The 47,307-nt window shown below is 62.4% G+C and carries 37 protein-coding genes and 2 pseudogenes (1 of these 39 only partly in view); 20 read left to right on the forward strand and 19 right to left on the reverse strand.

Annotated elements, in window-relative coordinates:
• Positions 1-2,018, reverse strand: the 5' portion of a protein-coding gene (locus GSQ93_RS20460) for a CHAT domain-containing protein (protein WP_254073958.1). The gene continues 250 nt to the left of window position 1, outside the view; the window shows 2,018 of its 2,268 coding nt (coding positions 1-2,018); its start codon is at positions 2,016-2,018; its stop codon lies off the left edge, out of view.
• A 270-nt stretch (positions 2,019-2,288) separates the two neighbouring features.
• Here GSQ93_RS20460 and tssJ point away from each other — a divergent pair, with 270 nt between their 5' ends.
• From tssJ to GSQ93_RS20500, 8 genes are all read left to right on the forward strand, one after another.
• A complete protein-coding gene (gene tssJ / locus GSQ93_RS20465; protein WP_158937455.1) occupies positions 2,289-2,738 on the forward strand; it encodes a type VI secretion system lipoprotein TssJ in 450 nt (149 codons plus the stop codon).
• A gap of 189 nt (positions 2,739-2,927) precedes the next feature.
• Positions 2,928-4,319 carry a type VI secretion system baseplate subunit TssK gene (gene tssK / locus GSQ93_RS20470; protein WP_158937456.1) on the forward strand — a complete coding sequence of 464 codons (1,392 nt, stop codon included), beginning with the start codon at positions 2,928-2,930 and terminating at the stop codon, positions 4,317-4,319.
• A 43-nt stretch (positions 4,320-4,362) separates the two neighbouring features.
• Positions 4,363-5,814 (forward strand): type IVB secretion system protein IcmH/DotU, encoded by a 1,452-nt coding sequence (icmH, locus tag GSQ93_RS20475; protein ID WP_158937457.1) that lies wholly within the window; start codon positions 4,363-4,365, stop codon positions 5,812-5,814.
• Positions 5,815-5,864: 50 nt separating this feature from the next.
• On the forward strand, positions 5,865-9,575 hold the full coding sequence (tssM, locus tag GSQ93_RS20480) for a type VI secretion system membrane subunit TssM (RefSeq protein ID WP_254073959.1): 3,711 nt from the start codon (positions 5,865-5,867) through the stop codon (positions 9,573-9,575).
• Positions 9,557-10,279: a type VI secretion system-associated protein TagF gene (gene tagF / locus GSQ93_RS20485; protein ID WP_254073960.1), complete on the forward strand. Its 723-nt coding sequence runs from the start codon at positions 9,557-9,559 to the stop codon at positions 10,277-10,279. Before tssM ends, tagF begins: the two co-directional genes overlap by 19 nt.
• Positions 10,276-12,126 carry a serine/threonine-protein kinase gene (locus GSQ93_RS20490; RefSeq protein ID WP_158937458.1) on the forward strand — a complete coding sequence of 617 codons (1,851 nt, stop codon included), beginning with the start codon at positions 10,276-10,278 and terminating at the stop codon, positions 12,124-12,126. Before tagF ends, GSQ93_RS20490 begins: the two co-directional genes overlap by 4 nt.
• A 35-nt stretch (positions 12,127-12,161) precedes the next feature.
• The gene (locus GSQ93_RS20495) at positions 12,162-14,225 is read left to right on the forward strand and encodes an MltA domain-containing protein (protein WP_158937459.1); all 2,064 of its coding nucleotides are present in this window, start codon (positions 12,162-12,164) and stop codon (positions 14,223-14,225) included.
• A 326-nt stretch (positions 14,226-14,551) separates the two neighbouring features.
• On the forward strand, positions 14,552-15,322 hold the full coding sequence (locus tag GSQ93_RS20500) for a hypothetical protein (protein ID WP_158937460.1): 771 nt from the start codon (positions 14,552-14,554) through the stop codon (positions 15,320-15,322).
• 47 nt (positions 15,323-15,369) lie between these two features.
• On the opposite strand, the gene GSQ93_RS20505 is transcribed toward GSQ93_RS20500, so the two are convergent.
• Positions 15,370-16,428, reverse strand: coding sequence for a LuxR C-terminal-related transcriptional regulator (locus GSQ93_RS20505; protein ID WP_254073961.1), 1,059 nt, complete (start codon positions 16,426-16,428; stop codon positions 15,370-15,372).
• A gap of 458 nt (positions 16,429-16,886) precedes the next feature.
• On the opposite strand from GSQ93_RS20505, the gene GSQ93_RS20510 reads away from it, so the two are divergent.
• The gene (locus GSQ93_RS20510; protein WP_158937461.1) at positions 16,887-17,141 is read left to right on the forward strand and encodes a hypothetical protein; all 255 of its coding nucleotides are present in this window, start codon (positions 16,887-16,889) and stop codon (positions 17,139-17,141) included.
• A gap of 317 nt (positions 17,142-17,458) precedes the next feature.
• On the forward strand, positions 17,459-17,719 hold the full coding sequence (locus GSQ93_RS20515) for a hypothetical protein (RefSeq protein WP_158937462.1): 261 nt from the start codon (positions 17,459-17,461) through the stop codon (positions 17,717-17,719).
• Positions 17,720-17,866: 147 nt separating this feature from the next.
• On the opposite strand, the gene GSQ93_RS20520 is transcribed toward GSQ93_RS20515, so the two are convergent.
• The 3 genes and pseudogenes from GSQ93_RS20520 to GSQ93_RS20530 all read right to left on the reverse strand — a co-directional run bounded on the left by GSQ93_RS20520 (position 17,867) and on the right by GSQ93_RS20530 (position 20,240).
• Positions 17,867-18,316: a thioesterase family protein gene (locus tag GSQ93_RS20520; RefSeq protein WP_158937463.1), complete on the reverse strand. Its 450-nt coding sequence runs from the start codon at positions 18,314-18,316 to the stop codon at positions 17,867-17,869.
• A 536-nt stretch (positions 18,317-18,852) separates the two neighbouring features.
• Positions 18,853-19,032: pseudogene (locus GSQ93_RS38735) on the reverse strand (group II intron reverse transcriptase/maturase); the annotation flags it as partial.
• 206 nt (positions 19,033-19,238) lie between these two features.
• The gene (locus tag GSQ93_RS20530; RefSeq protein ID WP_158937464.1) at positions 19,239-20,240 is read right to left on the reverse strand and encodes a DNA-binding protein; all 1,002 of its coding nucleotides are present in this window, start codon (positions 20,238-20,240) and stop codon (positions 19,239-19,241) included.
• Between the two features lie 144 nt (positions 20,241-20,384).
• Between GSQ93_RS20530 and GSQ93_RS20535 the strand changes: the two genes are divergently transcribed.
• The 3 genes from GSQ93_RS20535 (at position 20,385) to GSQ93_RS20545 (ending at position 24,341) form a co-directional block, all read left to right on the forward strand.
• The gene (locus tag GSQ93_RS20535) at positions 20,385-21,578 is read left to right on the forward strand and encodes a tyrosine-type recombinase/integrase (RefSeq protein WP_158937465.1); all 1,194 of its coding nucleotides are present in this window, start codon (positions 20,385-20,387) and stop codon (positions 21,576-21,578) included.
• Between the two features lie 260 nt (positions 21,579-21,838).
• Positions 21,839-22,789, forward strand: a complete 951-nt coding sequence (gene speB / locus GSQ93_RS20540; protein ID WP_158937466.1) for an agmatinase — start codon at positions 21,839-21,841, stop codon at positions 22,787-22,789.
• Between the two features lie 85 nt (positions 22,790-22,874).
• On the forward strand, positions 22,875-24,341 hold the full coding sequence (locus tag GSQ93_RS20545) for an aldehyde dehydrogenase family protein (protein ID WP_158937467.1): 1,467 nt from the start codon (positions 22,875-22,877) through the stop codon (positions 24,339-24,341).
• Between the two features lie 153 nt (positions 24,342-24,494).
• Here the strand turns inward: GSQ93_RS20545 and GSQ93_RS38740 are convergent, their stop codons facing one another.
• Both GSQ93_RS38740 and GSQ93_RS20555 read right to left on the reverse strand, forming a co-directional pair.
• Positions 24,495-25,514 carry a YCF48-related protein gene (locus tag GSQ93_RS38740; RefSeq protein WP_158937468.1) on the reverse strand — a complete coding sequence of 340 codons (1,020 nt, stop codon included), beginning with the start codon at positions 25,512-25,514 and terminating at the stop codon, positions 24,495-24,497.
• Positions 25,515-25,530: 16 nt separating this feature from the next.
• Positions 25,531-26,925: pseudogene (locus GSQ93_RS20555) on the reverse strand (RND family transporter); the annotation flags it as partial.
• 350 nt (positions 26,926-27,275) lie between these two features.
• On the opposite strand from GSQ93_RS20555, the gene GSQ93_RS20560 reads away from it, so the two are divergent.
• Positions 27,276-28,334, forward strand: coding sequence for an SDR family oxidoreductase (locus GSQ93_RS20560; RefSeq protein WP_158937470.1), 1,059 nt, complete (start codon positions 27,276-27,278; stop codon positions 28,332-28,334).
• Between the two features lie 16 nt (positions 28,335-28,350).
• On the opposite strand, the gene GSQ93_RS20565 is transcribed toward GSQ93_RS20560, so the two are convergent.
• The gene (locus GSQ93_RS20565) at positions 28,351-29,214 is read right to left on the reverse strand and encodes an SDR family NAD(P)-dependent oxidoreductase (protein ID WP_158937471.1); all 864 of its coding nucleotides are present in this window, start codon (positions 29,212-29,214) and stop codon (positions 28,351-28,353) included.
• 75 nt (positions 29,215-29,289) lie between these two features.
• Positions 29,290-30,399: an MFS transporter gene (locus GSQ93_RS20570; protein WP_158937472.1), complete on the reverse strand. Its 1,110-nt coding sequence runs from the start codon at positions 30,397-30,399 to the stop codon at positions 29,290-29,292.
• 774 nt (positions 30,400-31,173) lie between these two features.
• Here GSQ93_RS20570 and GSQ93_RS20575 point away from each other — a divergent pair.
• From GSQ93_RS20575 to GSQ93_RS20585, 3 genes are all read left to right on the forward strand, one after another.
• Positions 31,174-32,052 (forward strand): manganese catalase family protein, encoded by an 879-nt coding sequence (locus tag GSQ93_RS20575; protein WP_158937473.1) that lies wholly within the window; start codon positions 31,174-31,176, stop codon positions 32,050-32,052.
• A gap of 237 nt (positions 32,053-32,289) precedes the next feature.
• A complete protein-coding gene (locus GSQ93_RS20580; protein ID WP_254073962.1) occupies positions 32,290-32,838 on the forward strand; it encodes a hemerythrin domain-containing protein in 549 nt (182 codons plus the stop codon).
• On the forward strand, positions 32,835-33,506 hold the full coding sequence (locus tag GSQ93_RS20585) for an HAD family hydrolase (protein WP_158937475.1): 672 nt from the start codon (positions 32,835-32,837) through the stop codon (positions 33,504-33,506). Before GSQ93_RS20580 ends, GSQ93_RS20585 begins: the two co-directional genes overlap by 4 nt.
• Positions 33,507-33,667: 161 nt before the next feature.
• Here GSQ93_RS20585 and GSQ93_RS20590 read toward each other — a convergent pair whose 3' ends face one another.
• The 4 genes from GSQ93_RS20590 to GSQ93_RS20605 form a co-directional block, all read right to left on the reverse strand.
• Positions 33,668-34,837 carry a zinc-dependent alcohol dehydrogenase gene (locus GSQ93_RS20590; protein ID WP_158937476.1) on the reverse strand — a complete coding sequence of 390 codons (1,170 nt, stop codon included), beginning with the start codon at positions 34,835-34,837 and terminating at the stop codon, positions 33,668-33,670.
• Positions 34,838-35,173: 336 nt separating this feature from the next.
• Positions 35,174-35,560 (reverse strand): hypothetical protein, encoded by a 387-nt coding sequence (locus GSQ93_RS20595; RefSeq protein ID WP_158937477.1) that lies wholly within the window; start codon positions 35,558-35,560, stop codon positions 35,174-35,176.
• Between the two features lie 89 nt (positions 35,561-35,649).
• A complete protein-coding gene (locus GSQ93_RS20600; protein WP_158937478.1) occupies positions 35,650-36,057 on the reverse strand; it encodes an Hsp20/alpha crystallin family protein in 408 nt (135 codons plus the stop codon).
• A gap of 31 nt (positions 36,058-36,088) precedes the next feature.
• Positions 36,089-36,523, reverse strand: a complete 435-nt coding sequence (locus GSQ93_RS20605) for an Hsp20/alpha crystallin family protein (RefSeq protein ID WP_158937479.1) — start codon at positions 36,521-36,523, stop codon at positions 36,089-36,091.
• 302 nt (positions 36,524-36,825) lie between these two features.
• Here GSQ93_RS20605 and GSQ93_RS20610 point away from each other — a divergent pair, with 302 nt between their 5' ends.
• Entirely contained in the window at positions 36,826-37,320 is a 495-nt protein-coding gene (locus GSQ93_RS20610; protein ID WP_158937480.1) for a ferritin-like domain-containing protein, read from the forward strand.
• A 119-nt stretch (positions 37,321-37,439) separates the two neighbouring features.
• On the forward strand, positions 37,440-37,964 hold the full coding sequence (locus tag GSQ93_RS20615) for a UTRA domain-containing protein (RefSeq protein WP_301952074.1): 525 nt from the start codon (positions 37,440-37,442) through the stop codon (positions 37,962-37,964).
• 86 nt (positions 37,965-38,050) lie between these two features.
• Here the strand turns inward: GSQ93_RS20615 and GSQ93_RS20620 are convergent, their stop codons facing one another.
• Genes GSQ93_RS20620 through GSQ93_RS20645 form a run of 6 tightly spaced genes read right to left on the reverse strand, consistent with a single transcriptional unit; the run spans position 38,051 to position 45,069 of the window.
• The gene (locus tag GSQ93_RS20620) at positions 38,051-39,394 is read right to left on the reverse strand and encodes an acetyl/propionyl/methylcrotonyl-CoA carboxylase subunit alpha (RefSeq protein ID WP_158937481.1); all 1,344 of its coding nucleotides are present in this window, start codon (positions 39,392-39,394) and stop codon (positions 38,051-38,053) included.
• 49 nt (positions 39,395-39,443) lie between these two features.
• Positions 39,444-41,012 carry an acyl-CoA carboxylase subunit beta gene (locus tag GSQ93_RS20625; protein ID WP_158937482.1) on the reverse strand — a complete coding sequence of 523 codons (1,569 nt, stop codon included), beginning with the start codon at positions 41,010-41,012 and terminating at the stop codon, positions 39,444-39,446.
• A 49-nt stretch (positions 41,013-41,061) separates the two neighbouring features.
• The gene (locus GSQ93_RS20630; protein WP_158937483.1) at positions 41,062-41,286 is read right to left on the reverse strand and encodes a biotin/lipoyl-binding carrier protein; all 225 of its coding nucleotides are present in this window, start codon (positions 41,284-41,286) and stop codon (positions 41,062-41,064) included.
• Between the two features lie 36 nt (positions 41,287-41,322).
• Complete coding sequence (locus GSQ93_RS20635) at positions 41,323-42,915, reverse strand: acyl-CoA carboxylase subunit beta (protein ID WP_254073964.1); 1,593 nt, start codon at positions 42,913-42,915, stop codon at positions 41,323-41,325.
• Positions 42,916-42,940: 25 nt separating this feature from the next.
• On the reverse strand, positions 42,941-44,203 hold the full coding sequence (locus GSQ93_RS20640; RefSeq protein ID WP_158937484.1) for a CaiB/BaiF CoA-transferase family protein: 1,263 nt from the start codon (positions 44,201-44,203) through the stop codon (positions 42,941-42,943).
• A gap of 53 nt (positions 44,204-44,256) precedes the next feature.
• Entirely contained in the window at positions 44,257-45,069 is an 813-nt protein-coding gene (locus GSQ93_RS20645) for a GntR family transcriptional regulator (RefSeq protein ID WP_158937485.1), read from the reverse strand.
• Positions 45,070-45,323: 254 nt separating this feature from the next.
• Here GSQ93_RS20645 and GSQ93_RS20650 point away from each other — a divergent pair, with 254 nt between their 5' ends.
• Complete coding sequence (locus tag GSQ93_RS20650) at positions 45,324-46,580, forward strand: MFS transporter (protein ID WP_158937486.1); 1,257 nt, start codon at positions 45,324-45,326, stop codon at positions 46,578-46,580.
• The last annotated feature ends 727 nt before the right edge of the window (positions 46,581-47,307 follow it).

Here is a 47,307-nt window from a genome sequence, read left to right on the forward strand (position 1 = left end):
ATCTCGTTGCCAAGGCCAAGACGCCCGAGCGCCGTATCGCAGGCGGACAGCGTGACGAGACCGACGTCGTCGAGCCGCAGCTTGTAGATGTCGCGCGCACTGAGCTTGTCCGGTCCGATGGGCGGATGCTCCGGCGGCGCAAGCTTGATGTTCGAGTAAAGCGGATCGACAGAATCCGCCTCCGCGTGGGCGGCGACATGCAGCACACGGCCGTTGGGCGCGCTGTCGTAGAAGTGGGCGCGCGTGGCGTCGTCGCGCAGCCACGCGGTGCTCTGGCTGAAATAGGGCGTGATGACCCGCACTTCCCGCTCGGCGGCCGGCAGATCCCATCTGTCGGAAAAATGCGGATTGCCGAACGCGACGAGGTGGCTGCCAAGCGTGCGCTCCCGTGTGACGAGCTGCACCGCGACGCTCGCGGAAGGCGCGAGCGCAAGCGCGTGACGCTGGATCAGATAGCCTTGGTCATTGCGCAGCGCCTGGAACGGCATGTAGTACAGCACACCGTGCGGCACGAGGATGAGCCGGTCGTGCTCGCGCAGCCCGAGCGGCTCGATCAGCAGCTTGTCGAGCCGCGCGCCATACGCCCGTGCGATCGCCTGCTGGTCGAGGATCGCAGCCCGGAACGCGTCCACCGCGCTGCCCAGGTCGCGCCGCTCGATCGGCAGCACATGCGTGGTGAGCCCGTCGCGGCGCACGACGAACGCGATCATGCGGTGCGGCAACGCGTGGTATTCAACCATCGTTTCGTCGTCGCGCAGCGTGTTGCGCACCTGGGCGAGCGTGAGCGCGTCGCCGTTGAGCTGGCGCGGGTTCACTCCGGCGTCCACGCGGCTGCGCACCGTGTCGAGCAACGCGCGCGCCCGGCTCTGCTCCGAGAGCGCCCACGCATGTTCGTCATCCTGATCATCCATGGCAAGGCCGATCGCCAGATCGAACACACCCTGCACGTCTGCGAACAGGCCGGTCTTGAACTCGTCGCTGCGAAAGCGCGCGCGCATGGCTTCCGAATCCGCGATCGCAGCGGCGAGCGCGGCGCGGGCCTGCCTGGCGTCGCCGAGCGCGAGCCACGCGCGGGCCATGCCTTCGTGCGCCCAGAGATCGTCGTAGTCCGCGTCCTCGGCATGCTCCGCGCCTGGCTTCACCAGGCTGGCGGAGAACACATCGAGCGCCTTTTGCGGCTCGTGTTCGGCGAGCAGCAGATTGCCTTCGATACGACGAAAGAACGGTTCGAGCGATGGCGCCGGCGCCCCGCCCGATGCGGCAAGATTGGCGCGCGCGCCGGTGGTGTCGCCCGCTGCAATCTGGGCGCTTGCAAGCGAGGCCAGCACGAGCGGCCGGTAGCGCGGCGAGGCCGTCTCGAGCGCCGCGCGATACGCATCGATCGCCGCGTTTGCGTCGCCCTCGCGCAGCACGACGTCGCCGAGCACCTTATGCGCCGGCGCATAGACCTGCGCCGGATCTTTCGGCTTGCCATCGAGCGCCTTTTGCGCGTAGACCCGCGCATCGCGCAGATCGCCGGCGTAGCTGTAGGCAATCGACAGATCGCGAAAGGCAAGCGCCTGCAGGTTCCCGTTATCGGATTGTTGCGCGAGCACCAGAATGCGCGACGCCGCCTCGATGCTCAGCCTGAAATCGCCACGCTCGGCCGCCGCCACCGCCATGCTGCAGTAAGCGTAGCCGTCGAGCTTCACACGATCGCGGGTGAGCAGCAGCCGGCCGTCGGCGGTCAGCGCGCGCACGCTTTCCGTATCGCTCTGGCGGGCTTGCTCGATGCGATCGGATGCCGCCGGTGCAGCGGGCGCGGCGGGCGCGGCGGGCACAGGGGGCGTTTGGGCGGCGGCGCAGTTCCACGATGCGGCAGCGCCCAGCAGGCTCAGTGCGCTGAATGCGCTCATCAGCCCGCTTTTTAGCCCACTCATTAGCCGACTCTCCAGCGCTTTCGCGCGCCGGCGCCGCAAGTCGGGAATGACAGCGCGGCCGCTGCCACCGGGATGTTCGAAGCACGCTTTGGTCTTCACCGTGTTCTCCGCTCACTCGTCCAGGGGAAACGCCGGTGATTGCATCCGGCGTCGAGACTACTGCGGCAAGACGAATCGTTCGGGGCGCTTTTAAAACGAAGTGCGCGCACTTCGTTTAACCGAAGCGCGCGGCAAGCGTTCGCGCGTCTTGCGTCGACTCAGCGGGGGACCGAGATGGCGATATCTTTTTTAAAAGACGCGCGCGGCGCGGCGCTTTCAAGGCCGCGAGGCGAGTCTCGTCTCGCGTCACGGGTTGCGACGCGGATGCTCATGCCCCTGTTCGCGCTCATGCTCGTGCTCACGGTTTTACCCGGCTGCAAGTCCGCCGACTCGCGGCCGACCGTGCTCAAGCTGACGCTTTCCGCATCGGCAACCATGAATCGCGACGCAAGCGGACGGCCCTCGCCCGTCGCGGTGCGCATCTACGAGCTGAAATCGTCCGGCACCATCGATACCGTCGACTTCTTCACGCTGCAGGCGAAAGATCAGGCCACGCTCGGCACCGACCTCAACACCCGACGCGACTACATGCTGCGTCCCGGCGATGTGCTCAAGCTTGAACAGACCTTGCAACCCGACACGCGTTACGTGGCGCTTGTCGCCGCTTATCGGGACATCGAGCGCTCGCGCTGGCGCGCGGTGCATCCGGTGGCGCTGCACAAGACGACCGCGTTCGGACTGCGCATCGACGATCTCGACGTGACCATCGGGCCGCCATGACGCGAACTGGCGGTGCGTTTCGATCCAGATCGAGCCGGACGGACGATGTTGTTGCAAACCCGCGCCGCTCTTTCGTTTACCGCATGAATTTAGCGATTGAATTTAGCGATTTAGCCGCGCGTCGCGCGGCAGCACCCGCGGTGCACAAAGCAACGAGCCGCAATCCAGACAAGGCAAGGAGGCGTACTCATGACCTGGCACCAACGCGTCATCTGGTCCGAAGGGCTGTTTCTCCAGCCGCATCACCTTCAGCAGCAGGATCGCTTTATCGAGCATCAGTTGCGCTCGCATGCCCGCGCGTCCGAGGCGTGGATGTGGGGCACCCTGTCGCTCGCGCTCGATCCGCTCGCGCTGGAGCTCGGCAAGATCGCGCTGGTCGCCGCCGAAGGACACCTGCCCGACGGCACGCATTTCTCTTTTCCCGACGATGCACCCGCCCCCACGCCGCTCGATATTCCGCCGGATACGCGTGGCGAAACCGTGCTGCTGGGCGTGCCGATGGCGCGTCCGGGCGCGAAGGAATTCGACATCGGCCAGCGCCTGGCCGATGCGCCGGAAATCACATTCGGCGCGATCGACGGGAATGGCTACGCGAACGGCCAGCCGCACGGCCTGCGCTATTGCATGAGCGAAGCGGAAGTGACCGACAACGTCGCGGGTTCGAACCAGGTCGCCCAGATGCAGACCGCGGCGCCGAACCTGCGTCTCATGCTCGAACGCGATGCCACCGCCGCCTACGCCACGATCGGCGTGGCGCGCGTGCTCGAGCGCGGCGCCGACGGACGCGTGACGCTTGATCCGGGCTTCATTCCGCCGTCGCTCGATGTCGGCCGGCAAGCCGCGCTCGCGGGATGGCTGCGCGAACTGTGCGCGCTGTTGCGGGCGCAAGGCAATCTGCTCGCGCTGCGCTTTACGGAGGCGCGCGGCGGCGGTGTCGCGGAGATCGTCGACGTCATGTTGCTGATGCTCGTGAATCGGCACGAAGCACGTGCCGAGCATCTGCAGGAGATGCCGGTCCTGCATCCCGAGCAGCTTTTCGAAGCGATGCGCGAGCTGGCCGGGGAACTCGCCACCTTTGAATCCCAGCGCCGCCCGGCGAAGCGTGTGGCGTATCGTCACGACGCGCTTGCGGACTGCTTCGGCATGCTGATGAATATGATCCGCGGTGCATCCGCCTGGCGCATCCAGCGCGCGGCGCAGCCCATCGAGATTGTCGAGACCGCGCCGGGCCAGCGTCAGGCGACCCTGCACGACCCCGAGCTGCTCAAGCGCGCGCGCATTGTGTTCGCCGCGCGGGCGCAAATGTCCTCCGAAGCCCTGCGCGTGCGTTTTGCGGCACAGGCGAAGGTCGCGCCCTCGCAGCGGATCCAGGAGATCGTCACGCTTGCGTTGCCGGGCATCACGCTGCGGGCGTTGTCAACGGTGCCGCCGCAGATTCCTGTGCACGCCGGTTTCGACTATTTCGAACTGGAACCGGGTGGCGATCTGTGGCGGCAGCTCCAGGAAAGCGGTCAGCTCGCCATGCGGGTGCTCGGCGACTTTCCCGCTCTGGAAGTCGAATGCTGGGCGGTGCGGCTCTGAGCGCCGCTTTCTGTCAGTCAGGATTCCCCTATAAAGGCTTTCCATGATGCACGATGAAAATTTCATCGCTCCGGCCCATCCTGAGCACACCATCGTCAAGCCGAATCCGTCGAGCCGGCTCCACGCGGGCACGCGGCCTTCACCGGAAACACTCGCGGCGAACGGCGGCGCGGGCGGGAGCAAGCCACCGTGCGCCTCCGGTGTCGCCGATTTCTCGCACGACCCGCACGACCACTTCAATGATTTCGACGGTATCGGCCGACGCGAACCGGCCTTCACCGCAGGTCTCGACTTCGATGAGCTGTTCCGCTCGGGCGGCGCGCTCAATCCGCTCGTGCAGGCCTGCGCGCCGCTCATGCAGGCCGCCGCGCAACTGCGCCTGTGCACGCGCTGCCCCGATCCCGCCGCGCTCAGGGACACGCTCGCGCGCGCGGTGCGCCGTTTCGAGAGCGAAGCGCGTGCGCGCGGCATCACGCACGAAGCGGTGCTGGCGGCACGCTACATCGTCTGCACGCTGATCGATGAATCGGCATGCAGCACGCCGTGGGGCGCGACCGCGTGGCCGCAATACAGTCTGCTCGTGATGTTCCACAACGAGGCGCGCGGCGGCAGCAAGGTGTTCCAGTTGCTCACCTGTTTTGCGGAAGATCCGGCGCGCCATATCGACCTGCTCGAACTCGTCGCGCTCACGCTTGCGCTCGGTTTCGAGGGCCAGTACCGGGTACACGCGAACGGCCAGCACGCCCTGGATGCGCTGCGCCGCCGTCTCTCCGACCTGATCCGCAAGCAGCGCGGCGTGCCGCATGCCGAGCTTGCGCCGCATTGGCGGCCGGCAAGCGCGCCGCCGCGCCGCGTCAGCGACGTGGTGCCGTCGTGGCTCGTCGCGGCGGCCATGGCGCTCGCGCTCGCGGCGGTGTTCGTCGGCTTCGATGTATCGATCAACCGCGCGTCGGATCCGGTGTTCGCCCATATCGCCGCCATTCGTTCGCTGAACGCGCCCGGCGAACCCAGTGAACCCGCGACCGGCGCCGCGCCGTTCGCGCACGCGGCGCCCGCCGCCGGCGCCGCGCGCCTGGCCGGCCTGCTCGCGCCGGACATTGCCGCGGGGCACATCAGCATCGCGTCGCGGCCGGGCCGCTCTGTCATCACGCTCGCCGGCGACGCGGACTTCGCGCCCGGCAGCGCCACGCTCGACCCGTCCGCCGAGGCGCTGGTGGGCCGCATCGGCGAGGCGCTCAAGGTGTTGCCCGGCAAGATCCTGGTCGGCGGGCATACCGACAGCATCGCCATCCATTCGGCCCGCTACGCGTCGAACTGGCAGCTCTCGCGCGAGCGCGCGGAACGCGTGCGCGCGGTCATCGTCACGACGCTCGATGCGGCCCGCGTCGAGGCGCAAGGTTTTGGCGCGACCGAACCCGTCACCGGCAACGACACGCCCGCCGGACGCGCCCGCAACCGTCGCGTCGAGATCACGCTGTTCGCGCAGCCGGGCTGAGCGCACCGGCCGGCGCCCGCACCGTTCGCACCGATATCAGGAGAATCACCGTGCTCAAGAAGATCGCATCGATCCTGTTTCATCCGCTGTTGCTGATCGCGCTCGCGCTCGGCATGACCGGCGCGCTGATCTGGTGGATCGGCCCGCTCATCGCGATCGGCGCGCCCGATCCGTACCGTCCGCTGGACAGCGAACGGGCACGAGGCATCACGATCGGCGTGCTTGTGCTGGTGGTGGTGTTGCGCGGGCTCTGGCTGGTCGCGCGCGCGATCTGGCGCAATCATGTGCTGGCGGCCGGACTCGTCGGACGAGCCGCGCACGAAGCGCCGCAGGCGCACGCCGAGCCTGAGCCGGGCGCGGAAGAGATTGTGGAACTGGGGCGGCGTTTCGACCGCGCGGTCGCGGCGCTGCGCGAAGCCCGCGTGAACGCGGCGGGCGGCCGGCCCGGGTGGCGCGACTGGCTTTCGATGTCCGGGCGGCAGTATCTTTACCGGTTGCCGTGGTATGTGCTGATCGGCGCGCCGGGCTCGGGCAAGACCACCGTGCTCGAATACTCGGGCCTGCAGTTTCCGCTTGCTGACACGCTCACTGACAAGCTCGCAGACACGCGCCGTCCGGCGCCGGCCGCGCCGGGGGGCGGCTGGCATGCGAGCCGTATCGACGGAATCGGCGGAACGCGCCATTGCGACTGGTGGTTCACCGACCGCGCCGTGCTGATCGACACCGCCGGCCGCTATACGACGCAGGAAAGCGACCGGCGCGCCGACGCCGCCGCATGGCACGGGTTCCTGTCGCTGCTCAGGCGCACGCGTCCGCGCGAGCCGATCAACGGCGTGCTGCTCGCCGTGAGCGTGGCCGAATTGCTGGAGGCGGACGACGCGCAGCGCGCGCTCACCGCCGCCGCGCTGCGCGCACGCATCCACGAACTGTGCGCGCATTTGCGCACGCGTTTTCCGGTGTACGTGCTCGTCACCAAGGCGGACCTGCTGCCGGGTTTCACCGAGTTCTTCGCCGACCTCGACAGCGACGCCCGCGCGCAGGTGTTCGGCTTCACGCTTCCGCTTGAACACGCCACACCCGCCGCCGCACCTGCGCCGCAGCAAAACCTTGCGGCGCAGGTGCGTCAGGAGCTGGAAGCACTCGACGCTCGCCTGGTCGCGCGCGTGCTGGCGCGTACGGATCAGGAGCCGAATGTTGCGGCGCGCGCCGCGATCATCGGTTTTCCTCAGCAGTTCGCGGCGTTCCGGCCGCTGCTCGAAACCTTCCTCGCCGATGTCTTCATCCAATCCCCGGCGCGCGACGCGGCGTTCATGCGCGGCGTCTATATCACGAGCGGCACGCAGCGAGGCGCACCGATCGACCGCGTGCTCGCCACGCTCAAGGACGCGCTGCGGCTGGAACGCGCCGCGCCACGGCCGCTCAGGACCGCCGCGCGCAGCTTCTTCGTGCGTCGCATGCTGACCGAGGTCGTGTTCGCGGAGCAAGGTCTCGCGGGCAGCAATCTTCAATGGATGCGCCGGCGCCATCTCCTGCGCCTGGCCGGCCTCGCCGCGATGGGACTCGCCGCCGCGCTCGCGGTGAGCCTGTGGAGCGTGAGCTATCTGCGCAACCGCACCTATGTTGCCGCCGTCGACCAGGCCGCGCATACGCTCGGCGCGCAGGCCGCGGCGCTCGGCAACAGCAACGGCAACGTCAGCGACGCCGCGCATCTGACGCGTGCCCTGACGCTGCTTTCGGTCGCGCGCGCGCTCGCCTCGGCGCCGCCCATCGACGCCGCGCATGCGCCGTTGACGATGCAATGGGGCGTATGGCAGGGAGCCAAGCTCGATGACGCGGCTCAAGCGACCTATGCGAGCCTGCTCGACGGCTGGCTGCTGCCGTACCTGTCAGCACGTGCGGAAGTAAACTTGCGCGAGGCCGCGCGCGGCACGTCCGCGCAAGCCTACGACGCGCTGAAGACCTATGTATCGCTCTTCGAGACGCAGCATCAGGACAGCGCGGCGCTGCGCACCTGGCTGCTCGCCGACGCGAACCGCTTGCCCGGCGCGCAGCCGGGCGGTACGGATCGCCAGGCGCTCGGCAAGCACGTCGATGCCCTGTTCGAACACGGCGCTGTCCACTCGAGCCGGCCGTTCGACGCACCCCTCGTCGCGGCGACACGCGCGCGGCTGCTGCGCGTGGCGCTCGACCAGCAGGTGTACGAGCGCATCAGAACCGCCGGCGTGGACAACGGCTGCACGCCGTTCACGATCGCGCGCGCGGGTGGCCCGAATGCGCCGCTGGTCTTCGAGCGCGTGAATGGCGCACCGCTCACCGAGGGCGTGCCGGGCCTATATACCCGGGAGTGTTTTTACGGCCCCTTCCTCGGCGCGATCGACAAATATGCGAAAGACGTGCACGACGAGGCGTCATGGGTGCTCGGACCGGGCGCGTCGGGTCCGGACAGCGCACCCGAGGCACTGAAGACAGGTGTGCGGCGCCTCTATGCGCAGGACTACATCCGCGAGTGGGAGAACTATCTCGGCAGCATTCGCCTCGTACCGGTGCAGGACCTCGCGCAAAGCGCGCAGCGGGCGCGCTTGCTGGCGGCGCCGGACTCGCCGCTGCTCGCTTTCGTGCGTGAGGCGGCGCGCGAAACCGCGCTGTCGGACGCGCCCAAGGGTGCGCCCTCGCTCACCGAGCGGGCCGGCCAGACCTTTCACGCCATCGGCAACACCGTGCAGCAGCACTTGGGGGGAGCGGCGGCATCGGAGGCGTCGGTGGCATCCGCGCCCGGTCCGGAACAAGACGTCGACACTCGTTTCTACCGTCTGCATGCCCTCGTCGATGCGTCCGCGCCCGGCCAACCTGCGCCGATCGTCGCCGCGATGGCGCTGCTCAACGAGGTCTACGTCTATTTGAGCGCGCTCGACGGCGCCATGCAGCAGAAAGTCGCGCCACCCAGCTCGGACGTGCTCGCGCGGCTGGGCGCGCTCGCCGGGCAATTGCCCGAGCCGCTCCGCACGCTACTCATCCAGCTCGGGCAGAGCGGCGCGCAGCGCGCGCAGGAGACGAAGCGCGGCATTGCATCGAACGATCTCAGGTCGCTCACGGCATGGTGCAAGCGGGTCGTCGACGGGCGCTATCCGTTCGATCCGTCCGCGCGCGCCGAGGTGCCGCCGCAGGATTTCGACACGCTCTTCGCGCCCAACGGCAGGCTTGACACGTTCTTCCAGAAGAGCCTTGCCGCCGATGTCGATACCTCGGCGCATCCATGGGCCTACAAGAAGGTCGACGGCAGCGCGAGCGCGGCGAACGCCGCGGGGCTCGCCGATTTCGAGCGCGCCGCGACCATCCGCGCGGTGTTTTTCGCGGCGGGCAGCCCGACATCCGTGCTGTCCCTGAGCTTCAAGCCCGTCGAGATGGACCCGTCGATTCTGCAGTTCACGCTCGACATCGACGGGCAGCTCGTCAGCTACGCGCACGGCCCGCAACTCGCGACTCCCGTGCAGTGGCCCGCCGCGCACGGCGCCTCGCGTGTCAGCGTGCAGCTCACGCCGGCGCCCGGCAGCGATGCCGGCCCGCTCTCCTATGACGGACCCTGGGCGCTCTTTCGCATGCTCGATCGCATGAAGATCGAACCCACCGCGCAGCCGGAGCGTTTTTTCGCGACCTTCGACGTCGAAGGGCGGCAGGTGCGCCTGGAAGTGTCAGCGGCCAGCGTGCAGAGCCCGTTCGGTCTCGCGGAGTTGCGCGCGTTCCGATGCCCGGAGGGACTATGAGTTCGCTCGATCCGGCCGGCGCACCCGAAGCGGGCGAGCCGCGCGCGCCCGGCTGGTACGGCAAGCTGCCCGCGCTCGGCGACTTTGCGTCGCGCCGGCTGCCGGCGCGATTTGTCGCGTCGTGGGACCGCTGGCTCGCGCAGGGTCTGGCGTCGAGCCGGGAGCGCCTCGGCGACGCCTGGCTCGACGCTTATCTGACGAGTCCGGTATGGCGCTTCTTCCTGATGCCGGGCGCGCTCGCATCCGCAGATAAAGACAGCGAGGCGTGCTGGAGCGGTGTGGTCATGCCGTCGGTGGACAGCGTGGGACGCTATTTCCCGCTCACCATCGCCGCGCCGTTCCAGGCCGCGCCCGTGCGCAGCGACGCGCTCGCCGACCTGTGGCGCTGGCTCGGCGAGATCGAACGGATCGCGCTCGCGGTGCTGCGCTTCGATCAGCCGGTGGCATGGCTCGAAGCACAACTGGCGCTGCGTCCGCCACCTGATGGCCGGCCGGCGCACGGCTCGCTGTATCGTGGCGCGCTGCTTGACGAGCTCAGCATCTGGGCAGCGCTCGCACCCGGCGCGGACTCGCGTCCTGACTTGCTCCCTGACTCGGCTCCTGACCTGCTCCCCGGCCCCGCCGCCGCGCATGCGCTGTGGGTGGCGCCCGGCCTGCCGGACGCCGAGCTTTTCGTCGCCATGCTCACGGACGGACGGCCATGAATTCCGATGCTTACGACAAGACGATCATCGTCTCCTCGCCGGGTCGGGGTAACGGCGCACTGCCGCCAGCGAGACCGCCCACGGCGCGCGCGGCCTCGCACCCCGGCAGCTCGGGCAACGCGTTGACGCCCGGCACGCGGCTCGCCGAATTCGAGATCGTTTCGCTGATCGGCGAAGGCGGCTTCGGCATCGTCTATCTCGCGCGTGATATCTCGCTGCATCGCAATGTCGCGATCAAGGAGTACATGCCCGCGATGCTCGCCTCGCGCATCGGCATGACGAACGTCGAAGTGAAATCCGAGCGGCACGCGGACGCGTTCGACATGGGGCTGAAAAGCTTCATCAACGAGGCGCGTCTGCTGGCGCACTTCGACCATCCGTCGCTCGTGAAGGTCTTCCGTTTCTGGGAAGGTCACGGCACGGCCTACATGGCGATGCCCTACTACGAAGGCGCGACCCTGCTCGATACCCTGCGCGCCATGCGCGAGCCGCCCGGCGAAGCGTGGCTGCGCGCCGTGCTCGAACCGCTCGTCGATGCGATCGGCGCGCTTCATCGGGAACATTGCTGGCATCGCGACATCGCCCCGGACAACGTCATGCTGCTTGCTGGCAGCGGCCGGCCCGTGCTGCTCGATTTCGGCTCCGCGCGGCGCGTGATCGGCGACATGACGCAAGCGCTCACCGCTTTCCTGAAGCCGGGTTATGCGCCTATCGAACAGTACGCCGAAGTACCTTCGCTGCGACAAGGGCCGTGGAGCGACGTCTACGCGCTCGGCGCGCTCGGTTATTTCGCCATCCTCGGCAAGACGCCGCCGCCGGCCGTGGCCCGGATCGTCGAGGACGGCTTCGTGCCGCTCGCGCGAGCCGCGCCATCCGGCTATTCGGCCGCGCTCCTCAGAACCTTCGACGAAGCGCTGGTGCTGTGGCCGGCCGAGCGCACGCGCAGTATCGAGGCGTTCGCGGCCAACCTGGACGCGGGAGACGGCGCGGCGCGTGGGGAGCGTGGGGAGCGAAAGCGGCGAGCGGACAAAGCGATGGGAAAAGTAGCGGACACATCGCACGGCATCTCAACGATGCGTCTCCTCGCGCGTCCGCGTACCGCGATTGCGCTGGCGGCCGTGGCGCTCACGGGGGCGTTGCTGGTCGGGCCAAACCCGGTGGAGCGCGGGGGCGCACCGCCCGATACGATCGTCGAGCCGGCCCGATCGAATGCGGCGCCGCTGAGTCCATCGGCACCGGCCGTGCAGCATGAAGCGCATGAAGCGCACGAAGCGCATGAACCGCATGAATCGCACGAACCAGCCGTGCATCAAACGCCGCCGGTTCGCTGGACGCCGCTCGCCGAACTCGAGCGCATAGCGCTGCACGCCGATGCATCGATACGCGTTCGCGCCGACCCGCCGTCCACGCGTGCCATCGCCGATCGGGACCGGCTTCAGCTTACGCTCACGAGTTCGCAGGACGGCTACGTCTATCTCTTTCTCGTCGATGCAAACGGCAAGTACCAGATGCTCTTTCCGAACGAGATCGACCAGGACAACGCAATCGCGGCGGGTCGCCCGCTCGTGTTGCCCAAGCCGCGATGGGCGACCGTCATTGGCGAGCCGTTCGGTGACCTGCACGTCTTCGTGCTGGTGTCGCGCTCGCGGCGCGCGTTCGACACCTCGCTGCTCACACAGGATTCGGTGTTCGGCGTATTCGACCCGGCACGCGCGCCGGCCACGCTGTCGGCCGATTCGGCATCGCCCTATGCGGGGCGGCCGGAGTGTGGCAAGCAAGAGCCGTCCTGTCCCGATGAATACGGTGTCGCGCACTTCAAAATCGACGTCGTCCGCTCGTCCAGATGATCGTGAGCCGCCTTTTTTTCCGCAACGAGGACACGATGAAGACGATGAACTCCCAATCAGGTTCGCAGCCGGTCTTCCGCCTGCCGCTCGCGTGCGCGAGCCTGAGTTTAGGTTTGGCGATGTGCACGGCGCTCGCCGGTTGCGCGATACAGCAGGACGCCACGCGTGTCTCATCCGCAAGCCCCAGTGCATCGCCGTTGCCCGTCGCGGCATCGACCGCATCGACCGCGCCCGCTGCGGCGGGGCCTGCAACACGCGCCATGACCGATGCCGCATCGTCCGCATCGTCAATATCACCCGCTCCGACGCGCTCCGCGGCTGCAGCGCCGCCCGCGCGCGCACGAACCGCCACCCCGGTTGCCACGCAACACGCCGTCTACACGCCGGTCGGTTTCGCCGAGCTGCCGGGCTGGAGCAGCGATCGCCTCGATCAATCGTGGCAGGCGTTCCTGCGCAGTTGCCACGTGCTGGGAAGCCGCCCGGCGTGGGCATCGACTTGCGCGGACGCCGCGAATGTCGATGCCGCCGACGATGCCGCAATCCGCGCATTCTATGAACGGCACTTCGTCGTGTATCGGGTGGAGAGCACGAGAGGCGAACAGGGCGGCCTGCTCACCGGCTACTTCGAGCCGGTCGTGCACGGCAGCCGCAGCTATGGCGGGCGCTTCGTGTACCCGGTGTATGGCGTGCCGCGCGACATGCTTTATCTCGACGCGCACCGCGTACCGCCGAACGCGCTCGGCACGCTGACGGTCGCGCGCATCGTGGGCCGCCAGGTGGTTCCGTTGGCCCAGGTGTCAACCGGCTCGATGTCCGGCGTGTTCGCACTCGATCTCACTGGCGCAGTGCCTGACCTGCGCGACAAGAAAATCCGCATGCGCCTTTCAGGGCGACGAATCGTGCCGTACTACACGCGTGCCGAGATCGAGCAGCGCGGCTTGCAGGCCGATGTCATCGCCTACGTGGAAAATCCGGCGCAGCTCTATACGATCCAGATGCAGGGCTCGGGCAAGATCGTCCTGCAGGACGAGTCGGTCGTGCGCGTCGCTTATGCTGACCAGAACGGACATCCGTTCAGCCCGTCGGTCGTTGCGGCGGGCGCGCGCAGCGTACAACACCTCGTCCTGCGCGGCATGGAAGTCGATGTGGCGGAAGACGACGCGGACGCAAGCGCAACCGCGCCAACCGCTGGCGTTGGAACGCCGGCGAATATGCCGGCGAATATGCAAGCAAGCGCGCCATCGATGGCGACGCGAGAGCCGCTTGCCAGCAGCATGGCGGACGCGCGCGACGCCGCGGCGCCGGGCAGCGCCCCCGTCCTGCTGGCGGGCGCGGTGGAAGAAGACCAGCGCTCCGGCGCCGGCGTGCCCGCCGCGAGTGCGCGCACCGGCGGCCAGTCACGCAGCGTTTACCTGCTCGCAGACCTTCAGCCGGCGGGCGGCGCGGGTTCCACGCGGGCACGCCAGCCGGCATCCGGCGGCCGCACGAACCTGGGCGCGGTGGCGCTGCCCGGCGCTGCGGATTCCGACGGCGATGGCGGCGTCGTGAAGGCCCACCGTGTGAGCGTGCATCGTCCGGCGTCCGGCGCAAGCGCCGCTGCCGAGTTGTCCCCGGCAGCGCCTTTCGCCGCCCCGGCCCGCCTTTTCGCGACCTCCGACCCGAGCTACGTGTTTTTCAAGCCGATTCGCGACAACACCGACGGCCCGCTCGGCGCGCTCGGCGTGCCGCTTTCCGCTGGCCGCTCGATCGCCGTCGATCCGCGCACCACCCCGCTCGGCGCGCCCGTGTACCTGTCCGCGCGCACCGGGGCGACGGGTGGGCTCAAAGGCTTGTTCATCGCGCAGGACACGGGCGGCGCGATCAGCGGCGCGCAGCGCGCAGACCTCTATTCCGGGTCGGGCATGGACGCCGAAAGGGCCGCCAGCACGCTCAAGGCGCCGGCGCGGCTATGGGTGCTGCTGCCGGCGGGCCTGAACCTGGCCTCGCACGGCAGCGGCCTGCGCACCACGCGCGGCGGCGAGTCCGGTGGTAACTCTGGTGGTAACTCCGACTGCCTCGTGGACGACGGTTTCTGCGTCGACTACGACAGTACTCCATGACCCGCGGCGATTCGCGCGCGCCCTCACGAGTGCGCGCGACATCGCCTTCTACGACTTTCGATGTAGACCCTCTGGCCGATTTTGCGGCGCTCCCCGCATCCGTACCTTTGAAACGCCGGCTCACCACAACGGCATGCAATGCCGAAGCCCCGAGCCGTTTCCGTTCGCCAGCGATACGCCGGCAGCGTTTCAGACTCGTCAGGAGAGGCCATGACCGCGCAAACTTCCACCCGGGCGCCATCCGCGTCGCCCGTAGCCGTTGATGCACCCTACGTTGATGCACCCTACGTTCAGCGTGCAGGCGCACGGTTCTCCGGAGCGGCATCATGGACGCGCTGATCCACCGCGAGTCCGCCGCTTTCGTGCTGGATGCGGCCACGCTGATCGACCTCTGGCATCGCCGCACGGCACTGAGCGAGTTGGAGACCTGCCAGATCTACAAGATGGTCTGCCATGCGCTCAGGGCCTACTACCCGTCCGAATTGCGCGGACTGGCGGAAGACAAGGAAGAACTGATTGCCCAGTTCTTTTATTCGCGGGTGCTGCGCATTGACCTGGAACACCGCGCGTCGCATGCCTCCGCGGACAGTGCGCCCTCCACCGCCTACGCGCTGTGCGCGTACTTCCGCCGGTTCCTGATCGATTGCCTGCGCAGCGCGAGCGTGCAGCGCAACGTGTCGATAGAAATGGACGGCGTGCAGGCCGAAGTGGATTCGCGCTGCCATGCGCCGGGCGATCCGGTTGCCGCCACGCTCTCCGAGCATGGCCTGAGCGAAGCGCGCGTGCGCGAGCTCGCCCATGCGTTTGTCGCCGCGCTCGATGCGCCGGACCGCATCATCTTCGCCGGCAGCCTGGGAGCGGCGCAAAATCATCCGGGCGGACTTAAAGCGGTCGCCGACGCCAACGATGTGCCGTCCTATCACTATCGCGCGCGCAAGCTGGGCGTCACCACGAGGAAATCCACCACGCCCGATGAATTCGCGGCCACGCGAATCGGCCGCTGGATCACGGACACGCTCGGCATCGAGATCGCGGCCGAGAATCGCGACGCGATTCTGGTCGTGCTGAACCTGCTCGCGCTGGAAGCGCACGCGTGAACCGGCGGCGGGTGTGCGGGTGTGCGGGCGCCGCCCGCCATCAGCCATCAGCCGTGACGCAAGCTATCGGCCTGCAGGCGCCGTACGATGAGCTGCAGCAGGTGCAGCGCAAATTCGGGTTCCTGATAGTAGAGACGGACAGCATCGGCGGCGGACACGACGCGCATCTCGCACACGGAGCGGCAAACCGCCGTGCAAGTGCGCCGGTGCTCTGGCGAGAACAGCCCAATCTCGCCAAGCACCGTGCCCGCTCCCAGCTCGATGCCGAACTCGCGCAGTTCCACGGTGCCTTTTTCGACGTAAAACAGCGCGCCGCTTGGATCGCCCTTGCGGAACAGGACCTCATTCGCGCGGAAATGCCGCGCGTCCATGTTCGCGAGCAGCCGGCCAATGGGCACATGACCGTTGAGCGCTACGCTCGCCTGGGTGTCGCGCACTTTCGCGATGCGGGCCGCGGCTGCGCTCGCCTCGCCCCGGCTCGATACATTGAGCGCTTTGAAGATGGTCGTGAGGTGGGTCTTGACGGTGGCCTCGGCCACATCCAGTTCACGCGCGATTACCTTGTTCGAGCGGCCGCGGGCAAGCAACGCGAGCACTTCGATCTGTCGCGCAGTGAGATGCAGGTTTCCATTGGATTGCTCGGCTTTGCGCGCCGCGCGCGTATCGTCCGCGTCCGAATCCATCGCGAGCAGCGGTCGAGGCAGATACACGCCGCCCGCAAGCGCGATACGCACCGCCCCGAACAGCACGTCGGCGGATGCGGATTTCTCGACGCAACCCGCCATGCCCGCCACGATCAGTTCTTCGACTTGCTGGCGCCGCGCACGGTCGACCAGCACGATGACCGGTGTGAGCCGCGCATGCTCGCGCGCGGTATCGAGTTCACTGCCCGGCTCGCGCAGGCTGTCGCCGTCGAGCACGATGCAATCGGGCTTGTCCGCCTCGGGCCCGGATCGCTCCAGACTGTTGCGGACCGTCACGTGCGCGTCGGGCACGACGTCGCGCAGCAGGGCCGCGACGCCTTCGAGAAAGAGCCCCGCTGGTCCGGTGAGCAAGATGTTCATGGAATTGCAGGCCTCGGCCGGGTTGATGAGAGGCGCCGGCACATGATCCTTCCAGGGGCCGTCGATTCTCGGACAGGCGCGCGCCACGCCCTCGCGTTCAAAACCGGGTGCTTTGGGCAGCCGGGCGCAAGCTCATATCTGTCGATGCTACTGCACGTTGGAAAGACCTGCTTTGCAGGGTCGATTTCGTTCGGCTGCTGCGCGCGCCAAGCCGCTTCATTTTTCATTTGCGCCGCGGCTCGCTCGTCTTCCTTGTGCGCAGTCTCTCTGCGCAACAGCGCCATTGCGTCATTCGCGATTCCACAGCATGAGTCGCTCAGACGCCGACGCATATCGGGCGGCCTCCCGACTTGCACCATTCATCCTGCATGGAATCCGATCGGACTACTCACGTGCAGCCGGTCACGATTCCACGCATCATCAAACGGTCGAGCGCTTGCTGTTCCAGACGGCTGCCGGCAAACGGCAGTCACCCACGTTATCTCGTAAGGAGAATTGCCATGAGCAACAAACTGCTTCTGCTCGCGTCGGTCCTGAGCGTGCTCTCGATGAGCGTCGCGCAGGCCCAGGAAGCGCCCGACGGCGCCAACATGACCGCTTCGCAAAACGGCGCGGCCACGACGCCGCCGCCTGACTCGAACAGCTACGGCGGGGCCACGAATCAGAGCGCTGCGGGGTCGACGGCGAAGGACGCCTATGGGAAGCAGGCCGACTGCGCGCCCCGAACCTTCTGCGATATCTACAAGGGCCAGTGAACGCCGCCTGACTGGATTGCGCGACGGCCTCTCCGCGGCGGCCTCTCCCGGCATCCGCGCGGGATGCGAGAGGCCGCGCGAACAGGCAAAGGTCACGGTCCGGATTGCGTCTACGACTTTCGATGTAGGGCCTTCGAACGATAGGCCCCGCGCCGCCAAAGATCTATCTTCCACTCGTCAGGCCGGGTCATTCGTTCGAGCTTCCACGATGTGCCGGACCGACCTTCTGGAGCGATGTTCGCCAGGAGCCGAAACATCACGAAGCGTTTTCCGGGAATCGTCGATTCCACTTCCCGGCGGCGCAGGGAGAGCGACTCATGAAAGCCGAACGCGAGTTCTCACTCCGTGCCCAGGTAGAGAAATGGCTGATGCCGCGTCTCGATACCTCGGTCCACGTCACACTGATCCGGTACACAGGGTCATCACGGGTTCGTTCCGCGCGCGTGGAATCGTGCGATGGTGCGGATTCGCATGTGTTGTTCTTCTTCCAGAACGCCGAGGGGCACTGGAGTATCTTCCCGCCCCGATCCGATCGTCCGATGATGGGAATGAATGCTTTTGCACCTTTGAATCATTGAATCGATGGCCTGCGAAGCTGCTTATTCAAATTGCAGCGCGATCGTATAACCCGCAGAGGTCTCAAAAGCGAAGGTGTCTCACCCCTCGATTACGTTGCCAGGCGCCATTTTTTCGGGTGTTTCATGGATCTGATCGAGGGTGCCCGCTCAAGCTTTCTCGCTGCAAAAGCGCAGCATGCTTTCCCGCAAGTCGTCCGGCACCGGAATGGATTGACCGGTGTCGAAGGAGAAAAGCACCAGGGTCTGCTCAATCCGAGCACGCACCTTTTCTCCTGCCGAAGCAGCCAGGTTCAAGTCTATGGAATGCCCGCCGATCTTTCTTACCAGCAATGAAAACTCGAGCGTCTCACCGAGCCGGCTCGGCGCAAGAAACTGAGCTCGAATATCTACCGTAGGCGCGCCAAACCTTTTTTCCACGATGAGGTCGGCGAATTTCAGCTGAAGTCCGTTGTAAAACCAGTCTTCAATCACTTCGTGAAAAAGCACGAAGTATTGTGGGTAGAAGACGATTCCCGCCGGATCGCAATGCTGGAATCGAATTAACTTGCTTACATGGAATATGTCGCTCATTCCCAAGCCCTCGGCTTCAAAGTTCAATTGAGCTCAGCGCTTCATCACCCTTGATGATAGTCGGAACAGCGCTTACGTGGCTTTGCCCGGCGAAGACGAAGGACGCTTGTGCAGCGCAATGGTGACAATCAAACCAGCGGCGCTTGCATTTTGTCGAGACCTGTCGTGCGATAGCCACTCATCGCTTTTGCCTAAGGCACGACGTTGGCCCCGTATGGTCCCGTTGCAGGGATTGGATTTGACGACCAAACGAACGCGTAAGCGGGAGTTCCTCGACGAGATGAACCGAGTGGTTTCGTGGGTCGAACTGGTGGCGCTGATATTGACGCATGCACCGGAAGGCAAGCGAGGGCGACTTCATTGCGATTCGTGTTGATCGTCACCATTGCCTCTTGAACGAAAAGGTTGTGGCGCACTGTAACGCAAAAGGGGCCAGTGTCGGAATCGCAGTGCTTACAACCAGTAAGCACTGCCTTCACGCGCCGGCTTACAACGAGCACGACCGGGCCCAACTGAAGGCATTTCACCACCGAGAGTCCGAGAGCACGCGCAGTCCGATGACATTCCGGATGCAACATGACCAAGTTTCGGTTCGTGTCCTTACCGCCATCGATCGTTCGTTCCACGTGGTAGAGACGCCAACCACTGGTTTTCGTGATCATCTGCCGACAGACCGGACACGACCGTCGCCGGTCAAGCCATAACCGGATCAACCGCACCCAACCTTTGAGCGAGTCCAGCATCGCGAATCCCAACCGCCATGCTTCGACGATCAAACGCGACAAGACAAAAACGAACTTTACCGCCAACTACATGCCGCTTAACGCGCGGCTGACGGCGACACGTGTCGCACCATAGTTTGGAATATGGACCGTTAAACTTCGGCTTTTGGCCCGGTTTATAGCGCTTTCCAATGTTCACCAAGGGCCTCTGAAAATAGCGCGGTGACTCAGGATCTTGGCGTCCGCGGCACCTTGCGCTTGGCCACGGGTTTCGTCGGTGGCGTCTGTCGCCGTGTGTCGGCGCTCGCCCGCGACAGCGACAGTTGCTTGTGTGTGCGTGCCAGTTCGTCGGCGTCCCGCGCGTGCGCTACTTGAACCGACGCGAGATTGCCCTCCAGGACACCCACCTGCTGGCGTAGATCGCCAAGTTGCACGTGGAGCGCCTGGAGCTCGGCGCGATACCGGGCGTCGCCCTGCTCTCGTTTGCGCACGGCAGCGTCCAGTTCCTTCTGTAAGCGTGCGGCCGCCTGCCGCTCGCGGTCGATTTCCAGCAGGGCCCGGGTTTCGGCGGCTTTGAGCCGCTCCTGCGCCAACTTGCCGTCGGCACGCAGCTTGTCCAGTTCCGAGGCGAAGTCCCGCTGCGCGGTCACGAGCGCGCGCTGCAACTGCCGCTCGCCTTCTTGCGCGGCTCGTAGCTGATCCTGCAGCGTTGACGTCGCGGCCATGGAGATGGCCAGCGCCTGGTCCAGTTCGGTGATGCGGGTCTGCGCTGCGTCCAGCGCGGTCGCACTGCCTGTCAGCTCCTGACGCAACCGGTCGCGCTCGGCCTCGGCCCGAATCTGTCTCGCCTGCGCCTCCGCGACCGATCGTTGCGCCTCGAGCTGCGCGGCGGCTAGCTGGTCCTGGGCCATGTCGACCGCCCGCGTCCAGAGCGCGACCGCCAGTTCCCCGGTCGCGGACTGTAGTTCCGCGGGGAGGTCGGGGTGCTCGATGCGCACCCGGCTCTTTTCCCGCAGGGTGATCCAGAAGCGCGCCAGCGCCTCGGCCGGCGCGCTCATGCTGCCCTTCTTCACCAGTTGATAGAGCCGGTTCGCGGTGGGCGTGATGCCGTGCCTAAAAAACAGCAGCACGCAGACCTCGCGATACAGCTCCTGCGTGCGCGGAAACTGCGCGCGCAACTGGTCGATTTCCGCGTGCAGTTGGGGCTCCAGAGCGGGCGAAGCTTCCATGGCGAGCAATCTCGGGGAGTTAATTGATGGATAATATAACGTATAACGTTGATTATCATGAAATCGGATATTGAATTTAGACATTATGACTATAATGTCGAGTAAAATGACGCATTGTGTGAATTGCGCGCTCCTAGCCCAAACATGCCGCTTCCTGAGCCCCTCTTAGTGTCCGACGGCGTCCTTGTGCCGCTCGAGCAGTTATCTCTATCGTCCGAACTAGACGGTGGCCATGGAGCGAACCGCGCACTCGGTACCCGTCCTCAAATCGCGGCGCAAAATGACGTCGACGCGATCAGGGCGTGGCTCGCGCGCTTCATCGATACGAAGGCGACGTTCGACACCTACCGCAAGGAGTCCGAACGCCTGCTGCTGTGGTCAACCACCGAACTGCGCAAGCCGCTCTCCTCACTCACGCACGAAGACCTGCTCCTCTACCGGCGGTTTCTGGCGGACCCGCAGCCAGCGCAACGCTGGGTCATGACCGGTCGCAAAGTGGCTCGCGTGGACCCATTCTGGCGGCCGTTCGCGGGACCGCTCTCCCCCAGCAGCGAGCGACAAGCGTTTGTCATTCTGAATACCCTTTTCGCGTGGCTGGTCAACGCGGGTTACCTGGCCGGCAATCCGCTGTCCCTATCGCGTCAGCGAGCACGCAAGGCTAAGCCGCGCGTGACACGCTTCCTCGAAGACGATCTCTGGCAGGCCGTCAAAACCTCAATCGAGGCGATGCCCCGTGATACCGCACGGGAGCAGGAGCACTACGCACGCGTGCGCTGGCTGATCTCGATCCTGTATCTGATGGGTCTGCGCATCTCGGAAGTCGTGAACAATCCGATGGGGGGCTTTTTTAGACGGCGCGATCGCGAAGGCCTAGACCGATGGTGGCTGACGATCACCGGCAAGGGCGACAAGGAACGCTTGCTGCCGGCAACGACCGAACTGATGGCGGAACTCGCACGCTATCGACAACACTACGGGCTGGCTTCCCTGCCCTATGGCGGCGAAACCACACCGTTGCTGCTACCGATCGGAGGCATACAACGGACGATGACACGCGGCGCAGTGCACCTGATCATCAAACAGGTGTTCGACAATGCGATCGGACACCTGCAATCGACGGGAGAAACGCATGAGCGCGCAGCAGAACGTCTGCGCCGGGCATCTGCCCATTGGCTGCGGCACACCACAGGCTCTCGCATGATGGATGGCCAAGTCGATCTGCGATACGTCCGGGATAATTTGGGACACGAATCGATCTCGACCACTAGCCAGTACTTGCACGCGGACGACGACGATCGGCACCGTGCAACAGAGGCCGGACTCAGACTTAACTGGTAGTAAGGTGACTACGTGTCGCATCCCGTCAATCGCGCGTACGACAACCTCAGCCTAAGTAGGCCAAATAAAATGGTCGGCCCGCGCGTTTTAGAAACAGCCAAAAGCAATTGCCGCTTGCTGAGCGACCCGCTCATCACGAGCTGAGCACGGAACATTGATGGCGTCTAATGTGAACGTCGTCGATTCGGTATTTGGCTAGCCGCGTTCGCCACTAACATCGCGACATTGATGTTTCCCAATCGGAGTACGGTTTGAACACTATGACACGCGAATTCAACCAGCCCATGGGCGGCAACGCGATGCCGCGTTTCGCCGGCATCGCAACCATGATGCGACTCCCTCATGCACCGACGGCAAACGGATTGGACGTCTGCTTTGTCGGTGTACCCCTGGATATTGGAACGTCAAACCGCGCCGGCGCTCGCTTCGGTCCCCGTCAGATCCGCAGCGAGTCCGTGTTGCTTCGACCCTACAACATGGCAACCCGGGCAGCTCCGTTTGACTCGCTGCAAGTCGCAGATATCGGCGACGTGGCGACGAACCCATACGATTTGAAGGACTCAGTCCGTCTTATCGAGGAAGCTTACGACGGCATCATCGCCAACGGATGTAGGCCGATCACACTTGGCGGCGACCACACGATTGCTTGGCCGATCCTGAGAGCGCTACATAAACGATATGGAAAGGTTGCGGTAGTTCACGTGGACGCACATGCCGACGTCAACGACACGATGTCCGGAGAAAAGATTGCTCACGGAACACCATTCCGTCGTGCAGTAGAGGATGACCTTCTTCAATGCGACAAGGTGACCCAAATCGGTTTGCGTGGCACCGGCTATCACGCAGACGACTTCGACTGGTGTCGAGAACAGGGATTCACGGTCGTTACGGCAGAGGAGTGCTGGAATCGCTCACTCAGCCCGCTTATGGAGCAGGTCCGCCAACGTGTCGGAGACACGCCTGTGTATCTGAGCTTCGACATCGATGGTCTCGACCCCTCCTTCGCGCCCGGCACAGGCACGCCTGAAGTGGGCGGACTATCTGTGCAGCAAGGGTTGGAAATCATTCGCGGAATGAAAGGCCTCAACGTCGTGGGTGCTGACCTCGTTGAGGTCTCGCCGCCCTATGACCAAAGTGGAACGACCGCTCTGGTTGGCGCTAACCTCGCTTACGAGATGCTCTGCGTGATGCCCGGCGTGACGTATCGGTAATCCGCCATTTCGTCAGGACGCGACAACAGGTCCGCTCATCGACGAGTATGACGCGGGATTCGATACCACTATAAGGACTTCTTCAATGTGGTACTCATCTTCAGATATCAAGTCCATTGCAGCCGCGCGTATCGACGGCCGCGCTGCCGTCTCAGGCGAGGCGCCTCCGACCACGCCGGTGTTAAGCGCCTCAACAGGCGAGGTCCTCGCATGGCAACACACAGCCAGCCAAGCGCTGATCAACGACGCAGTCGTGTCAGCCACCGTCGCGTTTCGCGCGTGGCGCAAGACGTCCCCCGCAGAGCGCGGTGCAATCCTGCGCAGCATTGCCGACCTCGTGAACGGCCGCCGCGAAGAGCTTGCAAGGTTGCAGATGTTGGTTAGCGGTAAGCCGCGCTTGGAAGCTGTGGCGGACGTCAATGATGTCATCGCTACCTTTGCCTATTACGCTGACCTGTGTTTCGCCGGCTCACTCTTTACCGAAGTGTCCGTCGCAATCCCCGAAGACGCCATCCACGCGGCGAGCTCATATGACGCCATCGGCGTGGCGGCGCTCATCATACCGTGGAATTTTCCAATGGTGACAACCGCTTGGAAAGTTGCACCAGCGCTGGCTGCGGGCTGCACGGTCGTCCTTAAACCGTCCGAACTGACGTCTCTCGCGGAGGACGCCCTGATCGACGTTTTTGATGAGGCAGGCGTTCCGCCCGGGGTAGTAAACGTCGTAAATGGCGGGGCCAACGTCGGCGCAGCGCTCGTGGCCCACCCCGATGTCGCAAAGATCTCATTTACCGGAAGCAGCATTGTCGGCAAAAAAGTGCTCCTTGCTTCGGCGGAACGCATGACGCGCTTGACCCTTGAACTGGGTGGCAAATCATCACTTATTGTTTGTGAAGATGCTGATCTTGAAGATGCTGTGGCGCTTGCGGTTGCGGGGGCTTTCACCAATGCAGGCCAGATGTGCTCGGCTACCTCGCGTATCCTGGTTCATTCGTCGCTTTATGACGACTTCATGGCTCGATTTGAAGCGGTTGTTAAATCGATGGTCGTTGGGCCTCCAAGCAATCCCAAAAGCCAAATGGGGCCATTGGTCTCAGCCGCGCAGCTATCGCGCGTTGCAAACGCAGTTGCCGACGGACTTCAGGATGGCGCTCGATTGGCGTTTTCAGGAACGATAGATGATCAGGTGCGTGAAGGATTTTTTCTCGCCCCCCAGGTGATCGCGGACCCCGACATAGACAACGTGCTTTGGCGCGACGAAATCTTTGGTCCCGTTGCTTGTGTGAAACCTTTCCAATCGGACGAAGAAGCCATCGGTCTTGCCAATGACACGCAATATGGGCTTGTGGCAACCGTGGTCACACGTGACGCCGCCCGTGCCGAACACATGCGAGCCGAACTCCGGGTCGGGCTAGTATGGATTAACACTCCTCAGCTTATCTTCCCACAGACAAGCTGGGGTGGGATGGGACAGAGCGGTATCGGGCGCGAACTTGGAATAGCTGGCTTGCGAAGCTATCAGGAGCTCCGGCACGTGGTCCGTCCTCGGTAGCACTGCGCCCGCACAGAGTCGCGTTGTTTCTGTCCGGCAACATAGGGCGTATTGGGGGACCAGCAGCCAAAGACGTAGACGCGACGATACTGAGAAAAATAACAAAGGGTGCGTTCGCTAACTGCGAAACCACCCTTTGTTTTGACAATAGTTTCACTCTGCCTTTAACGGACCTCCGGTGGAGAAAAGGAGCGGCCCCCCTTCACCGAGCGGAGCCACCGCAGTTATCGTGGCGCGGTCCGCACGCTGGGATCCGCTAAAGCTGACGCCATTGTCCCGGCTGACAAGTTGCACACCGTCTAAAGCAACCGCAGTGACTGATGCATCAGGATTTTGGGCGATTCCGGTAATGGAGTCCTTAAATTGCGTCTGAACTGCCGTCCATGTCTCGCCTCCGTCCGAGCTGCGAAATATTCCTCCGCGCAATCCCCCGACAAGCACCACGTTATCTTTCAGTACGATCGCAGACCAAAGCGAGCCTTTGAAGCCAGTATCGGAATAGGACCAACTGACGCCGCCATCCTTCGACTCGACCACGAGCCCGCGTTCTGCCGCGATATATAGCGATCCCTGTGCCCTGCCCGTCATTGCATAGAGACTACCGTCGGCCTTGGTAGCCCCCGCGGGCACCGGAAGTTTAACTTCAGTCCACGTCCGTCCCGCATCCGTCGTGTGCAGCATCAGAGACCAGAGCCCTACGGCCCAGCCCTCCGTCTGTGATCTAAAGTACACGGAGAATAGCGGCCGGTCCACGCTCACGTCGCTTCGTTGGACCGTCCAATGCTCACCCGAATCCTCAGTATGGAGGACGACCCCCCAGTGTCCCGCGGCCCATCCCACCCTGTCATTTGCGAAATACACGGAAGTCAACGTCGCACGTGTTGGAACGAAGGCTGCCTGGCGAAAGGTCTTGCCGTCGTCATCGGACAGCAAGACAGCCCCGCGTTCTCCCACTGAGACTATCCGGCCTCCGGCACGCACCGCACCCAGAATGGCGGATGTTTGCGCTGACTCAAGTCGCTCGGCAGGCAGACGCGGATCGAGCCTCGGTACGTGTACATCGGATGCTGGCCCAGGGGCGGCCACCACACGGGTCTCACTGAGTGAAACAGCCAACATTGCAAAGACGCTGATTCGCGCAATCCGGCGGAATTGAGACGGAAAGTAGTTCATCGTTATCAACCTTGATTTAGTGGGTGAAAGCGCTGGACGCCCTCATCGCCTTCTTGCGCGGCCAAACTCGTTCCAGAACGACGACCAGCGCTGGCAACACCGTCATAGCCATGACGAGATTCACGATAAACATGAAAGCAAGCAGTTTGCCCATGTCAGCCTGAAACTTGAGCGACGAAAATGACCACGTCGCGACGCCTATTGCGAGCGTGATCGCGGTGAAAATGGTGGCCACGCCAACTTCGAGTATCGAATGCGTAACCGCACTCTCTGTGGATTCTCCATCTGCCAGGTGATGTGACAGCCGGTTATAGATGTAAAAAGCGTAGTCCACCCCAATACCCGTCGCGAGAACCATGACCGGCAGCGTCGCAACCGTCAGTCCAATTTCAAATTCCTTCATGAACCAGTAGCCAATATATGTCCCCAGGGTCAAAGGCAGGCAGCACGCGAGCACGGCCCGGAGATCCCGATACACAACGAACACCAGAATTACAATCGCCCCATAGACGTTGAGCAGCATTGGTAATTCGCTATGCTCGACTTCATCGTTCACCGCCGCAAGGATGCCGGCGTTGCCGGCCGCAAGCCGGATTCTGAGGCCAGGGGTAACGTGGCTACTTTCGAAGTCCTTGACCGCCGCAATCACACCATTGATGGTCGTGGCTTTGTGATCGGCCAAGAAGACGTGAACAGCGCTCATACTGCAATCGTTGTTGACGTATCCGCGTACCCGAGCTATCTCGGCGGTCAACGCACCATAGTTGACAGGATCAATGGGGATCACGCTCATTTTTGGATTGCCCTCGTTGTAGCCCGAGTTGTACGCGCGTAGCATCGACGAATACGAGGTGATTGAGACCACACCGGGCACTCCCCGGAGGCGGTTGACAAGTGTGTCGTCAAACACGCCTACTGCGGGGTTGCTGCACGAATCCGGAGGCGCCTCGATCACAACGGATAGCCAGTCCAAACCGATGTCAAAACCACTCGCAATCGAGACCGCGTCCAGATTGAAGCGCGAATCAGCCCTGAGTTCTGGCGCTCCCGCTTGCAAGGTCCCAATAACGCGCCCCTGACTTCCATGCACCGCAGCGACGAACACGGCAGCAGCGACAAGAACCACGACGATCGCGCTCCAGGGACGAGCGAGCTTGGCGAGCGGCCGAAGCAGATTGGCCCGCTTGTTGCGGTTGCGGAGAACCTTTTGCGCGTAGCTCGGCGGGAATCTGCACCATGACGCAGCCAGGGGAAGCATGATGAGGTTAGTGACGATTTTGTAGCCGACACCAATCGACGCCGTGATTGCCAGTTCTCTGATCATCGGAATCGGAATGAGCGTCAACGTAATGAACGAAACGAGTGCTGTCAGGAGCGCAAGAATTCCCGGAGTCAAAAGGCCCGTGAAGCTCATCCACGTCTTGGAGACGTGCGGAAGAGGTCACTACATCATATGCCGTGATCCAGCATTACCCTTTTTTTGAACGGTTGCTTCTTCGTGCTGGTTGAATCAGCAGCTCCCACCTATTTGACCTTCGCAGCCGCGGCAAAGAGGCTTCGCAGGCTGCCATGTGGTCTGCGACATGCGTCGCGCGGGTCTAACGGGTTATGCTGCTGCTTCGATGCTTCTTGGCTGGTGCACGACCTTGCCGCGACACGAGAAATCGAAGGCAACGCGCGCTCGCGACCCGCGAACGACCCGGCTACCTCTTATCGATTCTCAGTCGTACGCAGTCAACCTCAACCGGCGGGAACAGTTGAATGTCACAAGAACCCGAAGCCTCGATCGATCCTGCCAACGCGGCCACTTCAGCGAGGGAACGCCGAGGAACCGTCGTGGTAATCACAGGCGGCTCATCCGGGATCGGGCGCTGCACCGCGGGTCTCTTCGCTCGGCACGGATGGCGCGTCGGTTTGATCGCCCGCGGGAAGGCGGGACTGCAGGCCGCATGCAAAGATGTGGAGCGTCACGGCGCCCTTGTCGCGATGGCGCAGGCAGACGTCACGGATCCGGTCGCACTGGAAGCGGCTGCGACCGCTATCGAAGAAGCCCTGGGTGCAATCGACGTCTGGGTGAATTGCGCCGGCAACGGCACCTATGGACGGTTTCTCGATACCCCCGCCGAGGAGTTCCGGCGCGTAACCGACGTCACCTATCTCGGTACGGCGAACGGGACGAGGGTCGCGTTGCAACGCATGTTGCCGCGCGATCACGGCAGGATCGTCAACGTCTGCTCGGCAGTCGCCTTTCATGGCATGCCGCTGCTGTCTTCGTACTCGGGTGCCAAGCACGCGATTCGCGGCTTCGACCAGTCCATACAGGCCGAACTGTCGCAGGAAGGAAGCAGGGTGTTCCTCACCACCGTCTTCCCGCCTGCCGTCAACACGCCGTTCTTCGATCACGCCGTGTCTCACATGGGACGCATGGGACGGCCGATGTGCCCCGTCTATCAACCCGAGATCATTGCGGAGGCGATCCACCTGGCTGCGATCACCCGGCGTCGCGAGATGTCGGTGACGTTCACCACGGTGCTGTTTTCCATCTGCTCACGACTTATGCCGGGCCTAGTCAGCCGCGCAATCCGCAGGCTGGGTTATTCGGCCCAGTTGGCCGGCCACGCGGAGTCGTGGGCGCGGCACCGCCCGACACTGTTCGCTGCCTCCGACCAAGCCTCTCCGGTCAGGGGCGCGTTCGACTCGCAGGCACGCTCGACGAGCACACACGTAAGCGTCTTGCGCATGCTTGCCCGGCTGACCGGCAAGGCGGGGCGCAAGCCGAAGGGCGTCTCCGTGCGGGCGGCGGAAGACAGCTCGATCTAACAGCACACGGCCCGCATTACCTTAGGCCGCCTTCGAGTCCCTGTAAGGCAAGCTTGCGCGTCGCTGCGTCCACCTTGGCGACGAGAACCGGATCGAGCGCACGCCGGTTCGGGCGCACCGCCGCGCGATCCTTCACATAGGCACCCGTGATGTTGGCCCACTCAGGCGCGAGAGCAGCGTCCAGGGGCGCGTCAGCGCCCTGCTCTTCGGTGCGCATGAATGGCGCCATGAGTCGCCATGCGATGCCAATCAGCCCGCTTTCCCGGATCAGGCCCGTGGCGACCGCGCCGGGATGTACGACATGAGCGACCACCCCAGAGCCTCGCAGGCGTTGCGCCAGCGCGAAGGTTGACATCATGATCGCGAGCTTCGACTGGCTATAGGCACGCACCATGCCCCAGCCCTGCACGAGTTCGAGGTTATCGGGATCGATGCTTGCGCGGTCCGAGGTCGAGGAGCCCACGTTGATCACACGTGATGGCGCTCCTGAGCACAACGCGGCTTCGAGTTCATGGGTAAGGACATAGGGAGCAAGATGATTCACTGCCAGCATGCGCTCGTGGCCTTCGGCCGTGACCTGCCGACGCGCGGTGAACATGCCCGCATTGTTGACGAGCAGCGCGACGCGTGGATGTCTTGCCGCTATCTCCTGCCCGACGCGCTGCGTCGCAGCCAGCGAACTCAGATCGGCCAGCTTCACTTCGATGCTGGAACCCGGCACGCGCTGCCCAATCCACGCGGCGGCGGCGTCCCCTCGCGCGGCGTCGCGGGCGATCATGACCACGTGATGCCCGGCACGGGCGAGCCCCAGCGCGATCCAGCGACCGATGCCGCCGGTGGCGCCGGTCACGACGGCGACTTGTTGCTCGCTTTCATTCATGTGGACTTGACCTTTTTGGAACTGAGTAAATGGCGTTGGCACGGTCCTTTCTCTTTGTCGTCGTTGCAGTGGGGATCATAGCTCGACACGATCGGCGAGTAGGGTTACCAACGATTTCCGTGCGGTAATTGACGGTCCGCTCTTGGGCGAACAGAGTCCGATGACAACCGGCACAGGGCGGCCCAGAGCATAGAGCGCACTAGCGAATCCCCCGGCGAAAAAGACAGCCAGGACGGGCACGAAAGGATGCTCCGACCGCCCGACGAGTGACGCGACAACGAGCGCGAGGAAAAGGCCGGCGGCGCCGGTCGCCAGCCAAAACATGGGCCGCTCGCGCGGAGTCCGGGCAGCGATCACCAGACCGGCGACGAGCGATCCTGCGGGTTCGGCGGACGCCAGCACCCCCACCATCGCTGACGACACCTTAAAAACCTGCAAACCAATAGGCGTGACGAGCGCACCATAGCTGTAACCGAAGAGGTTGGTGATGACCGTGATCCCGAGGAGCGCCGCAAGGGTTTTACTGGCGCGGGCAAAAGCAACGGCATCCCGAAGATCTGTCAGGGCGCGCCGGATCGGAAGCTGCCGGTTCTTGTTCTGAAAATAGGGAACCCGCGAGACGACAGCAGCAGCGCCTAAGCTACAGAGAGCGGACATCAGAAATGCGCGTGGCAGCCCCAAGCTTTGGTAGGCAACCCCGCCCAGTATCGGCCCAGCGCATCGCGTCGCATAGTTCGTCATGCTGTCCACCGCAACCGCGCGCGGCCTCGCCTCATCACCTGCGCATTCTGCAATCATTCTCCGTCGCGCCGGCATTTCCGTCGCGTAGACAAGTCCACTAATGAGAGCGGCGACGCCCACATACCAGGGGCGGAGTACGCCGCACAGGCCAAGCGCACCTACCGAAGCGGAACTGGCTGATGTTAGGAACAAGCCACCGACTACGATCCGCTTGCGATTGACTGCCTCCGACAAAACTCCAATGAATGCGCCCGTCAACAGCAGCGGAAAACTTCGCGCAGCAGAGACGATCGCAACGGCGAGCCCGGAGCCGGTCGCCTGAAAAGTGAAAAGGCCAGCGGCCAGCACCTCAAGCCAAAGCATCGCGTTTGCGATACCGCCGGCGATCCAGAGCTCCTTAAAGCCAGACGCCGAGAAGAGCGATTCAGTCACTGTTCGGTTCATATTATTTTCTCAATGCCCGTTTGCGCCGCAGACCGCTGCTTATGGCCTCGTTGCCCACGCAAACCGCTGAGTTCTTCGCCGCTGAATTGAAAATTCGGCTATCCAGCATGTCATTTTTCCCAATCGAAATTCGAATGGCCTACTACTGCCGTGGCTGCGGAAGGCCGAATCTTTCCGGCTTCCGCTTGTCTCTCTTAACTTTATCGACGGCATCCGGGATACCTTGGCCCAAGGAGAGCAACGCAACAATTGAAACGTTCCTCATCGGTCAGGATTCCTCGATAGATATTTTTTCGGGCTACGCCAATTCGAGTCGACCTTTGCCATTTTTGTTTCGCAGTTCCTGTCGGTGTTCAATCCTCTTCTGTCTTCGGTCAAAGTCTACTTACCCCTTCATTTTCGCGTTCCGAATTTCGGCTTATTTGACCGACAGCTAGATCCTCCGCCCTCAGATTTTTCCGCAATGCCTTGACGTTGACTCTATATGGCTTTCACCTGCAATGGGGCCCCCTACACATTCGAATGCGCAATTTTGAGTAAAAAGCCCCTTCGAGGCCACGGTGGTACGTCGATTGCATAGAACACTCCGCATCCCCTTTCTTAATCACTGCAACCTTCGCCAGGGCAGCAAGCCTTGAGAATCGAGCGCCCAGCACTGGGTGCGCTGCGCGGTCTAACGCGGCGCCGCTCGACCCAATGATTCGCACCTCTGTTTTGCGCGTTTTTGGCATGCGTATGGCGAAATGTTTCATTCAACCTAGACTGGAGATATAAATGTTCGTACACAATAAGCGCCTGCAATACACCGTCCGCGTAGCGGCCCCTAACCCGGGCTTGGCGAACCTCCTCCTCGAGCAATTCGGTGGCCCCCAAGGCGAGCTAGCGGCCGCATGCCGGTACTTCACTCAAGCGGTTAGCGAAGATGATCCGGGTCGCAAAGACATGTTGTTTGATATCGCTACCGAAGAGTTGAGCCATCTGGAAATCATCGGCTGCATCGTTGCAATGCTGAACAAGGGCGCGAAGGGTCAGCTTGCCGAAGCCGTTGAGTCCGAGGCCGAGTTGTATCGGTCGCTCACTGGAGGAGGCAACGACTCGCACACGACGGCCCTGCTTTATGGCGGTGGACCTGCCTTGACTAATTCAGCCGGCGTGCCCTGGACCGCGGCTTATATCGACACGATTGGAGAACCCACGGCCGATCTGCGCTCCAACATTGCGGCGGAAGCTCGTGCAAAAATTGTCTACGAGCGCCTGATCAACGTCACTGACGATCCGGGCATTCAGGATGCGTTGGGCTTTTTGATGACGCGCGAAATCGCCCATCAGAAGTCGTTCGAGAAAGCGCTGCATTCGATCCAGCCGAACTTCCCCCAGGGCAAGCTTCCGGGCATGCCCGAGTTCACGAGCGTCTACTTCAATATGTCGAAGGGCGATGACATCCGTGGCCCGTGGAACGAAGGCGGCGACTGGAAGTTCGTTGACGACCCGCAACCGGCTGTCGACGGCGGTGACGGGCTTGCAACGGTTGGCGTAACGGAGGCTGACGTCGACGTCCTTCAGGCAATGGCAACCCGTACGGCTTCAGACGCCAACGCTGATCCAACAACCGGCGCGGATCTCGGCGCAGGTCAAGCGACTACAGCGAAATAAGGTCGATTGGATAGCAGCGTCATGATATCTCGCTTAAAAGGATGGCCCGCTTCGCGGGCCGTCCTACCGAGGTACGAAGCCTTCCAACGAGGTTGGACTTCCGCGCGTGACCATTGCTTACCAAAGACACTAGAGGCCGACTGTCGGTCTCGCATACGTGCACGCAACGCTTTTTAACTGAGCAGTCGACACACCATGGATTTCGAATCGTTCGGAGCGTCCCCTCGCATTACCACGATGATCAAGCTCGATCACACCCACGTATTGGCAGCTTTTCATCGATATCGGACAGACGCGCCTCACTGGCGCAAGGCAGCAATCGTCAACACTATCTGTGCCGCCCTCGAGATCCATGCACAGCTGGAGGAGGAGGTCTTCTACCCCGCACTTCGCGCTGCCAACCCGACCGCGATCGCGCTCGATAAAAGCGTCCCAGAACATAATGCAATGCGTGAGAGCATTGCGAAGCTTCGTGAGATGAATCCAGACGCAACTGCATACGACGACACGCTCATGGAGTTGATGCGTGAAGTTCTTCATCACGTAGCTGATGAGGAAACGATCTTGCTGCCAATGGCCGAGGTAAGCCTGGCGCGCGACCTTCGGCGCTTGGGCGCCAGGATGAACACTCGCCGCGCCCACCTTGTTGCCAGCCGTCCGGCCGAACTCGCGATTAATAGCGCTGGAGCGTTTCCCGTTCTTACAGCGTCGCTGGTAGGCGCTGCGGCACTGGCGGTGTTGTCGGCTCTGCGCCCCCGAACGCGCGCACCGCGTGATCTCCAATGAAGTCGGCTTTCATATTTGATCTCGACGGCACGCTCATCGATAGCGTCTACCAACACGTGATCGCGTGGAGCGAAGCGCTGGATAGCGAAGGGCTGAGCCTGCCCGTCTCCAGAATCCACCGCAAGATCGGCATGAGCAGTGAGCTTTTCACGAAGCAGCTTCTGCGAGAGGTCGGTGGTCATATCGATACGGATCGCGTCAAGCGAATCAAGAACAGGCAGGGAGAGGCGTTCGACCGGGTGAATGGCCAGATTCAGCCCCTTCCTGGGGCGCGTGAACTTCTTGCGGCATTGACCGAAGCCGACATACCGTGGGCCATCGCCACCAGCGGCAGTCCCGAGGCGACAGCCACCAACCTGGAAAAGCTGAACCTAGACGCGTCGAAAACATTGGTGCTCACGGGTGACGAGGTCGAGCACGGCAAGCCCGAGCCGGATCTGTTTCTGAAAGCCGCCGAGCGTTTGGGCCTTCCGATCGAGCGCGCGTACATCGTTGGCGACAGCATATGGGACCTGCTCGGCGCTCGTCGATGCCATGCATTGGGAATAGGACTGACATCGGGTGGTGTCGGGGAAGCGGAACTCCGGGAAGCGGGTGCGATCCGCGTGTACAGAGATCCCGCCGACCTGCTGGACCATCTGGATGAGTTGGCGACGCATCCGGATTAACGGGGCAGCTAAAGCAGTTCGCAGAGAGCAAGGGTTTGGGCAACAGCGTACATATGGGGGGTGATTTGGGGCGTTTTTTTAGCGCCCCGCTTTTTTTGTTAAGAATCAGATCGGCCAGTGGACCGCGGCAGTGAATCACTGGCCTGTGTCTTGTGTCTCCGCTAGGGTTTGAGGACGACCTTGATGCAGCCGTCTACTTTGTCGCGGAATGTCTTGTACATACCCGGGCCGTCTTCCAGGGGGACCGTGTGCGTAATCACAAACGATGGATCGATCTGGCCCTCCTGGATTCGATGCAGTAAGTCGTCTGTCCATCGGTTCACATGCGTCTGGCCCATTTTCCATGTGAGCCCTTTGTTCATTGAGGCGCCAAACGGAATCTTGTCAATCAAGCCGCCATAGACACCCGGCACCGACAGGATGCCCGCAGGACGGCACACGTAAATCATTTCTCTCAGTACGTGCGGGCGGTCGCTTTCCAGCATGACGGCCTGTTTGACGCGGTCATACATGGCATCAACCGATCGAGTGGCATGTGATTCCATGCCCACCGCATCAATACATTTCTCCGGCCCCTTACCATTGGTCAATTCCTTCAACCGGTCAAGCACGCTTTCCTCATCAAAGTTAATCGTGATGGCGCCCCCCTCCTTTGCCATCGCCAGCCGCTCTGGCACCCGGTCGATTACCACAACCTGCTTCGCCCCAAGGAGCACGGCGCTGCGAATCGCCATCTGGCCAACAGGCCCCGCGCCCCATATCGCAACAGTGTCGTCAGGCTGAATATCGCAGTTGACCGCCGCCTGCCAGCCAGTCGGAAAAATGTCCCCTAAAAACAGGACCTGCTCGTCAGTCAGACCATCCGGGATTTTCACGTGGGTCGTGTCGGCCATTGGTACGCGAACGTATTCGGCTTGTCCGCCGGCATATCCGCCGGTCAAATGGGAATACCCAAAAAGCCCGGCAGTCGCGTGGCCGAAGACTTTGTCAGCCTTCTCCTTATTGCGGTTGCTTCGCTCGCAGACGGAGAAGTTTCCGCGCTTGCACTGGTCGCAATCACCGCAAAATATCGTGAAGGGTATGACGACCCGGTCGCCTACATGAAGCACTTTGTTATCCTTACCTACCTCGACTACTTCTCCCATGAATTCATGGCCCATGATGTCGCCACTTTCCATAGTCGGCATAAAGCCATCGAACAGATGCAGGTCGGAGCCACAAATCGCGCAGGTCGAAACCTTGATGATTGCGTCGCGCCCTTCCTCTATGGTGGGATCCGGAACCGTGTCGCACCGGATATCGTGCTTGCCATGCCAGCGAAGCGCTCTCATTTGTAGCTCCTGAATAACGATGTGCCGAGGCTCGTGAGGAAAGGGCCCGAAGAATCGCTCGACATGATCTATTCAGCAACCACTATTCCAACTACGTCGTAACCGAGTGTTTATCGACATATTCATCGCCATGATCGAACGCCGCTGTGATTTCCGACAATCGCGTTCCTGTCGATCGAAACACCGTATCGTTGAACCGGTCGAACCGATGTTTCAAGGCGTGTACGGCACGAATCAATCGGCAGGACTCAGGTCACTGAGTACGCACCGCTCCGAGGGTCGTCTACGCGTTCACGCCTCGTGACGTCACAGTCAAGACATGGCTTCCAGCCAAGGTCACTGGATCGGCGGAACTGAACCCATCTTTTGAGAAAGCAGCCGTTCGTAGACGCCAAAGTGCAGGTCGACTTCCCTCTGCTCGACGGCATCAACCGTAATCGTGACCTGTTCGGGCAGCAAGCCCAGTACGGTAGCCATGGCTACTTCCAACTGAGCCACGCAACGCCGGTCATCGGGCATTGTGGTTCCCACGAAAACGTCATAGGCCTTGTCCTGGTCGCGATAGACCACTTCAACAAGTCTTGCTCGAGCACTCATGTTGTTCTCGATGGCCAGACGTGCGACGTCGGCCACCGTATGGAGGGTCTCGGTGGGAAAGCCGCGAGTCGCACGCAAGCGGACCCGGTGTTTGCCCAAGGTTTTCCAGTCGGTTTCAAATTCCATAGCAGGCTCCGGTTATCTGGTCTGTCGATGCGGCACCCGCAATCAGTGTCCACGATCGGTGTCCACCATTCGCGGGCGCCTCCAGGCACTTAGTCAACGCTCACTTCAATCCGGCGCGGCCGTGCTTCTTCGCGGCGCGGAATGCTGAGCTTAAGCACGCCGTCGCTGAGATTCGCATCGATCTTCGATATATCGAAGTCAGCGCTTAACGAGAACGCCCGGGCAAAGCGCGGCTCACGAATCTCCGCGTGATGCAGGCGCAACCCGTCCGGCGTGTCGATCGACGCCTGGGCTTCAATGAACAGATTGCCATCCTGTACGTGGACGTTCAACCGGTCCCGCGATACGCCCGGCAGGTCGGCCCACAACGTGATGCCATGCGCGTCCTCGTGAATATCGACGGCTGGAACAATCGCGGGACCCTTTTGCGCCTGGGTGTCTCCATTGCGCGCAACAGTGCCGGTATTGCGTTCGGCGAGCTGGGTCTGAGTGTGCATGATGCTCTCCTCGAATGATGTGAAATGTGGGTCATTGGATTGCGATAGTGCGCGGGCGCGACGTCTCGCGCTTGCCGATACTGATCGTGAGGCAACCGTTGGCGTAGCGCGCCTTGACGTTGTCCGGGTCGGCATCGCGCGGTAACTCGATTGCGCGACGGAAGGCGCCGACAAAGCGTTCTTGCGCATAAGAACGTCCCTCCGATTCGGATTGCACACGCGTACGTTCGCCACTGATGGTCAGCAACCCCTTGTCGACGGTCAGCTCCAGTTTGGCCGGATCGATCCCTGGTGCAAACGCGACAATCTCCACGGACTCGTCCGTGCTCCCGAGGTTAATTTGCGGAAAGCTGCTTAGCCGCGACGCGCGGATGCTTGATGGCAGGCCGGTGAACAACGACGACATCTGGCGCTGAAAACGGTCGAACTCATCGAACAGGCTGTTATTGAAAAGAAGGTCACTCATGGCTGCTATCTCCCATATTGCGGCAGGAGACGAACCGGCATACGCGCTCCAGTCCGCCTGCCCAAGCCTCGGACAAACCAATCGAAACACGCAGCGCGAACACCGCGACTGCTTACGGAATCGAAAATAGGAGATCGTGGAAAAATTTCAAGAGATTCGACCAAAAATTTTTAATCTTCGTATCCAGACAGCATCCACCATTCAGTTGGATCAACCGGTTCTCTGTCTGGTACGCAGTTTGCATTTCGACCCTAGCGCGAGGCGCAGACCTGTTCAACCTTCAATTTACCAAGGAGTTACCCATGGCCGCTAAGACAATGCAAGACCTGTTTATCCACGCTCTTTCCGATGTGTATAGCGCAGAGAAGCAACTGACAAAGGCGCTGCCCAAGCTGGCTCGTGCCTCGACGAATCCCGAGCTGGCCGCAGCCTTCAAGACCCACCTGGAGGAAACGCATGGTCAGATCGAGCGAATTGACCAAGTCGTCGAGGAGTGTGGCATCAAGCTCAAGCGTATCAAGTGTGTTGCGATGGAGGGACTGGTTGAGGAAGGACAGGAGCAGATCGAGGAAATCGAAGCGGGTCCGGTTCTCGACGCCGCCCTGATCGGCGCAGCGCAAAAGGTCGAGCACTATGAAATCGCGACCTATGGCACGCTTGCAGCGCTAGCGAAGCAGCTCGGATATAAGGAAGCCGTCAAACTGCTGCTCGAGACACTTCAAGAGGAAAAAGCCACGGACGAAAAGCTTTCGTTGCTGGCAGAAAGTAAAGTGGCGGAAGAAGCTGCAGCCAAGTGATGGGCCGCCGAGGCGTTTTTACACCTTAAATAGTTAGGGGCGCTTGAACACGGCGCCCCGTCGAACTGTGCGTTGAGAACATTCTGATCAGGCATCAGGGCTTGGGGACTTTCGTCTCCATGCATCAGCGCGACCGCCATTTTTTTCGGTTTTTTCGCATTGTCCGGCGAGATGGAGAGAAGGCGTACCCCGTTGTCACGCTAATTGAATTCCGCAAAGCGCGCGCTTCGCGCGAAGCCGCAGCGGTGCTCGGCATCGAAGCCGGCGCACGCGTGTTTCAGTTTATCAACGGCCTTGCACTGCACGGTTCGACTGTTCTCGTCGAACACATCACGCTTCCGGAGGCCCACTTTCCGGGGCTGACCGAGGCGAAGTTGCGCAATCGCTCGAATACGCTCTACAACTTTTACCAAGACGTATTTGCAATCAACGTGGTTGAGACGGACGAGCGCGTAACCGTTGCGCGAGCGAACAAAATGGAAAGCGATCAACTGTCCCTCGACCTCGGCACACCGCTACTGGAAATCCGGCGGATCGCCTACTCGTATCATCGTTGTGCGGTCGAGCTTCGCGTATCCCGTTTAAATACTGAAAATTACGAATACGTGGGCGCACGCCCAGGGCGCGAGGAGCAGGAAGGGTAATGGCATTGGGTAACGCCCGCTTTTCCTCGCGAATAAAGCATTGGACGTTTAGATGCATCATTTGGGTCGGTCATGGGCTCCTCAGCTTATGCTCGCGTCAGCGCAGCACCGAGTTGCGTGTGCACGTCGCCGGCCTGAAAGGCGTCGCTGCGCAACACGTCGACCGAAAATGGAATATTGGTCTTTACGCCGACCACCTCGAAGTCCGCGAGCGCGTCGAGCATCCGCGCGATGGCCTGCTCCCGAGTCGCCTCATGCACGATGACTTTGGCGAGCATCGGGTCATAGAACGGTGTCACGCGGTTGCCTTCGGCGTAGCCCGTCTCAACACGCACGCCGCGCGCCGTGGGCGGCCTGAATACATTCAGTGGCCCTGGCGACGGGAAAAAACGTCGTGGATCCTCGGCATAGACACGCACTTCAATCGCGTGCCCTGAAGCCTCGATTGAAGCGGGTAATACTGCGTCGAGCCGCATGCCTGCTGCGAGACGGATCTGCGCCTGCACAAGGTCGATGCCAGTGATCGCCTCGGTCACCGCGTGTTCGACTTGCAAACGTGTATTCATCTCAAGGAAACTGAGCGAGCCATCCTGGCCATACAGCATCTCCGCCGTGCCGATCACGTCGTAGCCGAGTTCGCTGAGGATGCGCGCAATACGCGTACCGGTTTCTTCGATCAACGCTCGCGGCAGATGCGGCGCGGGCGATTCCTCGATGACCTTCTGATGACGGCGCTGGATCGAGCAGTCGCGCTCGAACAGATGTCTGACCTGGCCGTATTTGTCGGCCAGCAACTGAAATTCGATGTGGCGCGGGCGCTCGATCAGCCGCTCCACATACACGTCGGCGTTGCCGAAGCTGCGCTGCGACATCGACCGTGCGCGCTCCAGCGCATCGATCACCTGCGCTTCGTCGCGGGCCGGCAGCATGCCGATGCCGCCACCGCCCGCGACTGGCTTGACGAGCACCGGAAAGCCGACGTTTCGAACTGCCGCGAGTTGCTGGTCAGGCGTGCCGGCCAGCACGCCGCTGCTTGGGTTCAGGGGCATGCCCAGGCTCGCCATCAACGCGCGCGCTTCGGTCTTGCGGCCCATTGCGCGCAACCAACGCGCGTCGGGCCCGATGAAGGTGACGCCGAGCGCGCTCACGGCGGTTGCGAAGTCAGGGTTCTCCGACAGGAAACCGTAGCCCGGATGCACGGCATCTGCACCGCTCTGGCGGATCGCCGCGCTCAGCGCGTCGACGTTGAGATAGCTCGCTGCCGGCGCGGCCTCGCCAATGCAGATCGCCTCGTCGGCCTGCACGACATAGGGCAGATCGCGATCCGCCTCGGAATACACGACAACCGAGGCGATCTTCATCTGCCGCAGCGCGCGCACGACACGCGCGGCGATCGCCCCCCTGTTGGCAATCAGGACCTTGTTGAACATGGCTGTCTCATCGGCCAAGGACGAGCCGGCTTCGTACACGGGTCATCATTCACGGCCGAACGCCCGCACGCAGTTTTGGTCCGACGTCGGCTTTCATGCGCCCTTGCACCGCGTCGATGAAACGGCACAGATAACGCCGTGTCTGTCTCGGGTCGATCACGTCCTCGACGCCGAATGCTTCGGCGGTGCGAAAGGGTGAAGCCAGCGCACGCAACTCCTCTTCGAGTTCTCGCTGCCGCAGCAGCGGATCTGCCGCGCCTTGAATCTCGCGTTTGAATGCCGCCGCGACGCCGCCTTCGACCGGCAACGACCCCCACTCCGCTGACGGCCACGCGAGCTTGAGATCGAGTCCGTTCTTATCGGTCGTGCCCATGCCGGCCATGCCGTAGCACTTGCGGATCACAACGGTCAGCATCGGCACAGTGGCCTGCAGACCGACATACACGGCACGCATGCCTTCGCGCAGCGTCGCCGCGGCCTCGGCCTGGGTGCCCACCATGAAGCCCGGCACATCGACGAGAAACACCAGCGGCACATGAAACGTATCGCACAGCTCGATGAAATGAACCTGCTTGCGTGCGGCCTTCACTTCCATCGCGCCGCCCGCGACCATCGGATTGTTTGCGACGATGCCAACCACCTTGCCGTTCAGACGCGCGAAACCGGTAATCAGCGCCTTGCCGAAGCTCGGCTGGATTTCGAATAGCGAATCACGATCGACCACCATGCCGATCAGCTTACGCATGTTGTAGGGCTTGCGGCGATCGCGCGGTACGATGCTGAGCAAGGCTTCATCGGCGCGATCGGGCGGGTCGTCGCTAGGCAGCGCGGGCGGCAGTTCGTACACGTTCTGCGGCAGATAGCTGAGAAAGCGGCGAATCAGCGCGAAGCAGTCGACCTCGCTATCGGCGGCGTTGTCGATCGTGCCGGCGATATCGACCGCCATGTGCGCGCCGCCTAGTTCTTCCTTGCTCACTTTCTGACCGAGAGATCGTTCGACCACGGGCGGCCCAGCGGCGAACACCTGGCTCGTGTCCCTGATCATGATTGACCAGTGGGACAGAATCGCGCGTCCAGCCGGGCCGCCCGCGGCGGTGCCGAGCACCGCGCTGATCACCGGCACCACGCCGAGCAGCTGCACCGAACGTTCGAACCCGTGCACACCCGGGAATACCGTGTGGCCCTTTCTTTTCGCGGTGTTCACCGTACCGCCCGCGCCGTCGATCAGATTGATCAGCGGGATACGATAGTTGTAGGCTAGATCTTCGACAAAACCGCCCTGCCCCCCCTTCCTCCGGTCACCGCCCCAACTCGTTCCGCCGCGCACGGTAAAGTCCTCGCCGCCGATCGCGACCGGCCGGCCGTCAAGGTTCGCGAGACCGCAGACGTAGGGCGCGGGAACCACTTTCTGAACCGTGCCGTTCTCATAGACTCCGTTCCCCGCGAGCTTGCCGATTTCCTCGAACGAGCCGACGTCAACGAGCCGTTCCACGCGTTCGCGGATCGTCAGCCGTCCCTGTGCGTGCTGACGGTCGATTGCGTCAGCGCCACCCAGTTCGTCGGCCCATCGGTGCCGCAACGCAATTTCATCTGCTTCTGCCTGCCAGTGCTCGTCCATGTTCTCGTGCTCCGTTGCTAGGCATTCCCCGTTATGTCCAAAGGACGGGCTACGACAATTCAAGCCGCAGGACCGTGTCGCCTTCAGCGACCGACTGGCCTTCGGCGACGAGAATCTCCGTTACAGTGCCCGCGTCCTCGGCGATAAGCGGGATCTCCATTTTCATCGATTCGAAGATGATCAGCACTTCGCCCTCGGCCACCGCATCGCCTGGGGCTTTCAGCACCTTCCAGACCGATCCCGTGACTTCCGCCTTCATCTCGTACGTGCTCATTCGGGTTCCTCATTATGATTTTCGATACCGCTGCGCCTAGAACGTGGACGGCCAGGTATGCATCAGATGCGCGCCAACGCCATTGGTCAAACGCAAACGATGCACGTCGAGCATACGGATCAGGTAGTCGCGCGTGTCTTGCGGCAGGATCACATGTTGAATGCCGTAGTTGCCGGCAATGTCGTATGCACTGCTGTCCTTGTCCATCTGCTGAAGCACGTCGTCGAAGGCGTCGTCGCCGGGCTTGAGGCCGTGCACGATCTGCGCCGCGTAATGCGGGTTCATGAAACTGATCTCGGCGCTCGGCCACGCGGCCACTTCATCGGAATTGCGGCCGCCGCCCATGTTCAGATAGGCCTGACCGTAGCTCTTGCGCAAAATGATCGACAGCTTCGGTACGGTCACGAGCGCCAGCGCACTCATGAAATTCATGATTTTGCCGGGGGCGCGCTTGCGTTCCGCGTCGAGGCCGATGATGAAGCCCGGCGTGTCGACAAACATCACGAGCGGGATGTTGAATGAATCGCACAGCACGATGAAGCGGGTGATCTTCTCGCACGCGTCGGTGTCGAGCGCGCCGCCTTTATGCAGCGGATTATTCGCGATAATGCCAACCGACCGCCCGTTTAACCGGGCCAGCGCCGTGACCGCAGACTTGCCGAAACGCGCTTTCAGTTCGAACAGACTGTCGCGATCGACTACCGCCTGCAAAATGTCGCGCATGTCGTAGACTTGCGTGCGCTGCTCGGGCAACAGCGCGCCGATATCGCGCGTCGTTGTACCGGAGCCGGCTGGCACTGCGTGTACCGGTGGCGCTTCGTTGCAATGGCTCGGCAGGTAATCGAGGAACGTGCGAATCGCGTCGAGTGCTTCGTCGTCGGTATCCACCACGCGGTCAACCAGCCCGGTGATCTGCGCATGCAGCCGCCAGCCGCCGAGCTCTTCCGGATCGATGGCTTCCTTTACCGCGAGCGATACCAACTGCGGGCTGGACACCGCGAGAATCGCGCCCTTGCGCATGACGCTGAAGTCGGAAAGCGCCGTGTACCACGTCGACGATCCATAGCAGAAGCCAAGCACCGCAGCGGCCCACGGTGTTTCGCGGGTGCGCTGGTATTGCGTCGGGTCTGCTCCGAGCATGCTGCCCATGCCACGCGCGCCCATCGTATCGGGCATCCGCGCCCCTGACGATTCGCCCAGGAAAATCAAAGGCAAACCGCGCTGCGTCGCAACGCGCTTCATCTGCGCAATCTTCTTGCCGTTGGTCGCGCTACTCGATGCGCCCATCACCGTGAAGTCGTTCGACACCACCGCAACCTCGCGGCCATTGATCCGTGCATAGCCGACAATCTTGCCGTCCGCCGGCGTGCGGCTGCGGTCGGCTTCCGAGACGGACGACGTCGCGAACAATCCGGACTCGATGAAACTGTTCTCATCGACGAGCCGCTCGATTCGTTCCCGTGCATTCAGCACGGCCTGCCCGCGCCGCTTGTCGAGCTTCGCCGGACCGCCCATGGCAAGCGCTACCGCTTGCCGGCGCGCAAACTCGGTTTGTAAGTCGCTTTCCTGCGTCGGTGTCGATTTGCTTCCCGATGAAGCGGCGTCTTGACGGGGATCGGATGACTTCACGGCGTGGCCTTAAGTGGCAAGACTTTTAGAGCGAAGCGGAACTCGCGGGCGTGACGCTCCTGGCGATGTGAATCACGCCGCTTGCATCGAGACTCGCCAGTTCCTCGTCCGACACATCGGCGAGTTCCTGCAATACTCGCCGCGTGTCGCGGCCGACCGCGCCGCCGCTGAGCCGCAACTGGCCGGGCGTATCGCTCAGCTTCGGCACGACGCCCGCCATGGTCACGGTGCCGAGTTGATCGTCGGCGACCGGCACGAGCATGTCGCGCGACTTGAAGTGAGCATCGGCAAAGACATCTTTCATCGTGTAGATGCGCGTGGCAGGCACGTCCGCCTCATGCAGGAAATCTTCGAGTCGGGCCAGCGGATGCATGACGGCCCAGTTGCCGATCAGATCGTCGAGCGCCTCGTGATGTTCCGAACGGGCGAGACCGCTGCTGAAACGTGGATCGTCGGCGAGGGCCGGCTGCCTCATCGCCTGTGTAAGCCTTTTGAAGACTGCATCGCCCATCGCAGTAATGTGGATGAATTCGCCTTCGGCGGATGCATACAGATTGTTCGGTGTACTGTCCGGCAGCCGCGAACCGGTTCGACCGGCAACGACTCCCAGCTTTTCGAAAGCGGGAATATGCGGCTCCATGAAGCTGAACGCGCATTCGTACAGCGCCGCGTCCACGCATTGGCCAACGCCCGTGCGCCCGCGAGCGAGCAATGCCATTACCGCGCCAAAGGCCGCGTACAGGCCGGTGCAATAGTCGGTCAACGACACCGCCGTGCGCGCTGGCGGCCGGTCCGGGTCGCCGGTGATGTGCCGCAAACCGCTGACCGCTTCACCGATCACGCCATAGCCTGCGCGTTCGCGGTAGGGTCCGGTCTGGCCGAATCCGCTGATGCGTACCATGACGAGGCCGGGGTTCACTGCAGACAGTTCGTCGTAGCCGAGGCCCCATTTCTCGAGGCCGCCGGGCCGAAAGTTTTCAACGAGACAATCGCAGCGCGCGGCAAGCCGCTTGACGAGCGACTGCCCGGCCGGCGTACGCAGATCGATCGACACGAGTTCGCGATTGCGCAGCAAACTCGCCGCGTACAGCGACTTCCCCTTGTACTGCTTGCCCATCGTGCGCAGCGCGTCACCCTCGGGAGGCTCGATCTTGATCACCTCGGCGCCGAAATCGGCGAGCAGCCTGCCGCAAAACGGTCCGGCGATCGTCGAACCGAGTTCGAGCACACGCAAACCGACAAGCGGCCCTTGCCGCAATGGCCCACCTTCGTTTTGCGTCTCCGACATCTGTCACTCCCCGGCGCCGCACGACGGCCGCGCCTGTGCGTCATACAGACTATTCAGACGATGAAGTTCTTGTACCGCTTGATGAATTCACGCGCGCTTTTCATGTTCTCGCGACGGCAGCGCTCGGCTTCCTGCGCGTCCCCACGGCGCATTGCGTCGAGCACCGCGCGGTGCTCCTTGAGTCCCTGCTCGGCGCGTCCCGGCAAGATGATCACGCGTCGGATCACCGCCTGCGTCTTTTCATAGATGCCGTCGATCATTGCGCTGAGCACGGGGTTGCCCGCGGCACCGAGAATACGCTGGCGGAACAGAGAATAGCCTGTGAGAAATGCTTCGTAGTTACAACTATCGACGTAAGTCTGCATTGGCCCAGCGAACAACTCGACCAGATCTTGCCAGTCGGCAGGAGCGGTTTTCTCTGTCGCGAGGCGCACGAGCAGACCTTCGAGCACTTCGCGCACCTCGTAAAACTCGAAGATCTGCGAGACGTCGAACTTGACCACAATCGCGCCGCGATTCGGAATGCGCTCGACAAGACCGCGCTGCTCCAGCATGGCCAGCACGTCGCGCACTTTTGCGCGAGGAATGGCGTGTTCGTCGGCGAGTTCCTGCTCGCGCAGCCGGCTGCCCGGCGCAATCTGATGCGACACAATCTGGTCGCGCAGCATCTGAAAGACGTCTTCGCTCTTGACGGGCTTTGCCGGCTTTGCAGCCTTTGCCGCCTTCGTTACTTGCCCGACGGGCTTCACGGATCTCAACGTCGGCTTAGCCACCGCTTGCTCGCCGCCCTTCGCCGCCTTACCGGTTTTCGGAACCGCAGACCCCTGTGGGCTGCTACCCCGCCTGGTGGTGCTATCCCGTTTCATGTGCTGTCCGTATCCACGTGTTGCAACCGATGGTAGTAACTTGATATCAGGTTGTCAACAATATTGTCTGAATCGAATAAGCGCTGTTTTGCAGAGGTTTTAAAGTTTATTTTCGAGAATTTTTTGCCGATCAAACAAAATTGTTGACATTATTGAAGACGTTTCCTAGTCTGCTTTTACGCACCTTGCGGCTTTGCCCGCGGGGCGTGTATTCGTCGGCCCATCAGCAGGACAGAATCGGGGAGACAGGAGACATGGCAGCTTCGGACTACAGTGCACAGACGGCCGTTGCGAGCCGAGGCAACCGCTGGACCATCGCCTGGCTGCTCTTCATCATCACGATCATTAACTACGCCGATCGCGGAGTGCTGGGCGTGGTCGCGCCGGTGTTGATCAAAACCTTCAATCTCGACATTCGCCAGTTCGGCATCATCGCGAGCGCGTTCGGCTGGGGTTACGTGGTGATGGTGTTTTTCGGTGGCGGAATCGTCTCGTGGCTGGGCCCCAAGCGTACCTATGTCTGGTTCTCGGTGCTGTGGTCGTGCACCATCTCGCTGGTTGCGGTTGCAACCGGTTTCGCGAGCCTCTTTGCATTGCGGTTGCTGTTCGGCGTCAGCGAAGGCGTGGTGTTTCCGAGCGGCTCGCAGTTGATCGGCAACTGGTTCACGAAAGAAGAACATGGGCGCGCCGCGTCACTGATGGGCGCGGGTATCCCGTTGGGGTCGCTGCTCGTTATTCCCTGCGCGGTGTGGCTCACCGCGAACTACGGCTGGCAGGCGCCATTTCTTCTGCTTGGGGTAGTGGGTATTGCATGGGCCGTATTGTGCAAACTGTTCGTGCACGACACGCCGCAAGCGGCGGCGAATGCGCAGTCCGGTGGCGCCGTAGCGGAGCACGACGCGGCGCCGGTGCCATGGGGACTCGTGCTGCGCAGCCAGACCTTGTGGCTTACCGGGCTCGCGTTTTTCTCATCGGCGTATGTGCTGTATTTCCTGCTCAATTTCCTGCCGACGTGGCTCGTACGCGAACGCCATATCGAGTTCGCGCATGTGTCCTTTCTCGGCATCCTGCCGTGGGTTTCCATGACCGCCGGTGCACTACTGTCCGGGCCGGTATCCGACTTTGTCTACCGGCGCACGCAAAATCTGCGGTGGGCGCGCAGCTACCTGGCGGGCGCGTGTCTCATCCTGACCGGCGCGATCATCAGCCTCACGCTGATCCTGTCCGATACCTACGCGATCGTCGCCTTGATCAGCGTCGCGAGTTTCATCAATTTCATTGCGAACCCCGTGTTCTTCGCCATCCCGATCGACGCCTGCCCGGAACACGGTGGCGCCGCGTCGAGCTTGACTACGGGCATTGGCTCGACGGCAGGTATTGTCGCGCCGCTGTTTACCGGCTTTATCGTCCATGCGACGGGCACGTTTTATATGGCTTTTGCGCTGGTGTCGATCCTTCCTATCGTCTTTGGCGTGCTGCTGATCGTCGCATGCAACCCGGCGAAGTTATGACGAAAAATAATAAGCCCTGGCACGGATCTTTGAAGCCCTCGCCGCTATCGCCCCAGCGCGAAATATTTTTGTCACCGACGACGAGGGGCAATTCCGGCCGTGAAGGGCCTCGGCGATAGCGGGACATGCCACCGGTATTCGCGCACTGGTAACCATTCGTCGATTGACTGTAGCTGTCCGCGCTCGTCCCTAGCAGCCTTTCGCGCATCCCCGAGATAACTTAGCAGCCCTTTTTGTTGCACCCGTACCAGCGGCAGAAACGCTGCAATGATAGCGATTCCAAGCACTTGTGCAGCCATACTCATTTTTAGTCCCCGTCCAGGTTTGAGCTTGCTAGCGGCATTTTTGTACACGCAATCTAACGGAGTGAGCTCGCGCTGAGGCCGTTCGATTCTCGCCAATCTTTGTGAATTGTTTTGAAGGTCTCTTCCTGCCGAACCACGTCCTCTCGAATCTTGAAGTCTTTCCCATCCGTCCGTCTACGTCGGGCAGAGGGGACCCGAAGCGGACAGGCTGGTGAAACCCGCTACAAACTAACTAGAGCATTGTCGATTTTCGATCATCATATTCGTCGTTAGTGAACCCCATTCAAAGGATTTCCCATGAAATACGTCGGCCTGGCCTACTTCTCCCCCGAAAAATTCGCGGCGATGGCGCCAGACGAAATCAAGGAATTGGTGAGCCAGTGCCCGGCATTGGACGAGAAGATGCGCGCTACCGGCAAGGT

This window comes from Burkholderia sp. S171 (assembly GCF_009766085.1).
Lineage (GTDB): Bacteria > Pseudomonadota > Gammaproteobacteria > Burkholderiales > Burkholderiaceae > Caballeronia.

Excerpts from the sequence above, each read along its gene's own strand:
- tssJ (WP_158937455.1), top strand. The coding sequence starts at position 2,289 with ATGCCCCTGTTCGCGCTCATGCTCGTGCTCACGGTTTTACCCGGCTGC.
- tssK (WP_158937456.1), top strand. The coding sequence starts at position 2,928 with ATGACCTGGCACCAACGCGTCATCTGGTCCGAAGGGCTGTTTCTCCAG.
- icmH (WP_158937457.1), top strand. The coding sequence starts at position 4,363 with ATGATGCACGATGAAAATTTCATCGCTCCGGCCCATCCTGAGCACACC.
- tagF (WP_254073960.1), top strand. The coding sequence starts at position 9,557 with ATGCCCGGAGGGACTATGAGTTCGCTCGATCCGGCCGGCGCACCCGAA.
- GSQ93_RS20490 (WP_158937458.1), top strand. The coding sequence starts at position 10,276 with ATGAATTCCGATGCTTACGACAAGACGATCATCGTCTCCTCGCCGGGT.
- GSQ93_RS20495 (WP_158937459.1), top strand. The coding sequence starts at position 12,162 with ATGAAGACGATGAACTCCCAATCAGGTTCGCAGCCGGTCTTCCGCCTG.
- GSQ93_RS20500 (WP_158937460.1), top strand. The coding sequence starts at position 14,552 with ATGGACGCGCTGATCCACCGCGAGTCCGCCGCTTTCGTGCTGGATGCG.
- GSQ93_RS20510 (WP_158937461.1), top strand. The coding sequence starts at position 16,887 with ATGAGCAACAAACTGCTTCTGCTCGCGTCGGTCCTGAGCGTGCTCTCG.
- GSQ93_RS20515 (WP_158937462.1), top strand. The coding sequence starts at position 17,459 with ATGAAAGCCGAACGCGAGTTCTCACTCCGTGCCCAGGTAGAGAAATGG.
- GSQ93_RS20530 (WP_158937464.1), bottom strand. The coding sequence starts at position 20,240 with ATGGAAGCTTCGCCCGCTCTGGAGCCCCAACTGCACGCGGAAATCGAC.
- GSQ93_RS20535 (WP_158937465.1), top strand. The coding sequence starts at position 20,385 with ATGCCGCTTCCTGAGCCCCTCTTAGTGTCCGACGGCGTCCTTGTGCCG.
- speB (WP_158937466.1), top strand. The coding sequence starts at position 21,839 with ATGACACGCGAATTCAACCAGCCCATGGGCGGCAACGCGATGCCGCGT.
- GSQ93_RS20545 (WP_158937467.1), top strand. The coding sequence starts at position 22,875 with ATGTGGTACTCATCTTCAGATATCAAGTCCATTGCAGCCGCGCGTATC.
- GSQ93_RS38740 (WP_158937468.1), bottom strand. The coding sequence starts at position 25,514 with ATGAACTACTTTCCGTCTCAATTCCGCCGGATTGCGCGAATCAGCGTC.
- GSQ93_RS20560 (WP_158937470.1), top strand. The coding sequence starts at position 27,276 with ATGTCACAAGAACCCGAAGCCTCGATCGATCCTGCCAACGCGGCCACT.
- GSQ93_RS20565 (WP_158937471.1), bottom strand. The coding sequence starts at position 29,214 with ATGAATGAAAGCGAGCAACAAGTCGCCGTCGTGACCGGCGCCACCGGC.
- GSQ93_RS20570 (WP_158937472.1), bottom strand. The coding sequence starts at position 30,399 with ATGAACCGAACAGTGACTGAATCGCTCTTCTCGGCGTCTGGCTTTAAG.
- GSQ93_RS20575 (WP_158937473.1), top strand. The coding sequence starts at position 31,174 with ATGTTCGTACACAATAAGCGCCTGCAATACACCGTCCGCGTAGCGGCC.
- GSQ93_RS20580 (WP_254073962.1), top strand. The coding sequence starts at position 32,290 with ATGATCAAGCTCGATCACACCCACGTATTGGCAGCTTTTCATCGATAT.
- GSQ93_RS20585 (WP_158937475.1), top strand. The coding sequence starts at position 32,835 with ATGAAGTCGGCTTTCATATTTGATCTCGACGGCACGCTCATCGATAGC.
- GSQ93_RS20590 (WP_158937476.1), bottom strand. The coding sequence starts at position 34,837 with ATGAGAGCGCTTCGCTGGCATGGCAAGCACGATATCCGGTGCGACACG.
- GSQ93_RS20595 (WP_158937477.1), bottom strand. The coding sequence starts at position 35,560 with ATGGAATTTGAAACCGACTGGAAAACCTTGGGCAAACACCGGGTCCGC.
- GSQ93_RS20600 (WP_158937478.1), bottom strand. The coding sequence starts at position 36,057 with ATGCACACTCAGACCCAGCTCGCCGAACGCAATACCGGCACTGTTGCG.
- GSQ93_RS20605 (WP_158937479.1), bottom strand. The coding sequence starts at position 36,523 with ATGAGTGACCTTCTTTTCAATAACAGCCTGTTCGATGAGTTCGACCGT.
- GSQ93_RS20610 (WP_158937480.1), top strand. The coding sequence starts at position 36,826 with ATGGCCGCTAAGACAATGCAAGACCTGTTTATCCACGCTCTTTCCGAT.
- GSQ93_RS20615 (WP_301952074.1), top strand. The coding sequence starts at position 37,440 with ATGCATCAGCGCGACCGCCATTTTTTTCGGTTTTTTCGCATTGTCCGG.
- GSQ93_RS20620 (WP_158937481.1), bottom strand. The coding sequence starts at position 39,394 with ATGTTCAACAAGGTCCTGATTGCCAACAGGGGGGCGATCGCCGCGCGT.
- GSQ93_RS20625 (WP_158937482.1), bottom strand. The coding sequence starts at position 41,012 with ATGGACGAGCACTGGCAGGCAGAAGCAGATGAAATTGCGTTGCGGCAC.
- GSQ93_RS20630 (WP_158937483.1), bottom strand. The coding sequence starts at position 41,286 with ATGAGCACGTACGAGATGAAGGCGGAAGTCACGGGATCGGTCTGGAAG.
- GSQ93_RS20640 (WP_158937484.1), bottom strand. The coding sequence starts at position 44,203 with ATGTCGGAGACGCAAAACGAAGGTGGGCCATTGCGGCAAGGGCCGCTT.
- GSQ93_RS20645 (WP_158937485.1), bottom strand. The coding sequence starts at position 45,069 with ATGAAACGGGATAGCACCACCAGGCGGGGTAGCAGCCCACAGGGGTCT.
- GSQ93_RS20650 (WP_158937486.1), top strand. The coding sequence starts at position 45,324 with ATGGCAGCTTCGGACTACAGTGCACAGACGGCCGTTGCGAGCCGAGGC.